This window comes from Candidatus Paceibacterota bacterium (assembly GCA_035583355.1).
GTDB lineage: Bacteria > Patescibacteriota > Minisyncoccia > Phycocordibacterales > UBA6899 > JAJZQJ01.
This window is the reverse complement of sequence record DATEZQ010000004.1, coordinates 1-56747: the sequence shown is the minus strand read 5'-3', so window position 1 is coordinate 56747 and position 56747 is coordinate 1. Positions and strand designations below refer to the sequence as shown.

Annotated in this window: 61 protein-coding genes (1 of these 61 running past the window's edge); 42 read left to right on the top strand and 19 right to left on the bottom strand. The window is 46.9% G+C overall.

Annotated features, from left to right (window positions below):
• Together VJ579_02990 and VJ579_02985 are read right to left on the bottom strand one after the other, a co-directional pair.
• Positions 1-1806 carry the 5' portion of a transporter substrate-binding domain-containing protein gene (locus tag VJ579_02990; protein ID HXK38008.1) on the bottom strand. It extends 1188 nt beyond the left edge of the window, so 1806 of the gene's 2994 nt are visible here — the first part of the coding sequence; it begins with the start codon at positions 1804-1806; its stop codon lies beyond the left edge, outside the window.
• Positions 1807-1917: 111 nt separating this feature from the next.
• On the bottom strand, positions 1918-2235 hold the full coding sequence (locus tag VJ579_02985; protein ID HXK38007.1) for a hypothetical protein: 318 nt from the start codon (positions 2233-2235) through the stop codon (positions 1918-1920).
• Between the two features lie 86 nt (positions 2236-2321).
• On the opposite strand from VJ579_02985, the gene VJ579_02980 reads away from it, so the two are divergent.
• Positions 2322-3170 (top strand): Gmad2 immunoglobulin-like domain-containing protein, encoded by an 849-nt coding sequence (locus tag VJ579_02980; protein ID HXK38006.1) that lies wholly within the window; start codon positions 2322-2324, stop codon positions 3168-3170.
• 19 nt (positions 3171-3189) lie between these two features.
• Here the strand turns inward: VJ579_02980 and VJ579_02975 are convergent, their stop codons facing one another.
• Entirely contained in the window at positions 3190-3351 is a 162-nt protein-coding gene (locus VJ579_02975; protein HXK38005.1) for a hypothetical protein, read from the bottom strand.
• 268 nt (positions 3352-3619) lie between these two features.
• On the opposite strand from VJ579_02975, the gene VJ579_02970 reads away from it, so the two are divergent.
• The 7 genes from VJ579_02970 (at position 3620) to VJ579_02940 (ending at position 10487) form a co-directional block, all read left to right on the top strand.
• Positions 3620-5332, top strand: a complete 1713-nt coding sequence (locus VJ579_02970) for an ATP-binding protein (GenBank protein ID HXK38004.1) — start codon at positions 3620-3622, stop codon at positions 5330-5332.
• Between the two features lie 107 nt (positions 5333-5439).
• Positions 5440-5853, top strand: coding sequence for a MarR family winged helix-turn-helix transcriptional regulator (locus VJ579_02965; GenBank protein ID HXK38003.1), 414 nt, complete (start codon positions 5440-5442; stop codon positions 5851-5853).
• Between the two features lie 4 nt (positions 5854-5857).
• Positions 5858-6937 carry a biotin/lipoyl-binding protein gene (locus VJ579_02960; GenBank protein ID HXK38002.1) on the top strand — a complete coding sequence of 360 codons (1080 nt, stop codon included), beginning with the start codon at positions 5858-5860 and terminating at the stop codon, positions 6935-6937.
• Between the two features lie 8 nt (positions 6938-6945).
• Positions 6946-7599: an efflux RND transporter periplasmic adaptor subunit gene (locus VJ579_02955; protein ID HXK38001.1), complete on the top strand. Its 654-nt coding sequence runs from the start codon at positions 6946-6948 to the stop codon at positions 7597-7599.
• A 36-nt stretch (positions 7600-7635) separates the two neighbouring features.
• Entirely contained in the window at positions 7636-9087 is a 1452-nt protein-coding gene (locus tag VJ579_02950; protein HXK38000.1) for a DHA2 family efflux MFS transporter permease subunit, read from the top strand.
• A gap of 79 nt (positions 9088-9166) precedes the next feature.
• Positions 9167-9943: a 4,5-DOPA dioxygenase extradiol gene (gene ygiD / locus VJ579_02945; GenBank protein ID HXK37999.1), complete on the top strand. Its 777-nt coding sequence runs from the start codon at positions 9167-9169 to the stop codon at positions 9941-9943.
• 10 nt (positions 9944-9953) lie between these two features.
• Positions 9954-10487: an NUDIX domain-containing protein gene (locus VJ579_02940; protein ID HXK37998.1), complete on the top strand. Its 534-nt coding sequence runs from the start codon at positions 9954-9956 to the stop codon at positions 10485-10487.
• A 20-nt stretch (positions 10488-10507) separates the two neighbouring features.
• Here VJ579_02940 and VJ579_02935 read toward each other — a convergent pair whose 3' ends face one another.
• The 4 genes from VJ579_02935 to VJ579_02920 form a co-directional block, all read right to left on the bottom strand.
• Positions 10508-10900 carry a diacylglycerol kinase family protein gene (locus VJ579_02935; protein HXK37997.1) on the bottom strand — a complete coding sequence of 131 codons (393 nt, stop codon included), beginning with the start codon at positions 10898-10900 and terminating at the stop codon, positions 10508-10510.
• Positions 10901-10936: 36 nt separating this feature from the next.
• Positions 10937-12616: an ATP-binding protein gene (locus VJ579_02930; GenBank protein ID HXK37996.1), complete on the bottom strand. Its 1680-nt coding sequence runs from the start codon at positions 12614-12616 to the stop codon at positions 10937-10939.
• A gap of 58 nt (positions 12617-12674) precedes the next feature.
• Positions 12675-13199: a type II secretion system protein gene (locus VJ579_02925; GenBank protein ID HXK37995.1), complete on the bottom strand. Its 525-nt coding sequence runs from the start codon at positions 13197-13199 to the stop codon at positions 12675-12677.
• Between the two features lie 85 nt (positions 13200-13284).
• A complete protein-coding gene (locus tag VJ579_02920; GenBank protein HXK37994.1) occupies positions 13285-14253 on the bottom strand; it encodes a histidine phosphatase family protein in 969 nt (322 codons plus the stop codon).
• Between the two features lie 24 nt (positions 14254-14277).
• Between VJ579_02920 and VJ579_02915 the strand changes: the two genes are divergently transcribed.
• Positions 14278-14604: a hypothetical protein gene (locus VJ579_02915; GenBank protein ID HXK37993.1), complete on the top strand. Its 327-nt coding sequence runs from the start codon at positions 14278-14280 to the stop codon at positions 14602-14604.
• A 747-nt stretch (positions 14605-15351) separates the two neighbouring features.
• Positions 15352-15711, top strand: a complete 360-nt coding sequence (locus tag VJ579_02910) for a hypothetical protein (GenBank protein HXK37992.1) — start codon at positions 15352-15354, stop codon at positions 15709-15711.
• 145 nt (positions 15712-15856) lie between these two features.
• On the opposite strand, the gene VJ579_02905 is transcribed toward VJ579_02910, so the two are convergent.
• Entirely contained in the window at positions 15857-16411 is a 555-nt protein-coding gene (locus VJ579_02905; GenBank protein ID HXK37991.1) for a hypothetical protein, read from the bottom strand.
• Between the two features lie 89 nt (positions 16412-16500).
• Here VJ579_02905 and VJ579_02900 point away from each other — a divergent pair, with 89 nt between their 5' ends.
• Complete coding sequence (locus VJ579_02900; protein HXK37990.1) at positions 16501-17226, top strand: DUF4386 domain-containing protein; 726 nt, start codon at positions 16501-16503, stop codon at positions 17224-17226.
• Positions 17227-17285: 59 nt separating this feature from the next.
• Here the strand turns inward: VJ579_02900 and VJ579_02895 are convergent, their stop codons facing one another.
• Positions 17286-17537: a YdeI/OmpD-associated family protein gene (locus VJ579_02895; GenBank protein HXK37989.1), complete on the bottom strand. Its 252-nt coding sequence runs from the start codon at positions 17535-17537 to the stop codon at positions 17286-17288.
• Between the two features lie 78 nt (positions 17538-17615).
• Between VJ579_02895 and VJ579_02890 the strand changes: the two genes are divergently transcribed.
• Positions 17616-18038 carry a bacteriohemerythrin gene (locus VJ579_02890; protein HXK37988.1) on the top strand — a complete coding sequence of 141 codons (423 nt, stop codon included), beginning with the start codon at positions 17616-17618 and terminating at the stop codon, positions 18036-18038.
• A 32-nt stretch (positions 18039-18070) separates the two neighbouring features.
• Here VJ579_02890 and VJ579_02885 read toward each other — a convergent pair whose 3' ends face one another.
• Complete coding sequence (locus VJ579_02885; GenBank protein HXK37987.1) at positions 18071-18571, bottom strand: type II secretion system protein; 501 nt, start codon at positions 18569-18571, stop codon at positions 18071-18073.
• A gap of 184 nt (positions 18572-18755) precedes the next feature.
• Between VJ579_02885 and pnuC the strand changes: the two genes are divergently transcribed.
• The 4 genes from pnuC to VJ579_02865 all read left to right on the top strand — a co-directional run bounded on the left by pnuC (position 18756) and on the right by VJ579_02865 (position 21879).
• Positions 18756-19406 carry a nicotinamide riboside transporter PnuC gene (gene pnuC / locus VJ579_02880; GenBank protein HXK37986.1) on the top strand — a complete coding sequence of 217 codons (651 nt, stop codon included), beginning with the start codon at positions 18756-18758 and terminating at the stop codon, positions 19404-19406.
• A gap of 1 nt (position 19407) precedes the next feature.
• Positions 19408-20382 (top strand): AAA family ATPase, encoded by a 975-nt coding sequence (locus VJ579_02875; protein HXK37985.1) that lies wholly within the window; start codon positions 19408-19410, stop codon positions 20380-20382.
• A 246-nt stretch (positions 20383-20628) separates the two neighbouring features.
• Entirely contained in the window at positions 20629-21018 is a 390-nt protein-coding gene (locus VJ579_02870) for a VOC family protein (GenBank protein HXK37984.1), read from the top strand.
• Positions 21019-21102: 84 nt separating this feature from the next.
• A complete protein-coding gene (locus VJ579_02865; protein ID HXK37983.1) occupies positions 21103-21879 on the top strand; it encodes a hypothetical protein in 777 nt (258 codons plus the stop codon).
• Positions 21880-21914: 35 nt separating this feature from the next.
• Here VJ579_02865 and VJ579_02860 read toward each other — a convergent pair whose 3' ends face one another.
• The gene (locus VJ579_02860) at positions 21915-22313 is read right to left on the bottom strand and encodes a cupredoxin family copper-binding protein (protein HXK37982.1); all 399 of its coding nucleotides are present in this window, start codon (positions 22311-22313) and stop codon (positions 21915-21917) included.
• 8 nt (positions 22314-22321) lie between these two features.
• The gene (locus VJ579_02855) at positions 22322-22735 is read right to left on the bottom strand and encodes a hypothetical protein (protein HXK37981.1); all 414 of its coding nucleotides are present in this window, start codon (positions 22733-22735) and stop codon (positions 22322-22324) included.
• A gap of 86 nt (positions 22736-22821) precedes the next feature.
• Between VJ579_02855 and VJ579_02850 the strand changes: the two genes are divergently transcribed.
• Both VJ579_02850 and VJ579_02845 read left to right on the top strand, forming a co-directional pair.
• Positions 22822-23154, top strand: coding sequence for a hypothetical protein (locus tag VJ579_02850; GenBank protein HXK37980.1), 333 nt, complete (start codon positions 22822-22824; stop codon positions 23152-23154).
• 46 nt (positions 23155-23200) lie between these two features.
• The gene (locus VJ579_02845; GenBank protein ID HXK37979.1) at positions 23201-23578 is read left to right on the top strand and encodes a DoxX family protein; all 378 of its coding nucleotides are present in this window, start codon (positions 23201-23203) and stop codon (positions 23576-23578) included.
• A 64-nt stretch (positions 23579-23642) separates the two neighbouring features.
• On the opposite strand, the gene VJ579_02840 is transcribed toward VJ579_02845, so the two are convergent.
• Positions 23643-23993, bottom strand: a complete 351-nt coding sequence (locus VJ579_02840; protein ID HXK37978.1) for a hypothetical protein — start codon at positions 23991-23993, stop codon at positions 23643-23645.
• An 88-nt stretch (positions 23994-24081) separates the two neighbouring features.
• Between VJ579_02840 and VJ579_02835 the strand changes: the two genes are divergently transcribed.
• Complete coding sequence (locus tag VJ579_02835; GenBank protein ID HXK37977.1) at positions 24082-24849, top strand: undecaprenyl-diphosphate phosphatase; 768 nt, start codon at positions 24082-24084, stop codon at positions 24847-24849.
• 73 nt (positions 24850-24922) lie between these two features.
• Here the strand turns inward: VJ579_02835 and VJ579_02830 are convergent, their stop codons facing one another.
• Positions 24923-26071, bottom strand: coding sequence for a type III PLP-dependent enzyme (locus tag VJ579_02830; GenBank protein ID HXK37976.1), 1149 nt, complete (start codon positions 26069-26071; stop codon positions 24923-24925).
• Between the two features lie 189 nt (positions 26072-26260).
• Here VJ579_02830 and msrA point away from each other — a divergent pair, with 189 nt between their 5' ends.
• The 15 genes from msrA to VJ579_02755 all read left to right on the top strand — a co-directional run bounded on the left by msrA (position 26261) and on the right by VJ579_02755 (position 42082).
• Entirely contained in the window at positions 26261-26746 is a 486-nt protein-coding gene (gene msrA / locus VJ579_02825; GenBank protein ID HXK37975.1) for a peptide-methionine (S)-S-oxide reductase MsrA, read from the top strand.
• 2 nt (positions 26747-26748) lie between these two features.
• Positions 26749-27162 carry a methionine-R-sulfoxide reductase gene (locus VJ579_02820; protein HXK37974.1) on the top strand — a complete coding sequence of 138 codons (414 nt, stop codon included), beginning with the start codon at positions 26749-26751 and terminating at the stop codon, positions 27160-27162.
• A 4-nt stretch (positions 27163-27166) separates the two neighbouring features.
• A complete protein-coding gene (gene mscL / locus VJ579_02815) occupies positions 27167-27565 on the top strand; it encodes a large conductance mechanosensitive channel protein MscL (GenBank protein ID HXK37973.1) in 399 nt (132 codons plus the stop codon).
• A 444-nt stretch (positions 27566-28009) separates the two neighbouring features.
• The gene (locus VJ579_02810; GenBank protein ID HXK37972.1) at positions 28010-28639 is read left to right on the top strand and encodes a DUF5667 domain-containing protein; all 630 of its coding nucleotides are present in this window, start codon (positions 28010-28012) and stop codon (positions 28637-28639) included.
• Between the two features lie 20 nt (positions 28640-28659).
• The gene (locus tag VJ579_02805) at positions 28660-29229 is read left to right on the top strand and encodes an FMN-binding protein (protein ID HXK37971.1); all 570 of its coding nucleotides are present in this window, start codon (positions 28660-28662) and stop codon (positions 29227-29229) included.
• Between the two features lie 3 nt (positions 29230-29232).
• The gene (locus tag VJ579_02800; GenBank protein HXK37970.1) at positions 29233-29976 is read left to right on the top strand and encodes an FAD:protein FMN transferase; all 744 of its coding nucleotides are present in this window, start codon (positions 29233-29235) and stop codon (positions 29974-29976) included.
• Between the two features lie 11 nt (positions 29977-29987).
• Positions 29988-31508, top strand: a complete 1521-nt coding sequence (locus VJ579_02795; GenBank protein ID HXK37969.1) for an oxidoreductase — start codon at positions 29988-29990, stop codon at positions 31506-31508.
• A 48-nt stretch (positions 31509-31556) separates the two neighbouring features.
• Positions 31557-31895: a hypothetical protein gene (locus VJ579_02790; GenBank protein HXK37968.1), complete on the top strand. Its 339-nt coding sequence runs from the start codon at positions 31557-31559 to the stop codon at positions 31893-31895.
• Positions 31896-31973: 78 nt separating this feature from the next.
• On the top strand, positions 31974-33710 hold the full coding sequence (locus VJ579_02785) for a hypothetical protein (GenBank protein HXK37967.1): 1737 nt from the start codon (positions 31974-31976) through the stop codon (positions 33708-33710).
• A gap of 9 nt (positions 33711-33719) precedes the next feature.
• The gene (locus VJ579_02780) at positions 33720-37556 is read left to right on the top strand and encodes a hypothetical protein (GenBank protein ID HXK37966.1); all 3837 of its coding nucleotides are present in this window, start codon (positions 33720-33722) and stop codon (positions 37554-37556) included.
• A 109-nt stretch (positions 37557-37665) separates the two neighbouring features.
• Complete coding sequence (locus VJ579_02775; GenBank protein HXK37965.1) at positions 37666-38775, top strand: hypothetical protein; 1110 nt, start codon at positions 37666-37668, stop codon at positions 38773-38775.
• Between the two features lie 35 nt (positions 38776-38810).
• The gene (locus VJ579_02770; protein ID HXK37964.1) at positions 38811-39761 is read left to right on the top strand and encodes a hypothetical protein; all 951 of its coding nucleotides are present in this window, start codon (positions 38811-38813) and stop codon (positions 39759-39761) included.
• 24 nt (positions 39762-39785) lie between these two features.
• Positions 39786-40817, top strand: coding sequence for a dockerin type I repeat-containing protein (locus tag VJ579_02765; GenBank protein HXK37963.1), 1032 nt, complete (start codon positions 39786-39788; stop codon positions 40815-40817).
• Between the two features lie 16 nt (positions 40818-40833).
• The gene (locus tag VJ579_02760) at positions 40834-41739 is read left to right on the top strand and encodes a cohesin domain-containing protein (protein HXK37962.1); all 906 of its coding nucleotides are present in this window, start codon (positions 40834-40836) and stop codon (positions 41737-41739) included.
• 43 nt (positions 41740-41782) lie between these two features.
• Positions 41783-42082: a MazG nucleotide pyrophosphohydrolase domain-containing protein gene (locus VJ579_02755; protein ID HXK37961.1), complete on the top strand. Its 300-nt coding sequence runs from the start codon at positions 41783-41785 to the stop codon at positions 42080-42082.
• Positions 42083-42101: 19 nt separating this feature from the next.
• Here VJ579_02755 and VJ579_02750 read toward each other — a convergent pair whose 3' ends face one another.
• Positions 42102-42980 (bottom strand): hypothetical protein, encoded by an 879-nt coding sequence (locus VJ579_02750; protein ID HXK37960.1) that lies wholly within the window; start codon positions 42978-42980, stop codon positions 42102-42104.
• 121 nt (positions 42981-43101) lie between these two features.
• Between VJ579_02750 and VJ579_02745 the strand changes: the two genes are divergently transcribed.
• The 6 genes from VJ579_02745 to mgtA all read left to right on the top strand — a co-directional run bounded on the left by VJ579_02745 (position 43102) and on the right by mgtA (position 49343).
• Positions 43102-43407: a hypothetical protein gene (locus VJ579_02745; protein ID HXK37959.1), complete on the top strand. Its 306-nt coding sequence runs from the start codon at positions 43102-43104 to the stop codon at positions 43405-43407.
• A gap of 64 nt (positions 43408-43471) precedes the next feature.
• Positions 43472-44005, top strand: a complete 534-nt coding sequence (locus VJ579_02740; protein HXK37958.1) for an inosine/xanthosine triphosphatase — start codon at positions 43472-43474, stop codon at positions 44003-44005.
• A gap of 70 nt (positions 44006-44075) precedes the next feature.
• Entirely contained in the window at positions 44076-44471 is a 396-nt protein-coding gene (locus VJ579_02735) for a cupin domain-containing protein (GenBank protein ID HXK37957.1), read from the top strand.
• Positions 44472-44509: 38 nt separating this feature from the next.
• Entirely contained in the window at positions 44510-45034 is a 525-nt protein-coding gene (locus VJ579_02730) for a hypothetical protein (GenBank protein ID HXK37956.1), read from the top strand.
• A 103-nt stretch (positions 45035-45137) separates the two neighbouring features.
• A complete protein-coding gene (locus VJ579_02725; protein HXK37955.1) occupies positions 45138-46592 on the top strand; it encodes an ABC-F family ATP-binding cassette domain-containing protein in 1455 nt (484 codons plus the stop codon).
• Positions 46593-46700: 108 nt separating this feature from the next.
• Positions 46701-49343 carry a magnesium-translocating P-type ATPase gene (mgtA, locus tag VJ579_02720; protein HXK37954.1) on the top strand — a complete coding sequence of 881 codons (2643 nt, stop codon included), beginning with the start codon at positions 46701-46703 and terminating at the stop codon, positions 49341-49343.
• A gap of 18 nt (positions 49344-49361) precedes the next feature.
• Here mgtA and VJ579_02715 read toward each other — a convergent pair whose 3' ends face one another.
• Positions 49362-51467 carry an ATP-binding protein gene (locus VJ579_02715; GenBank protein ID HXK37953.1) on the bottom strand — a complete coding sequence of 702 codons (2106 nt, stop codon included), beginning with the start codon at positions 51465-51467 and terminating at the stop codon, positions 49362-49364.
• Between the two features lie 127 nt (positions 51468-51594).
• A complete protein-coding gene (locus tag VJ579_02710; protein HXK37952.1) occupies positions 51595-52245 on the bottom strand; it encodes a thermostable hemolysin in 651 nt (216 codons plus the stop codon).
• A 281-nt stretch (positions 52246-52526) separates the two neighbouring features.
• Between VJ579_02710 and VJ579_02705 the strand changes: the two genes are divergently transcribed.
• On the top strand, positions 52527-53246 hold the full coding sequence (locus tag VJ579_02705) for a DNA alkylation repair protein (protein ID HXK37951.1): 720 nt from the start codon (positions 52527-52529) through the stop codon (positions 53244-53246).
• Between the two features lie 12 nt (positions 53247-53258).
• Here VJ579_02705 and VJ579_02700 read toward each other — a convergent pair whose 3' ends face one another.
• Positions 53259-55358: a hypothetical protein gene (locus tag VJ579_02700; protein HXK37950.1), complete on the bottom strand. Its 2100-nt coding sequence runs from the start codon at positions 55356-55358 to the stop codon at positions 53259-53261.
• Between the two features lie 96 nt (positions 55359-55454).
• The gene (locus VJ579_02695; protein HXK37949.1) at positions 55455-56117 is read right to left on the bottom strand and encodes a histidine phosphatase family protein; all 663 of its coding nucleotides are present in this window, start codon (positions 56115-56117) and stop codon (positions 55455-55457) included.
• Between the two features lie 325 nt (positions 56118-56442).
• Between VJ579_02695 and VJ579_02690 the strand changes: the two genes are divergently transcribed.
• Positions 56443-56568, top strand: a complete 126-nt coding sequence (locus VJ579_02690) for a hypothetical protein (GenBank protein ID HXK37948.1) — start codon at positions 56443-56445, stop codon at positions 56566-56568.
• Positions 56569-56747: the final 179 nt, after the last annotated feature.

The window sequence follows — 56747 nt, the reverse complement described above, 5'->3', positions numbered from 1 at the left end:
TTGATTTGTTGCGCTTAGAATAGAGAGTGCACGGTTTGTGCGTTTTAGTTCCTGTTCCTCATGAATTCGATCACTAATATCATGTGCAGTTGAGAGGATACACGCTTGCCCAAGAAGATCAAACATTCGTGCAGAATCAATGACGGTAATTATTTTCCCGTCTTTCCTTTTAAGCTTGGTCTCAAAGTCAATTACTGAATTATTTTGCTGTAGGAGCGATATGAATTTTGCTCGATCAGCTGTATCTGCCCAGATAGCAAGCTCCGCCGTCGTTTTACCTACAGACTCTGCGCGCTCATATCCGAGCATACGTGTATACCCTTCATTAATTTCTAGGATTTTGCCATCCGCAGCTCGAGTTATTGCCATTAGGTCTGGTGAAGCGTTGAATGCAGCGGAGAACTTTTCCTCAGACTCGATCCGTTTTTTCTCTATTAGTTTTTGTTCTGTAACATCAATACCAAAGGAAATGGTGCCCACAACACTATTGCCGTCGAGAAGGTCAGAATTACGCCACTCAATAATCCTCTCTTCTCCTGATTTAGTGAGAATTGGGTTTTGAAATTCACCTAGAATGGATTTTCCTTGCTTCTGGAAATCCTCAAATATCTTCCATGCCTCTGGGTATAGATTACGAGGAACGACCAACCTGAACCAGTTTTGCCCGATTACCTCTTCTTTTTTGTATCCTGTGATATTTTCTGCAGCTTCATTAAAGACATTTATTTTCCCCTCCCGGTCGAGGCATATAATCATTGCATTTGCTGCACTTACAAGTTTTTCCGAGTATTTCTTTGCTTTAAGCTCGGCAGTCTCTGCAATCTTTCTTTTCTTCAATTCTCGCATCAGGAGTAGAGACCATACTGCTGTGGCGATAAGGGAAATTAAAAGAATGATAATGAGGAGTGTGTGAATATAGTCAGTGATTTTTTCCTGCGTAATGAATATAACCTCTTTGGGTTTCCATCTATCGAGTATTGCCTGATATGTTCCGTCTGTCTTGATTGTACGTAAAGCCGTATTGATTTCGCTGAGCAGGGCGACATTTCCTTTCTTTACAGCAAGAGCAGAGTATGATGATGCAATAGGCATGCCTACTACTTTCACTCCACGAATATTATTTGCGGCGAGTATGTACGCCCCAACGCGATAATCGACAATAACCGCATCGATTGTATCAGCATTGAGTAGTGCAAAAGCCTGAGTGAAATTCGGCACGACTATTGATTCAATCTCATTATCATTCGCAAGAACTTGCGCGGGAAGCCCGCCTGCTTCGACCCCCACGCGCTTTCCTTTTAGGCTCACGAGGTCTGAAATGTCTCCGCGGATGTCCCTTACGAAGATGGAAAAGTGAGATTCGAGCAAGGGGTCTGAGAAATCATAGATCTTTAGTCGCTCAGGGTTTTGATTGATTTGAATTAGCGCGTCAGCTTCACCTGCTGCAACCAGCTGTTGTGCATTAGTCCAATCCATTGCGGTGATTACAATTGGTTTGGACATATGTTTAGACATTTCGTTCACGATGTCAGCGGCAAGTCCTGCCGCTGTATCCCCTTGAAGAAATAGCACCGGAGCAATGTTCTTGTTTCCGAGAAAATGAAATTCAGAACGAAGTATTCCAGGCGAAGCACTACTTGATTGTACTGAAGTTGCAAATGACGTAGTGCTCGTTGAGCTTTCTGCACATAGTGGGTATAACGAAAGAATGTTGCAGAGAATGACAACAAGAAAGATCGCTATTGCGGTGCCCTGGAAACAGATAGACCTAACTGTTCGGGCATTTTTGTTTACGGTAGTAGACATATATAGTGTCTACAGTATACCAATGAATAGTATCAAAGGAAATAGAATGCGGGCAATATGTCTATCGATAAACGCATGAGATTAGAGATTGTTTTTCATGGCTATTTTGGGTCACTCATTGGTACGAACGATACACTCAATATTTTTTTGTTTACTCCAAGTAACAATAAGTGCTGCTACCGATATGCGGTCGGGTGCACTTACATAGAGTTCTTGTTTTGTGGGTGGCTGTTGTATGGTTAGGCGGAGATTGAATTGATCGTGATTGATGATGATCTTTTCTGTCTTGCATCCTGAGCGTGCGGTAATAACTCCGAGCATGACTTTTGTTACGACACCACTTGCATCAAGCATGAGTGCAAGTTCGGAAGCGAGTGCAATCGCTGTCGTATGTGAGCGGGCAATGCGTTTACCAGTCGTGTTTCCCATAGTGATTGTAGGGTACTTGAGATGGAGTAGTCAGTCAATGGTTTGTAGAGAGGGAAAGTCTATCTTCTTAGTGTTATAATTCATATATGAATTCATCACGCATTACTGCAATCGTTACATTTATTATTCTTATCGTGCTCGTCGTTTGGTTGGCACTTTATATTATGGCAGACAAGAAAACGGTTAGAGTAGCGCAGCCTGTCCCCGAGGAAGTCACTCCTGTTGAAAGTGAGCCTGAGGCACCAGTGCCTGTGGTGACCACTCCAAAGCCAGTTCTGCCTACGTCAGGAATAGTCACTGTTCATATCGGCGAAATGGCTACCCTTGGAAATGTTTCGATCACTCCGAGCGAGGTTGTCGAAGATAGTCGCTGCCCACTAGGGGTTATGTGTATTCAGGCTGGCCGCGTGCGCATCGATGCGGCAGTCCACGTGGGAAGTGAGCGAACTAAGCAAACGTTCCTCGTAGGTGAGCCATTCATATTTCTCGGAAAGATGATCACCCTGACCTCTGTTGGTCCGGTGCGCAAGAAAGAAGGTTCGCTCTCGCTGAAGGATTATACTCTCACGTTCAAGATAGAGGATGTACTGGTGGATTATGTGAATGCAACCGCTGATATGGTACGTGTAAGCTCTCCGCCACTTGGCGCTGTCGTGGGGAAGCAGTTCGATGTGCGAGGGGAGGCGCGTGGCATGTGGTTCTTTGAGGCCTCATTTCCAGTTGCTGTACTTGATGTGAATGGAAAGATAATTGCACAATCAATTGCGAAAGCGCAAGGTGATTGGATGACGACGGACTTCGTTCCGTTTGTGGCATCAGTTACTGTTCCAGGGAACTATATTGGTACTGCGACAGTCGTGCTCAAAAAAGATAATCCCTCAGGTATGAACGACAAGGATGCATCAATGTCATTTCCAATCAATATCGAATATTAAAAAACGGCAGTGCCGTTTTTTAATGTTTTGCTTTTGTTCCGCACCATGGGCAATACCAGGCACGTGGGGCTTGCGGTGCATCTCCGATAGACCACCACTTGTTACATGCCCCACATGAAAAATGATGAAGTTTCTCGATTGAGCGTACATGTTTTGTGGACTGAGCCTTCTTTTCTTTCATAAGATGAGTATAGCATTCCAGGGCGAGCAGGTGTTGCATTTGGTTTTTTTGACAAGTATGACTATCTATTCTGTAATTTGACAGATAATATATATACTGTAGAAACAATACAGAGTTCCGTATTACGGCGTACTAACAGTTGTTCCGCCTATTCATCCTACAATAGCGCTTTGCGCATATGCGAGCACTGCTCGAGAAAGTGTGGTGTTGTATGCCTAGGAAGTTGAATTTTGTCCGTCTTTCCAGTAGTCGAAATACTCCGTATATCGTGCTGGCAAGCATGTTGTTTGCGCTTGTAGTCATGACTGTATTCGAATGGATGCAGCATACGATTCGCCCCGGAATTACCATCATTGAATCACGGCTCTATACGATTTTGTTTGTCGTGGCGATTGTTGGTTTGGTCGCGTATTACATCAAACAGCGCGAAAATAGTTTTATTGCAGAGCGCAATAGAGCGCAGCGCGTACTGCGGGAGAATGAGGTGCGCTTTCATAAGCTCATTTCGCATATTCCTGGTGTGGTATTTCAATTCAGGCGCAGACCTGATGGGACCTATTCAGTCCCATTTACCACAGAAGGAATCTATGAGATTTTTGGATGCCGCCCCGAACAGGTGTTCGAATGCTATGACCCTATCGGGAATGTGGTTCTTCCCGAGGACTACCAAAGCCTCATTGAGTCATTTGAACTCTCTGCTGCGAACCTTAGTTTGCGGCAGAAGGAATTTCGTATTAAGCTCCCCGGTCAGCCGATTAAATGGCTTCTCAGTCATTCAACTCCAGAATTGGAGGAGGATGGTGGAATCCTTTGGCACGGACATGTTGCTGATATCACGAAGTATCGCATGGCGGGTGAGGAGCGCTCAAAGTTGCAAAAGCTTGAATCGCTTGGAATTCTTGCTGGTGGTATTGCGCATGATTTCAACAACATCTTGACCGCAATCATGGCGCAAGCCTCAATGGCAAGCATGACTTCTCGGGACGACCAACAGCGAGGGTCGCTTGATGCAATTGTGAAAGCGACTGAGCGCGCGACAGGTTTGACGCAGCAGCTACTCGCGTTTGCACGTGGAGGTATTCCTTGCACAAAGACAACATCGGTTGCACAGGTGATTCGCGAATCGGCCGAGTTTATTATCGGCAAAGGATCGAAATCTGTCTGTGAGCTCGAGCTTTCGGATGATCTTTGGCTTGCTGATATCGATGCGTCGCAGATTGGTCAAGTAATCCAAAATCTAGTCCTGAATGCGAACCAGGCTATGCCTGATGGTGGAAAGATACGCATCCTGGCGAAGAATGCTGTTGACCCGGAAGCGGTTCAAGTTCGAGGTGACTATATTCATATCTCGGTCATCGACAAAGGAATTGGGATTCCTGATAAGTACATCGAGAGGATTTTCGAGCCGTACTTCACTACAAAAGGTGAAAGAGCAGGTTCTGGCTTAGGTCTCTCTGTGGTGTATCGCATCATTGAAAAACACCATGGAAAAATCATCGTGAACTCAAAGGAGGGGAAGGGGACAACGTTCTGTATTTATTTGCCTGCCCTTGGTCCTGATGCCCAGCCTGTCCCTGAACGAGTAGAAAAGTCTATTGTGTCGCGTCCATGCAAGATCCTTGCGATGGATGATGATCGGGCAATGCAGGAGGTGCTTACCGAGGCGCTCGCAATGTTGGGGCACAAGGTCACCGTTGCAAGTCATGGGGTTGAGGCGATTGAGATCTATCAGTCCACCGCATTCAGTGGTGAACCCTTCGATCTCGTTATTCTCGATCTGACGATTCCTGGAGGTATGGGGGGAGAGGAGACGCTCAAGCGTTTGCTCGAGATTAATCCCGAGCTTATTGCAATCATTTCCAGTGGGTACTCTGATCGCATCCCTACAGGTTTCAAGGCGTCACTGCCAAAACCCTATACCATAAAAAGCCTTTCAAGGGTAATTGGTGAGGCGATGGCGAGCGCATCAGAGAAGAATTGAATATTACCGGGCCTGCGTCATGCAGGCCCGTTTTTGTGTATAAGCATCGTTGACACGCAAAGTATTCAATGTTAAGTTTGTCTAATAGTTAGTTAAACTAATAATTCATGATAACGGAAAAAGATCTCGAAAACACCATCCTCGGCTTTCACCGTAAGCTCATCAGTGAGCTTCATAAGGAAGCAGAGCGACTGCACTTCACGCCATCGCAACTCCAAGTGCTTCAATTCGTTTCGGAAAATGAAAACCCCACGATGAAGGATATTGCCGCTGCGCTCAATATCACACCACCGTCAGTGACGAGTATTGTGGAACCGCTTTGCGACAATGGATTCTTAAAGAGGGAAGTCGATGAGAACGATCGCCGCATCGTGCGTGTTGTTGTTGCCCCAAAGACGTTCAAGGCATTCTCCTCGCTAAAAGACGCGAAACTGGTCATTTTGAAAAACTTGTTCTCGAAGTTGAATAACGAAGACAAGGAATCGCTGAGCAAAATACTAAATAAGATCATCAATGAATAATTCTATGAAACAAAAGTTAATACGTGTACTCAATAAGCCTACTCGTGTCATTACAGTGACTGCACTTTTGGCAGGACTTGCTGGGGTATATATCTATAAGAATGTTGGCATTGCACCAGTGGTGAATATGGAGTTGGGTGATACGAAAACAGCCTCTATTTTTGGTGGCTATCGCGATGGCGATGAGGTGAATCTTGCATTTCCGAAGGGTGGACGCGTAAATGCAGTAAGCGTCAAGGTGGGCGATATCGTCAAGAAGGGAGATGTACTCGCAAGCCTCGATGCGATTGATGCGCAAGGAATGGTGAATCAGGCGCGTGGTGCGCTTGCTGTTGCGCAAGCGAATTATGAGAAGATTCTGAATGGTGCCACAGGGCCAGATATCGATGTCCTCAAGGCTGCCGTCGTGCGCGCAGAAAACAATTATGACAAAACCAGGGAGACACAGGAGGTCATTGTGAAGAATGCATACTTCAATTTGCTCAATTCGACCGTCCAGGCATTCCCTGCAAATGATACGAGTGACTACCTCGCGCCGGTCATCAGTGGTACCTACAATCTTGGAAAGGAGGGTACAATCAACCTCAAGTTCTTCCATAGTACTGGTGGTATCTCGTTTTATGCTACAGGCATGGCGACGGGAACGGGTCAGATTAATATGATTAATGAGCAGCCGATTGCAGATTCAGGCCTATATATTAAATTCACTGGTGATAAGACGATTCAGTACGAAAACTGGACAATCACGCTCCCAAATAAGAAGGCTCCGAACTATCTTGCGAATTACAATGCATATCAGTCTGCGCTTCGCGTGAAGGAACAGATGGTCGCTGATGCGAGTGCTGCGCTCGATCAGGCCAAGAGTATTCTCGCCGCAAAGCAAGCTGCTGCACGACCTGAAGATGTTTCCATCGCAAAGGCTGGAGTAGAAGCAGCAAGCGGTGCACTCCGAGTGGCCGAAGGCGCATACAATAACAACTTCATTTTTGCTCCAGAGGATGGTGTAGTAACCGTACTCAATATCAAGGCAGGCGAGATTGCGGTTATGAATCAACGTATTATCAGTATGGTCGTAAAGAAATAACCAATATTATGGAAACAAAGAAAGTAGAGGAGTTGTTGCTCAAGGAAAGCATCGTTAAGCAACCATGGATGAAAAGTATTATTGGTATCGTGATCATTCTCGTTTTACTCGCAGGATTCACCTATTGGCGCATGGAGTGGAAGAAGATCTCCATCGAGAATTCTTCAATTGAGGCACCAATCATTAATCTTTCACCGACTGCGCCGGGTGTGCTCGCGGAAATTTACGTCAATGCAGGTGATACCGTAACCGAGAACACTGCGGTCGCAAAGGTGGGCAATGAGCTTATCTTCACAAAAGTTGCTGGGCTCATCGTTTCAGTGAATCACCAGGAGGGGCAGTACTTCAATCCTGGAGCACCGATTGTGTCGATGATTAATACAAAAGAGGAGAAGGTATTAGGAAAGATCGATGAAGATAAAGGTCTTGTTGATCTCAAGATTGGGCAACCCGCAACATTCACGGTTGATGCATTCGGCAGCAAGCGCTTTGAAGGTTACGTGTCGTACATCAGTCCGATGTCGAATCAGAGTGGTGTGATGTTCAACATCTCAGACAAGCGTGAAGTGAAGCAATTTGATATCAAGGTGAGTTTTGATGGAACGAGGTACCCAATGCTCAAACAGGGTATGTCCGCGAAAATCACGGTATTTGCGAACTAGTCTATGAGCGAAAAGTCTCAAGAAAAATTAAAGTGGATGGTCCTTTTGACGGTCATTGTTGGTACATTCTTGGGAAGGCTTGATCAGACTATCGTCAATCTCGCATTGCCGAAGATGATCGATACATTCGGTATTACGGTGACCTCAGCGGGCTGGATTTCTACAGCATATATTCTCGCGAATGCGATTTTCGTCCCTATTTGGGGAAAGCTCGGAGATACCATCGGAAGAAAGAAAGTCTATTTGATTGGATTCTCGATTTTCATTCTGGGGTCCGTACTCGCGGGCTTCGCGTGGAATCTTTCATCGATGATCGTATTTCGCGTCATTCAGGCGATCGCGGGATCGGCGGACTATCCAACCGCAATGGCAATCATTGCAGTTACCTTCAAAGAAGGTAAGGACCGTGCGAAGGCGCTCGGTATTTGGTCGGGTTCTTTTGCCGCCGCCGCCGTGTTTGGCCCACTCCTTGGTGGTCCACTCATCGATATCTTTGGATGGAGGTCAGTGTTCCTTATCAATCTTCCAATCGGAATTCTTGGAATCTATATGGCCATGCGTTATATCCATGAGTCTCGTTCAGATGTGAAGACGAAGTCATTCGATTGGTGGGGTGCGATTTCGCTCGGTGTGTCCCTGTCGGCGCTTGTGCTCGTCCTAGAGAAGGGACTTAGCTGGGGGTGGTTGTCGGCCTATAGCCTGCTCTCTTACGCAGTGACTGCAATCTTCTTAGTTCTCTTCGTCTATATTGAGCGCAATCATGAAGAGCCTATTGTCGACCTGAAATTCTTCAAGATTCCCGCATTCGTCAATGTGCTCATGAATAACTTCATTGTATTCATGGGTATGATGGGGAGTATGTTCTTGCTCCCCGTCTTCGCACAAACCTTTCTTGGATACACTGCGACAGAGACGGGATTCCTCTTTATGCCGATGGTGGTTGCAATGATGTCCGCATCGGTCATCGGAGGGAATCTCACAGGAAAGATTTCTTCGCGTATGGTCATCTTTTGGAGCACATTGATTGCGGCAATTGGAACATTTCTCTTTGTTGGTATTGATGCGAAGTCTACTGCACTCGACCTTATCTTTCCACTGATGGTGATGGCATTTGGTCTAGGCCTTGGAATGGCACAACGTACGAATATTATCGCGTCGCTCGTTGATCCACATGAAATAGGAATCGCATCTTCACTCCTCGCACTCGTACGAAACATTGCAGGAGCCTTTGGTATTGCAATCTTTGCAACATATCTCACAAAGTCGATTGAGCGCAATGTGCTTACAATCAATCATTGGAGTACGTTGCACACTACTGATCCAACTACGATTGCAACATACATTAAACTCATCATACTGAAAGCGCAGATTAATGCGTATAAGGATGTATATGTACTTGCTGCCGTAGTGATATTGGTCGGAGCGCTCACTGCGCTTACGCTCAAGATAAAGAATGAAAATACTACTGCGGTGGTGCACGTGGAGTAGTAAATACTCAAAAATATGACCAGTAATGGTCATATTTTTTGTTATTATGACCGCACCTATTTAGGTGTATCATTAACCTATGCTCCCGATACTCTTTGTCGGACACGGTAGTCCAATGAATGCAATCGAAGACAATCGCTTCGTGGCTACTTTTCGCGACCTTACAAAAACATTTCGGAAACCAAAGGCGATTCTTTGTATTTCTGCGCATTGGTACACTGAAGGCACATGGGTTACTGCGATGGAACATCCTCGCACGATTCATGATTTTGGTGGGTTCCCAAAGGAGTTGTATGCAATCAATTATCCTGCACCAGGAAATAGGGCGCTTGCAGAGCATGTACGCGCTTTGCTTGCGCCGCATGCGGTGGGGTTTGATTTGGAGTGGGGTCTCGATCATGGTACATGGACCGTACTGAAGCATATGTACCCGAATGCTGATGTGCCTGTGGTACAGCTCAGTATCGATTACAACAAGCCGGGCGTCTATCATTTTGAGCTTGGGAAAAAATTACGCAAATTACGTGATGAAGAAGTGCTCGTGATGGGAAGTGGAAATCTTGTGCATAATTTAGGTCTTATTGATTTTCAGAATTATGAAAAAGAGGATTATGGTTTTGACTGGGCAAAAGAAGCTCGCGAAACATTAAATAATCTCCTTCTGAGTGGAGGTATAGAGTCACTTGTGCAATTTGAGAAATTAAGTGATGCAGTGCAGCTCGCTATTCCAACCCCGGAACACTATTTGCCGCTACTCTATGTGCTTGGCATGAAGGATGCAAAGGAGCGTATCGAATTATTCAACGATGTACTCGTCGCAGGATCACTGTCGATGACTGGACTTAAGATTGGTTAAATGAACCCATATGGAATATCTTGATGTATTAAATAGGGCGGGTGATCGTCTTGGCATACAGAAGTCCAAGGTGGATGTGCACCGTGACGGTGACTGGCATAAGACCGTGCACATTTGGTGTATCAATGAGCGCGGTGAAGTGCTTATGCAGCGTCGCGCCGAGGACAAGTTGAATTTTCCTAACTATTGGGATGTCTCGGTTACGGGGCATATTTCGACAGGAGAGAGTCCACTCATGGGGGCACTGCGGGAGATCGAGGAGGAGATAGGCATAGAGGCTCATGAGGATGATTTGGATTATATTACCACTGTGCCCCAGGAATTCATCTTGCACAACGGGGGGTATATCGATAGGGAATTGTGTGCTGTATATATCATGTCACTCGACAAGAAAATTGAGGAGCTGAGCATGCAAACGGAAGAGCTTGCAGAGCTGAAGTGGATATCATTACTTGAACTCAGGAAGTGGGTGTCTGAGAAGCGCGATGACTTAGTCCCTCATGGGGATGAATATGACATCGTGTTCAAGCAATTGGGAGTATAAAACCGACGCAAGCGTCGGTTTTATATGTATTGCATATAAGGGATGAAAATAATACCACCAACGATTACTGCAGCTACTGCAGAAATGAGCACTGCTCCTGCTGCGACATCCTTCGTGTCACGTGCATAAGGGTGTTCCTCGGGAGAAGTGAGATCAATATCGATCTCTATTGCAGTATTGAATGCTTCAGCAGTAAATACTATCCCAGAAGTTAAGATGAGGAGTATCCACTCAGTTTGTGTGATATGGAAATAGACACCAAGCGCAACTGCACAAAGAAAGAGGAAGATGTGTACCCATGCATTGTGCGTGCTTTTCACAAAAACGTAAATTCCTCTGCCTGCATGAGTAAAACTTTCTGCGCGTTTTACAATCGAGAAGCGTCGACGCTCTGATATTTTGCTTTCTTGCATAGCTATAGTATAGCAAATCCTTCTGCTGCATACTTGCTACTCGAGCAGAGTAACTTCACCTTCGCGTGCATTCATGCCCGAGACGGGGATGGAGACGGAAAAGGTTGTACCTTTGTCCTCCTCGCTCTCGAACCATACATTCCCGCCCCAGTCAGAAACGAGCATGCGTACAAGGGAGAGTCCAAGCCCCGAGCCATCAGGGGAGGCGACAATAGCCTTGTTTGAGCGAAAGAATTTATCGAAGACACGCTTGCGTTCATCCTGGGCAATACCCATTCCGTGATCGGTAATATGTACCTCTACGAAATTTCCACTTCGCTCTAATTGTACATATATTGTGTCTCCGGGGATGCCATAAAGCTGCGCGTTCATAAGAATCGTTAGAAACACCTCATGGACATAGTCAGGATCGAGAGGAATTTCGGGGAGGTCGTCGCCGGCGATTGATACTGTCTGCTTCTTGTTTTTTAGGCGTGGCATAAGCTCAGACACACAGGCTTCGATTGCCTTACGGAGTGAGAGTGGCTTTGGAGTGATGATCACTCTGTTTGTTTCAACTCTTGCCGTACGCAATAGGAAACCAACTAGGTTGATCATGCGTGCGATGCCCTCATCGATTTGATGGAGGTATTGTTTCTGGCCTTCAGTGAGCGCGCCAGCATCACCACTTTGAAGCATTTCAATGAACCAGCGAATCGTGGTCAGTGGTGTACGCAACTGATGTGATGCAGTGGAGATGAAATTTGTTCGCGCCTCGTCGAGCGCAAAATCTTCACTGATATTACGAAAGGTAATGATGATTCCTTTGTGCTCTTTTGTTGTTTCGTTTACGATGGGAGCGGCAATGCTTGAAGCATAAATAACTGTGCCATCGTTACGAACGCTTGTGAGAATGGGGAGCGTGATCGTCTTTTCAGTTTTGAGAATCGCATCCCAGTATTCTTGAGGAAGTTCATTGCGCTCTCTATCGCGCAAATGTAGTGCAGCAACGGGATCTTTGTTGATGAGTGATTCTCTTGGCTCGCCAATCATAGAGACCGTCACATCATTCACGATTTTTATGAGTCCATCCGCACCAAGTACAATGACGCCTTCTCCAATAGAAGAAACGAGCTGGTGGTAGGTCGCGCGTTCTTCCTCTGCAGATCGTGCAAATGCTCGCGAATCTTCAAGCGCCTTTGCTAAGTCAGCGGCTTGTGCGGTGATTTTCTCTTCAGATTCTCGAGTATCCTCGAGAAGATTGAGTACCGCGCGTTTCGTTTCCTCCAGTTCCGCAACCGCACCTTCTTTTGTCATTAGACGTACACTCGCTTCGTCGGGGCGTGCGAGATAGAGGAGAATATCGAGCGGCGGGGGAGGGATGCGTTCTTGTCCAGTAAAGTCTGAAAACGTTTCGAGTAATACTTCTTGAGGAGGAAACTTCATTCGATCGGTTGAGAAAAGTTTACTAAGCTCTTCTCTTTGTGGGGTGTTGTATGGGTAAATAATTACCGGAGTATTTTTTGATTGCAGTGTGAGGGTGATGTAGAGTTCGACGAGTTTTGTGTATGAGGTGAGTGTGTCGTCAAAATTGATATGGACAAAAGGTGTTCCGTTTGTAGGTGTGTTTCCGAGGGACACTGAGAGTACGCCGACGATGCGCGAAAACACAGGCGCGGCATGTGACGCGTAGGCCCCGCCAAAGACAGCATGCTGTATGATTGTCTTTTTTGCCATTACTATAATAGTATAGCATTAGCATGTTCAAAAAACGAATGCGAGGATTGCGCATTCGTTAGCAGTGGTCTCCTGTGATGACGTAATTGAGGAAATACTCGTAGTGGGGAAGCGGGGTTGCATTGTATTTGAATAGTCCAGTACCGAGGTTTCCGTCGTCATAGAGCCGATCAAAAATGAGTGCAATGTCTGAGGGCATGATGATGCCGATGTAGTAATTATTACTTGCGGAGGGGTTGCCAGGCGTTCCTGTATATCCGAGGTAGTAGTCATTATTGAAAGGAGTCTTTGGCCAAGTGTAGTAACCGACAAGTGCGCCTTTCTCGTAGGTGTCGGTCATATCATTGCTCGTCATGTCTGCATCAATACATGGGGAGTTGGAGTTTTGTGTACGATATGCTTCGACCGCACGATTAATTTGTGCGAAGTCGGAGCCCATGCGCGCAACAAAAGCACGCTCGCGCGCACGCATGAGTGCGGCGATGACAATAGAAGAGAGGAGTGCGATCGCCGAGACGACGATGAGGAGCTCAGGGATTGTGAAGCCATTGCTGCTTTTATGTGATGACTTGAATTCGTCCATACTATAAAATATTATAGCATGGAACGAGTAAGTAAATAAAGTAGAAACATTTTTATAAAAAGAGGCCCGAAGGCCTCTTTGGTAACTAGAGAATGCGCGGATGCTGATTGATGAACGCCCACATTTCCTCAGGAGTGCGACAGCTGTGGCGAATTTCTCGCACAGGTCCGAACTCGGTCGGATGATCTCTGCTCGTCTCGCGAACCCATTCGAAGTAGAAGGGATTGTGCGCCTTCGGATTATCTTCGTCGAGTTCGCCCACATGGTAGTGGATGATCGATCCATTGTCGGGAATACGATCACGCCAGAGGTACTTGCCGTTGGTGTCGAGGCTCGTCTTGTTCTCGAGAACGGACATGGCTGCGAGAATCCAGTCACCATGTGTATAGAAGCACGGGTTCTTGAATTTTCGAGCATGTGCATCCCGAAGCACATCGCACGCGCGGCCCTGGGTCACCACGAAGGGTTCGCCATTGGGGGGCACCCAGGTGAAGATGTCTTCGATCCTACGTACTGCAAGTTTTTCGCCGTTAGGCAGTTTGAGTTCGAAGGTATCTACACCCTCGCGGATTTTGCGGTGCTCTTCGACGAGCTCTGCATGTTTCCAGCCGGGCTGTTCGAGGTCACCCCAGAAACGTTCACGCAAGCGTCCTGTGATCTGGAATCCTAGATATCGATCTTCAGGTTCGTAGTATGCGCCGCGAGGGGTGAAAATGAGTGCGGTTTCGATGGCGCGATCCATGTCGGAGCTGTAGCACCAGTCGATTTTGGGAAATTCGCTACGGAGGAATTCTCCGATTTCAACACCCTTGTCCGCACCCTCTTGGGTCAGACGGTATTGCGGATGGGGGACGCGCCTGAGTAGCTCACTCATGTGGAACGCGTGCTCTTGGATGATCTCATGGATCGCCTTGTTGGCGACCGAAGGCAGGTGGCGGACGAGAATGAGGTCACGAGCGGGAACTTTACCCATGTGGGCTTTCTCCTTGTAGAGTAATACAGTATCTACTTTGAAACTACAATAGATTTGGGAAAAAGCAATGCCTCGTTTCACGGATAATGGTATACTTAGTATAGTATGCCAGTCACTAAAAAAGAGAAGCGTACGTATGCGGACAGGCGTGAGTATCTAAAGCGCGCCGTGTCAGAGAGACGAAGAAAACTGAAGCTCATGCTTATCCAGTATAAGGGAGGGAAGTGTTCGCGCTGTGGGTATTCGTCATGTCCCGCAGTCTTTGATCTGCACCACCTCGATGAGTCAAAGAAAGACTTCGGTTTCGGAGTAGGTGGTATTACGCGATCATGGGATAAATTAAGGGCTGAGGCTGATAAATGTATCCTACTTTGCGCGAATTGCCATAGGGAATTACATGCCGAAAATGCTCAGTTTGGGACCGGAGAATAGGACTTGCAAATATGAGCATTTTTTGGTATTCTCTGAACACATTCCTCTTTTGGAATGAGTGTTTTATGTGTATTCCGGTGTAGCTCAGCGGTAGAGCAGTACGCTGTGGCGTTAAACGCAGCCCATCTCAGTAATGAAATGGTGAATAACGAGGTGAATTGCTGGAAACCCTAACGAGAAAGACGAGGGCGATCAGCAGCCAAGCTTTGTGAGTAATCACATCGAAGGTTCAGAGACTATCCGCAAGGAGTACTATCTTAGATTTATCTAGGACGGGAAGCGCCTCGCACCCCACTCGAAAGAAGGGTGATGATATAGTCCTCCCACTACGAAAGCAGTGAACATGAGTAACGTATTGGTCGCAGGTTCGAATCCTGCCGCCGGAGCAGAAAACATTAATCCATGAAGCGAAGCTTCATGGATTTTTGTTTTCCTCCGGCGCAGGATTCGAAGGGCGGAGGCCGCGAAGCCGGCCGCTGAGGTTCCGACCGAAGCGGTCGACGCCGATCCCTAGCCCTACTCGCACACAGTATGTTGTGAGCCTGCGAAACAACATACTGATGTGACGAAGGGGCGATTCCTGCTGCCATCTTTACTTTTCCTTCCTATTCCTCTAGTCTTTATGCAGAGAAAAGAGAGGAGGTTGCGATGAGCCCGATTATACTTCCCAGTATTCAAATTTATAATTCTCCGCTTGTTGTAGTAAGCTCTAGTTTCAATAGATTTTTGAAAGAAACCGCTTTGGCAATGGAAGAGTTGCAAAATTTCGGCGCGCGCGTCTTGTCGCCGAAGAAGCCGAACCCACACAGTATGCTGAGCAAGAATTTTCTTCTTCTTGAGGGAGACATGCTCTTTCCTCACTCTTCTATCAAGAGTGTGCAAGATAGGCATAATCGTTGTATTCGCGCATCGAATTTCCTGTGGCTCGTATGCCCAGACGGATACATAGGAAGCTCTGTCGCAATGGAAATTGGAGTTGCGGTAGCTTCTGATGTGCCTATTTACTCCTTGCACGCACCGAGTGATCCTCAGATATCAAAATATATTACGGTTGTAACGAGTATAAGAGGTGCAGTAGAAATGCATCGCTTTGATAAATTGAAATAGCTTCTTCGGGCGGCCGAAGAAGTTTTTTATTTTGCCCAGTGCATATATGGAACTATTTCTTCAAAATAGTGAATCTTTGCCGAATCCTTCCATTGAAGTAAAACAAAAAAGACCTCGCAAGAGGTCTTTTGCATTCCACATTCTCCTATCTCTCCTCCGAAACGAACTGAATATTTGCATAGCTCTCAGCGATCTTCTCCCTGAGCGCAATATCGAGCTTGAGCTCATTCATGCGTGAGGTGTAACGATTGATTCCTTCCCAGAGGAGGAACCATGATGCGGGTTCGATGAGAGCCCTGATAATGGTGTAGGGGAAGTGGGATGCAGATTCAAGCGATATGATATATGTCGTGAGCGACATGAGTACTGCTCCCGAAAGGAGCATTGCTGCACTATGCCTCATTGCGGCACGTTTCGCAGTGCGCACTTGGCTGATGTGTTTGCGCAAATAGGCAGTGAGTCGCTCTTTGATGATCACTTCTGATTCCGCATCGCGCTTCTCGGGAGGGAGGACGAAAGTGAATCCTGAGATAGGATTTTCGTGTGCATGAATTTGCCTATGTAACTCTTCGAGGAAGTCACTCGAGAGACTACGCCTCGAAAACGGCCGAGCGTCGAATTCTGAAAAGATATTGGGGTAGCGATGGATATGAAAGAGAATCGTATCGTCATTACCCCTTTGGGACTGTGTTTGCTCCATGCCCTCAGGATAGCATATAGAACTATGCGGTAAAGGAGCCTCAGGAGGGATTCGTAGAGCGCATCATTGGGATATGTTACTATACAGTAATGGTAGAAATAACAAACATTGAGCCGGTAGGGGGTGTTCCAGAGGCCTCCTTGTGGACATCAAGGAAAATCTCTTTGTCCGCAGGCGTATTGTATTTACTTACATTTGTTTCAATACCGACGCTTGCTTTGTATGGTCCAGTCAAAAGTGCTGAATATATGCTTGGGGCAAGTCAGAGTATTGGTGGAACGATTGGCGGACTACTTGAGATTATCGTTGCGCTCACCTGTATCGGTACTGCAGTGGTGCTGTATCCACTCCTCAAGAAACAGAATCAAGTATATGCACTCGGGCTTGTTGCTTCACGCATTCTCGAGGCGGGCACGATATTTCTTGGCGTCGCATTCATCCTTGCGATCATCTCTTTGCGTGAGTCAGGTGCGGGCGCAGAGTCACTCTCGATAAGCCATATGCTTGCGGTGCTCTATGATCGAATTTTTCTCCTCGGGCAAAGCTTTTTACCTGCAGTGAATGATCTTCTGCTTGGAGTTTTGCTCTATCAGTCACGACTTGTACCGCGTTTACTCTCCTCGATTGGAATCATCGGTGCCCCGATACTTGTTGTGGGTTATCTAGCGACCCTCTTTGGCGTCGTAGATCAGCACGCTGCCTCTACGGGATTGTTTGCTGTACCGGTCGCACTGTTCGAGTTATTGCTCGGCATATGGCTTATCATAAAGGGATTCAACCCCTCAGCATTTGCATCACTCGATGCGAGGAAATAAGCGGACACCTGATGCGGTCTTCGCTAGCGTAAAAGCACCCCGAGGGTGCTTTGTATATGCTATCGATGTCCACATCCTGCCCAGCAACACGGTCGTCTTTTCCCTGCAAGCAAATTTTCACTCATGATACGCATTCTGCGTTCGCGAGTTTCTTGTTGCTTTGCGGAGGTAATCCAGCAGATCCACTCATTGCGTGCAAGTGGTGTAATATCTTCCCACATGCCATGGACCTTCGGCAAGGAAGTGATGAGTTCCTGCATGTCTTTTGGTACGTTGTGTACTGTGCCGGCAGATACTTTATGTTGAGTCATGGTTATATGGTAACAAAAAATATTCACTATTGATCCTCGTCATTCACATCTTGATTACAAGGAGTATAATAACTATATATGAACGCTACAAAAAATGCCATACTCATCTGGGACGACAAATATAGCATTACCGAGGAGATCGATGAGCAGCACAAGCATCTCTTTGGTATTATCAATGAATTGATTGGGGTAATTGATTCTCTTGATACAAAGGAGGAGGACATCATTCGCATCACGGAAGATTTGCTTGCTTTTAAAACATTACACTTCGCCACTGAGGAAAAGTATTTTCATTTATTCAATTACGAGGGTACTGCTGCACACGAGGCAGCACATGAAGTCTTCAATCAGAAAGCGAGAGAGTTCCAGGAGGGGGATAGGGGTAATCCGCGCGTTTTCGCATATGATCTTGTGGATTTTCTTGAGAACTGGCTCATAGGGCATGTGATGGGTATGGATCAGCAATATAAGCAGTGTTTCTTGGCACACGGTTTAAAATAAAAAACTTCAAGCACCACTTGAAGTTTTTTTATTTATGGAACAATAAGGCAATATGCGGTCACTGTTGCTGTGCCTGTATTGAAGGAGAAGTTGTTGAGTGAAGGGTACTCGTTGGACTCAGTAATGAAGACGACGACAGGGAGCTTGTCCGCATTGCATGAATTGTATCCTAATGGCCTATAGTAGTACACGTAAGGGTAGCTGTTTGCGGAGTCTTTCGGCATTCTTGGGAAGTAGGGTGATAGCTGTGCGTAGAGGTCCGTCCAGCACGCTGTGTTATTGCTTCCGCAGTAAGGAGAAGAAGATGATGCATTGGAATAATTCGCTGTAGCTTGGGGAGGAAGACCACTCCCAGCCTCAGATGCAAAAAGCGACATCGCATGCACAATCTGGCGGGCTTCTTCGACACGTTTGGAGTCGCGCGCTTTTACTCGTACAGAGGTAAGGGTGGCAAGGGCGACGCTCGAAAGTAGCGCGATGATTGCGATGACCACAAGTAGTTCGATGAGTGTAAAACCCTTAGTACGTTGCATTTATCGATTATAGCATGGTATGGGTAACCTTTTTTGCTGACCCCTAAGAAAGCATGAAAAACATAGGCTTGCATAATTATATATAGTGTGATATATACACTATATATGACGCGAAGCAGGCAATGGGGTGGGGTCTGCTCGAAGTCATATGCACGCTTTATTGGCACTACATAATTACACATATATGTATTCATTCCTCGATATCAATCACATCTTTTTCACTGTGCTGGGTTACCCGATGAGCTACGTAGAGTTTTTCGGTACACTCTTTAATATCTGGTGCGTGTGGCTTGTTGCAAAGAATAAAATTCTTAATTGGCCAATCGGTATTATTGGAGTAGTGCTCTTTGCTGCGCTCTACTGGCAAATCCGCTTGTACTCGGACTTACTTGAACAGTTCTACTATTTCGTTACCGGATTCTGGGGATGGTACGTTTGGACGAAAGGGAGGAGGGATGGAGTGGAACTTCCGGTCAACACACTCAAGAGAAGTGCATATCTCATGTGGGGCGCGATTATTACCGGAGGCACCGTTGTTCTTACCTACCTCACAACGCATCTCCATCTTTGGTATCCTGCATATTTCCCTGAAGCTGCGTCGTATGCGATGCTCGATGCATTCACAACAGTGCTCAGTCTTGTCGCAACGATCTTCATGGTGCGCAAGCAAATCGAGAATTGGTATCTTTGGATCTTCGTGGACATCATCGGTATTTGGCTCTACTGGGTAAAGGGCGTACATCTTGTAGCACTGCTCTATGTACTCTTCCTTGCAATCGCGACCCATGGCCTCTTTACATGGCTAAAAATAAAGCGCGCTGCGCAAAAGGAATAATATGATTACTGGATTTGTCATTGGAAAATTCTACCCATTTCATTTGGGGCATATGTATCTTCTCGATGTGGCACGCGCACGTTGTGACAAATTGATTGTGTGGGTGTGTGAGAAGGCTGACCAGGAAGTGCTCGGCAACGTGCGCGCCGATTGGATCAAGGAGCTCTATCCTGATGTTGAGGTACGCCTCGTGCCGGACACACTCAGCGATGATGATACCGCAGGCTGGGCGAAGTACACTTTGCGTGTCTTGGGGAAGGCTCCAGATATCGTTTTTACCTCAGAGGACTACGGTGAGCCCTATGCACGCGCGATGGGTTCGCAGCATTTCCTGGTCAATAAACAGCGTGACCATGTGCCTATCTCTGGGACGCGTGTGCGTGCAGATGTCTTTGCGAGCTGGGATCTCTTGGCACCGCCAGTGCGTGCATATTTCGCAAAGCGCGTCGTGGTACTCGGTGCGGAGTCGACAGGGACGACCACCCTCGCCGAGGCACTCGCAGGGCACTATCAGACTGCATGGGTGCCCGAGTACGGACGTAGCTATTGTGATAAGAAGCCAGACCTCGCAACGCATCAGTGGAGTACGAATGAATTCATTCATATCGCTTCTGAGCAAGAGCGCCGTGAAGTGGAACAGGCACGTCATGCGCGCGAGGTGCTCATCTGTGATACCGATGCCTTCGCGACAAGTATTTGGCATAAGCGCTATATGGGGGAGCTCTCTCCTGAAGTTGTTCGAGTGGCAGATAAGCGCGTCGCTGACCTCTATATACTTACGGGAGATGAGATTCCTTTTGTGCAGGATGGTACCCGTGATGGAGAGCATATTCGTCACGAGATGCATCAGTGGTTCGAAGAGGCACTCAAGGAATCGAATCGCAAGTATATCGTCGTGTGCGGCACGCATGATGAACGTATGCGACAGGCGACGGAGGCTATTGATGCATTGCTCGCAAATTCAGTGTTCGGGTAAGTGGTATAATTTGTGTATGCTCAAAACATGTATCGAATGTATGGAAGACAATGCGAGTCCTGTAATAAAGCGCCTCCGAATTATCCTCCTTATACTTATCGTCATAGGTATTGCGTTGCTCCTCACTCAGAAATTCTGGGTGCCCAAATTGGTTGATTATTTGTTGACCTTTTAGTATCAAAAATGAGTAGCTTAAGTTACTCTTTTTTGATGCTATAATTTCATATATCACTAATCATCACTTATATGAATCCAGTCGTGCATTTTGAAATGCCCTATGAAGATCAGGGGCGCATGGTTGAGTTTTATTCGAAGACCTTCGGATGGAAGCCAAACATTTTGGGTCCAGAGATGGGGAATTATGTCGTCGTCGAAACGGGTGAACGGGATGAGGTGACGAAGATGCCAAAGAAGCCCGGCATGATCAATGGTGGGCTGTATCAGAAGACCGGCGACAATCCATTCCCTTCGGTGGTCATTGCGGTTGATGATATTGCTGAAGCGATGAAGAACATCGAGATGGCGGGAGGGAAGATCATCGGTCATCCCGTTGACATTCCTGGTACAGGCACCTACGTTTCTTTCACTGATACTGAAGGCAATCGTGCAAGTATCATCAAGCCACTCCCGATGTAATGAAAAGCCCATGTGGGCTTTTTCTTGCATGCCTGATATTTTCGGGTAGTATGCGATAAGATGTAGACACGAAAGGAGTGTCCCATGAGTGCACTGCGTCCCTATATTGGTATTACCGATTTCATGAACTTCGCACAAGTCGAGGCCATGGAAGCGGTCTTCGCAGGAAGCAAGCAGGAAGGCTCAGGGCGCCAACTCCATGTTGGCGTGATGATGAGCTACAAGACGCTGAACGACATCGAGACCAAGTGGAGCAAGGCCTTTCCGCACAGGGAGCAGGTCGTGGAGATCTTCCGGTCGCTCGATTCGTACAATTGTCTGCACTACGCGGACTACGACCACAGCGATGACTTCTATCAGCATCTCGCCCTCGCAATGTGCTTCGGCGGTAATCGCCTGAGTGCGGTTCAGCTCGACATGATCTGGCCGACCCCGCGCCAGATCTTCCGCGCGGCGCAAGTCGCCGCCATGCAACCGGAGATCATTCTCCAGGTCGGGAAGAATGCCATTGAGGTGTGTGACAACGATCCACGCAAAGTCGTGGAACGTCTCGGGTGCTACGAAGGCATCATCCATCGCGTCCTCTTGGATAAGAGCATGGGGAAGGGTCTCGGTATGGATGCCAAAGGACTCCTTCCGTATGCACGTGCGATCCGCGATGCATTCCCTGAGCTCGGTATCGGTGCTGCGGGCGGGCTTGGTCCCGACACAATGGACCTCGTTCAGCCACTCATCGAAGAATTCCCTGATCTTTCCATCGACGCGCAAGGAAGGCTCCGCCCGAGCGGGAATGCGCTCGACCCTATCGACTGGGGGATGGCGAGCACCTATCTTATGAATGCGCTCAAGATGCTCAAATAATAAAACCCCGCTTCGCGTTGCGAAGCGGGGGATTTTTATTGCACAACAACTCCTCCTTTCATCATCGGATGGACGGTGCAGTGGTAGTCATAGCTACCAGCTGCAGAAAAGGTATAGCTAAACTTTTCTCCTGGCGCAAGGCGGGGGGAGTTGAGTACAGTTCCTGCGTCCGAAGTTACTGTATGAGGTACGGTATCATTGTTTGTCCAAGTAACTTTTGTTCCTGCCTTAATGGTGAGTGGGCTTGGCTCGAACTTGTAATCGACGATGCTGACCTCAGTGCTGTTGATGGTGGCTGGTTCGTTGTCAGTTGGAGTATTGTTCTCTGCTGGCGCCCCGCTTTGGTAGGTGCTTGATGAAGGCATATACCAATAGAGTCCAAGCACGACAACGATGAGTATGACGACAATCCAGGTGATATTTTTTGTATTCATGGAAAATGTTATGTTAGGGGTAATAAAGATATTATACTACGATTTGTATAGTATCCGAGAGTGAAAGCGAGAGTGTGCACAATACCAAAGGCGACGCCAGTACCAAAGATTCCCATCCCAAGGAAAGAAAGGCCATTCAGTGCGATGCCATAAGGATAATATTCAAAGAGTAGAGGGAAGACGTTGTAATACATGCCCCAGAGGGAGGCAATCACTATGCCACCAATCATCACCTTGTGTAGCTCATGCGTGGAGAGATTTATGTATTTGAGGAATGCGAGCGAGAACAAGAAGAATGCTCCAGCTTTCACCCAGAAGTACCCGAGGGTCTCCATGGGGTCAGAGAATATGAGGTGGGAAAAGTAATCGATCACAAAGACCCCGACAAGGGAGATGATGAGGGAAGAAAGGAGAAGGCGCATGGTTTAAGTATACTATAAAAAATATAGTACTTGCTTGCTTGCTCATTTCCTGTAGTATCACCCCAGATCATTCATGAGGAGCACCCATGCGGGCACGGAAAACAATTCCTCTCAGTAAGATCCCAGACACCATCAGGGCACTGCTCGACTCGGAATTCGGCATGCTCGAACTCAGCGGTGAGCGCACTGTGCATCGCCTGCATGATGAACACGGTGGCACAGGGCAGGGGGAACTCCATGTGCACTTTCTTCCGAATGCAGATATGGTCATCTCCATCACGGGTGATGAAGAAGAGGTCTCACCCTCGCTCCGCTTCCGCAGCTATGAAGGTGGTGGGCACTCACTGCGTACACGTAACGCATTGTTCATCCTCCTCGAAGCAATCCGCCTCGACAATCTCGACCGTCCTGATCGATAGAAAAAGCCCCCACTCGGGGGCTTTTTATCTGCTATAATTTGATAGTATGAAAAAATTCAAAATTATATTCTGGACCACTACAAGTATTATCTTCCTCTTCGAGGGGGTGATGACCGCACTCACTTCGCAAACGCAGATGGCGATTGATGGCGTAACACATCTTGGCTATCCGGTTTACTTCGTGACGCTTATCGGCGTCTTTAAGGTGCTGGGCACGCTCGCACTCATCATTCCGCAGGTTCCGGGGAGGGTGAAGGAATGGGCATATGCGGGATTCGGTATCGACTTCATCTCCGCATCGGTCAGTATTGCAGTGGTCGATGGTCTCGGCTTCGGTGCATTCTTCCCACTTATTTTCCTCGGACTCCTCGTCGCATCGTATGTGAGCTATCACAAGCTCCATGATGCGCCAGTTGGTATGTAGTGCAATGTGAGATGGAGATTGTTGTGGTATAGCTATAAATAAAAACGGGGTTCAGTCCCGTTTTTTATTGAAAGAATCCAAATCGATTAATAAAATAGATGTAAATACCTGCGAGAACAAAGAATAACAACATTCCCACTACGGTTGCTTTTAGTGCTCCTAGTTTTGGCGCAAGATATATAACTGCGATCATATAGGGCACCCACGCTGCAAAAGTGCCAAAGAGCACAAATTTTGCATGTTGACTGACTGCAAAACCACCCTGTGATGGTCCTATAAAGATGTATGAGACAAGGGTGAATACAGGAATTAAAGCCATGAAGCCAGAGAGTGTGCGCGAGCCACTTTCCTCAAGAGCAATAATGAGTGTCGTAAAAAGACCTCCTGTAATGAAATATATAAGCAGATTATTCATATTGCACAATTATATCAGAAGTTCATGTTTTTGAGGGCCGATGCTCTGGAATTTTTATTCTTTTTGGGTGCATGCTACAATGCAGAATATGGTTACATTGCATGCACTCATACTTGGAATCGTCGAGGGTATCACTGAATTCTTACCAATCTCTTCTACAGGGCATCTGCTCCTCGCGGGGGAGCTGCTTAAGATTCCTGCGACCGAATTCCAAAAGAGTTTCGATATCATCATTCAGCTCGGAGCAATCTTGTCCGTCGTCGCAATCTACTGGCATAAGCTCTGGAATATTGCTGTCATTAAGAAGCTTGTCGTGGCCTTCATTCCGACAGGTATCATTGGCCTGACACTCTACAAGGTCATCAAAGGATATTTGCTTGGCAATCATTATGTTGTACTCGCTGCCCTCCTTATTGGCGGTATCGCACTCATCGCTTTTGAACTTTGGCATAAAGAGCCGGAAGGTGCGACTGTGGATATCGAATCGATTTCGTATAAGCAAGCATTTTCTATAGGACTCTTCCAGACGCTCGCGATTGTACCAGGAGTATCTCGTTCGGCTGCCACTGTTGTGGGTGGACTCCTACTCGGGCTCAAGCGCACAACGATAGTCGAATTTTCATTCCTCCTCGCAGTGCCGACGATGCTTGCCGCAACAGGGCTCGATCTCCTTAAAAATGCATCAGCCTTCTCGTCGAATCAATTCGGTACACTCGCCATCGGCTTCGTTACCTCATTTGTTGTCGCATATTTCAGCATTAAGTTCTTGCTCAGTTATATACAGAAGCATACGTTTATTTCATTCGGCGTGTATCGCATCGTCGCTGCCATACTCTTCTGGTTCATCATATTATAAAATGGGGTCTGACCCCATTTTACTTTGCACAAAAAAGAAAACCCGCAGCCGAAGCTGCGGGGATTTTATTCTATTAGTCCGCGAGGACCTTAGTGGTAAGTGGCGGAAAGCCGTTAAAGCACACCGCACTGTAGCTTGAGGTGTACGCGCCGGTTGAGAGCAGGTAGACGAAGTCTCCTTGCTTGAGGCCGGCAGGCGCTGCGTAGAGCTCCTTCTGGTACATGATGTCCGCGGAATCGCAGGTCGGGCCTGCGATAATCACATCATCCCAGTCTTCACCACTTTCGTGTGCGTAGTCGGGATAGTGAATCGGGTAGCGAATAGCTTCGCCCTCCGTCTCTGCGAGTCCACCGAAGCGGCCGATGTCGAGGAAGAGCCAGCGGACGTCGTCGTTGACGGACTTCTTGCTGACGCGTTTGACTTTGGTGCAGATGACACCCGCATCGCCTGCGAGCGAGCGGCCAGGCTCGACGATGATGTCGAGGTCTTCGATGTTGAAGTCATCGCGCAGGTAGTCCATGACGGACGAGCCATACTTCTCTTGCGAGTGCGTGGGCTTCAGGTACTGGGCAGGGAATCCGCCACCGATGTTGATGCACTTGAGGTGGATGTCCTGCTCCTTCGCGAGCGCGTCAAACAGGCTTTTCACTTGAGTGAGCGCCGTATCCCACTGGCCGATATCGCGTTGCTGTGAGCCGACATGGAATGCAATGCCGTACGGCACGAGGCCGAGCTCCCTCGCTTTGATCGCGAGGCGGAAGGCCATGCCGGGGTGGCAACCGAACTTACGTGAGAGGGGCCAGTCGGCACCTTCGCCATCGAGGAGGATCCGGAAGTTGATGAGCGCGCCAGGAGCACACTCGGCCATATCCATGAGGTCCTCGTAGGAGTCGCAGGTGTAAAGCTTGACGCCGCTCTCGAAGGCAAACGTGATTTCCTCACGCGTCTTGATCGGATTGCCGTAGCTGATTCGGCTGCCGGGGATGCCGAGACGGAGCAGTTGCTCGATCTCGGGCCGAGAGGCGACATCGAAGTTCGAGCCGCGCCCGTAAATCGTGGTGATCACTTCGTCCATCGGGCACGCCTTGATGGCGTAGAAGATCCGAGTGCCGGGCATGGAGCTCACGAGCCGGTCGTAGGCTTCATTGATGCGCTTGAGATCGATGATGAGGCATGGGGTCTGCTGGTTTTCTGCGAATTTTTGAATACGCTGGAAATCCATCTTTTTTGCGAGTTCGAGGGCGCGAACTTTGTTTTCCACTAGGGACTCCTTATTGGGGAAAGAGCAAACAAGGTTATCTTGTTGTTCGGGGGATACTATAACACGCAATATTGAAATACGCAATAGGAAAGGTGTTGTTATTCCTCATCTTTTTTGTTATTAGACCATTTCCAATGCTATACTTTATATATGATAAAGCAAGCTGTATTTTCGGGAGGATGCTTTTGGGGCATGGAAGAACTTATTCGCAAGCGTGAGGGTGTTGTGGGTACTGAGGTTGGTTATACTGGTGGCTCCGAGATCGATCCGACCTATGAGAAGCATACAGGCCATGCTGAGGCGGTGCGTATTTCCTATGATGATACAAAGACCTCGTATAAACAGCTACTCGATTTCTTCTTTCAGATTCACGACCCAACAACACTGAATCGGCAGGGAGGTGATGTGGGGACATCATATCGCTCGGCTATATTCTATGCGGATGATGCAGAGAAGAAGGAAGCAGAAGATTTCATTATGCTTGTAAATAAGTCAGGTCGATGGAAGGATCCCGTCGTGACGACTCTTGAACCATTCACGAAGTTCTACGTCGCTGAAGACTACCACCAGGATTATTTGCAGAAGAATCCTGATGGTTACACTTGTCATTTTATTCGCTTTGAAAGTTATCTCTAAATATGGAAATGAAACTCAATCCGCTCACACCAGAAGAGCGTCATGTGATCATCGAGAAGGGGACGGAGTCTCCGTTTACAGGAAAATATGACAAATTCTTTGAAGGTGGCACATATGTTTGTCGTCAGTGCGAGACACCACTTTATCGTTCCGAAGATAAATTCGAAGCGGGATGTGGTTGGCCTGCATTCGATGCGGAAATACCAGGTGCAGTGATTCATAATCCTGACCCTGATGGCGAGCGCACGGAAATCGTTTGTGCAAAATGTGGAGCACATCTCGGACATGTATTTATCAATGAGCAGATGACTCCGAAGAATGTGCGTCACTGTGTGAACTCGGTATCGTTGAAGTTCATTCCGTGGGACGAGCATGCTGCACACTTGCAAAAGGATATAAGGGGGAATACTCTATAACCATATGCTTAAAGAATTCAAACAGTTTCTCCTTCGCGGGAACGTTGTCGATCTTGCAGTTGGTGTCGTAGTTGGTGCTGCATTTGGTACGATAGTGACTGCACTGGTCGCTGATATTCTGACGCCGCTCATTGCGGCCATCGCAAAGGTGCCTGACTTTTCTGGGCTCGCGTTCACGATCAATGGAAGCAAATTTGCAGTTGGGCACTTTCTGAATGCGCTCGTTTCATTCCTCTTGGTCGCTTCTGCGGTATTTTTCTTCGTGGTAAGGCCGATGAATCATCTCATCATGCGTACGCGTAAAGATGCACCTGCAGACCCGACGACAAAGAAGTGTACTGAGTGTCTGAGTGAGATTCCTCTCGGAGCGAAGCGCTGTAGTCATTGTGCGCAGCCGCAATAGTAACTTTAGAAAAACGACCCCATGAGGGGTCGTTTTGTTCGTGCCGCCTTCCGCTTGAAGGTGCTGAGGAAAATACCGAAAGCGAAACCATCTTGAACTTCGAGCACGCCGAAAAACAGGAGATGATGACGGAAGCGACACGGATACTATTTCTACGAGTGGTTGCACTGGCCGATGGAGTAGCTCAGGGCAGCGAAGATAACAACGATGACAAGAGTGATGACGCCCGCATAGACGCTACTTTTTGAGAGTTGTTGGAGTAAGGGGAGGTAGGGAGCTGAAAAACTGTAACACGATTGCAATGAATGTCAATTTCTTAGAGAGCAGTATATATAGGGAGAAAATTAAAAATTTGCAATCTATCCATTTAGTAATGTCACAAATTCTTCATCTATTTGTCATAGTATAATAAGGTAGACCTATTTTGGGTCATCTTTCTATAATATGCCAATCATTGTACTTATCATTCTCGCGCTTACTGGTGGTGTCGGATATGCATCGAAAAGCGCGCTTCCAGGAGACGCTCTTTATAGTGTGAAAACTTCCGTAACTGAACCCGTCGAGGAAGCACTTGCATTCGGTCCAAAAGCAGAAAGTGCCGTATACGTTAGCCATGCACTTGAGCGCCTGCGCGAAATTGAACAACTGAAAAGTCTGGGAAAGCTCGATGGTAAGACGCAAGAGTTTACGAAGTCTGCTTTTGAAAGTGAGATTAGTAAGGTAAATGCTGCAATTCTTGCGCTGAATAACACAAGTGATTTTAAGGATGCTCGATCTGTCGCAAAGACATTGAGTGATAATCTTAAGCAAAACTCATCCCTTTCCATTCTCTACGGAGCATTACCTTTATCGGGAAGCGCTCAGGGTGAGCATGCTGATATACTTCCTGCGGAGAAAGGCCAAAAAGGCACAATATTAAATGTGCAAAGTCCAACTGGTATTTCTCAAACGCCCGAAACTCCTGCACCGACAACCATTCAGTCAACGACGACGAAATATGTGCCGAAGCTATTACCGCAGCGAGCAAATATTTCACGTGATGATGACGATGATGAGTGGGAGGATGATGATTAAATTAATACCCTTTTGTTTTCATGAAAAAATACCTACTTTCAATATTCACGATTCTTTCTTTCGCAGGGTTTGCATTATACGAAAGGCAATCAAATTCTGTATTACCACCTATTGATACGGTGCTCGTTCCGAATGCGGATGATATGGAGCCCGGGAAGCCCGTAAGCGTAGGAGATTTTGTGCAGCCAACCCCCGTTGCGCAGGTACCGGTAACCGCACCGAAATCCACGGTCGCTCCCGAAGGGAAGACACCAAAACCCGCTCCGGTTCCCGCAACTCCGACCCCCACACCTGCGATTGCTGGGAAGTTTAGAGATGGGTCTTATGATGGAGACATTGCTGACGTCTATTATGGACTTGTACAAGTGCGCGCAGTCGTGAAGAATGGGAAACTTGTCGATGTCGTATGGCTCAGTTATCCAAATGATAATCCGACATCAGCAGGCAAGAGCGCACGCGCCCGACCTATCCTTACGCAAGAAGCGATTGTTGCGCAAGATGCACAAGTCGACCGAGTTTCTGGTGCGTCAGCGACGAGTGGGGGCTTCGTGGATTCTCTTGCATCAGCACTCGCTCAGGCAAAAGCCTAACATATGAAATTCGAACGTACCTACATGACGATGCCTTGCATTGTTGAAATAGTTGATGCAAACGCAGATGTTAAAGACATTGAAGCGGTCTTTGATTATTTCAAACATATTGATGATACGTTCAGTTATTTCAAACCAACAAGTCAACTCTCAGCGATTAATAGGGGGGAGCTGAAATTGAAAGATGCGACAAGTGAGATGATCGAGGTCTTTGCGCTTTGCGCGAAGACCAAAGAAGAGACTGATGGATTTTTCGATATCAAGCAGCCCGATGGAACTTATAATCCATCGGGTCTTGTGAAGGGTCTCGCGGTGCACCGTGGCGCCCAGATACTCAAGAAGCGGGGATATAAGAATTACTGCGTTGAGATTGCGGGAGACATGGAAGTATCGGGTCATAATGGGGACGGTACTGATTGGGTGATTGGAATACAGAACCCATTCAATCTTGCCGAGATTATTAAACGAGTTGCAATCACCGATAAGGGTATCGCAACATCGGGAATCTATCAGCGAGGTAATCATATCTATAATCCAAAGAACTGGACGGACAAGATAGAAAAAATCGTCGGCCTTACGGTCATTGGTCCGAATGTTTATGAGGCTGATCGTCTTGCGACCGCATGCTATGCCATGGGTGAGGAGGGGATATATTTTCTCGAATATATCGATGGTGTCGAAGGATATCTCGTCGGTAGTAATGGAATGGCGATGATGACTACTGGATTTGCTAAATACATAATCTAATGAATTTTTTAATGAAATATATCGATACTGTGCTCAACCGATTCACGATGTATCGGGTTGTGCTCTATTATCTTCTCGGGCTTTTCGCTGTCGCGTTGCTCCTTAGTATATTCAAGGTAATCGATTATAACCCCATCTATCTACTAGCGGAGGCTGCATTCATCACTGCGGTGTCATGGCTCACGAATGCAATCTTTTCAAGAGTATTCAGTGCACCGACGAATGTCGAGTCCGTCTATATCACTGCGTTGATTTTGACATTACTTATTACTCCAGGGTCACCAGGAGTGATGTTCGGGATGTATTTTTGGTCTGCAGTGATTGCGATGGCCTCAAAGTATATTTTCGCTTATCGAAAGCAGCATGTGTTCAATCCCGTGGCGATTGCTGCAGTCATCATGTCGTTTGCGGCAGGTCATATTACTGATTGGTGGGTCGCTGGAACACCCATGCTTTTTCCGTTTGTATTTTTTGGAGGTCTCTTGATCGTTCGTAAATTGCGTAGAGCGGATATGCTCTATGCCTTTTTCGGTGCATTTACATTTTTCTCTATTCTTCACATTGTCATCAGTGGGGGGAATATCCTTACGACATTTGTGAATGTTATATTGCGCTCACCCATTTTCTTTCTTGGTTTTGTTATGCTCACTGAGCCGCTTACTGCGCCGACGAGGAAGATACCGCGCGTGTTCTATGGTGCCCTTGTTGGAAGTCTCGCAGTTCCCGCAGCGCACCTCTTCGGTATCTATGGAACACCAGAACTCGCGCTCGTGCTGGGAAATATCTTCGCATTCAGTATTACTGCGCGTGATCGTGTGATGCTTTCACTCAAGGCGACGAAGGAACTCGCGCAGCATACATTTGAACTTATATTCAGTCCTGATGTGACTCCGAAGTTTGTGCCAGGCCAGTATATGGAGTGGACGCTCCCACATGAGGGGAGTGATACGCGTGGGAGTCGTCGCTATTTCACAATCGCATCTTCGCCGACAGAAAAAGATTTCCTCTTGGGTATCAAGAGTTTCGAGTCGGGAAGTACATACAAGAAAGCATTACTGCTTATGAAAGAAGGAGACATGATGACTGCATCTCAGGTGGCTGGAGACTTCGTGCTCCCTAAAGACAAGAGTGAGAAACTCGTCTTCATCGCGGGGGGTATCGGCATCACACCGTTCCGCAGCATGCTCAAGTATCTCGTTGATATGAATGAACAGCGCGATATCGTTGTCTTCTACCTGAACAAGGTTGCAGATGAAGTCGCATATAAAGATGTTCTTGAGGAGGCGAAGTATAAACTTGGCATCCGTGTGGTCATCGTACTCACCGATCCAGGTGCAGCTGAGGGTAATGCATGGGCCGAGTGTGGACCTTGTGATGCCGCAATGATCACGAAGTATGTTCCCGACTATAAAGATCGAACGTATTATATTTCAGGTCCACACGGAATGGTGAATGTATTTGAACAGACACTCAAGCAGATGGGTGTCATCGCAAAGCGCATCATTGTTGATTTCTTTCCAGGATTTGCATAAAGAAATGAGGCATCGCCTCATTTTTTATTGGGTGTATACTATTTATATATGAACCTGAAGGAGTATTTCAAAGCACATTCAGATTATCTCCATGATAATCCAAATAATTATTGGTTTAAGGCAAAACTCTATGGCTGGGGTTGGACTCCAGTCCGCTGGCAGGGGTGGAGCGTTATTGCTCTTTATCTTGTGCTCGTACTAGGAATAGTATCGCTTAGTGAAAAAGATATCCCAGGGAATCCCGATTCTGGCACAAATGTCCTAACATTTGCATTACCGATTTTGGTACTGACCGTTCTTCTGCTTGTTATTGCATACAAGAAAGGAGAAAGGCCGCGTTGGCAGTGGGGGCCACCAAAGAAAAATGATTCGAGCGTGGAAAAGTAGCCAAACTGGGCTACTTTTTTGATAGATTTTGATAGTGTAGTTCTGTCACATTTGCAACAAACTTGCTATAATCGAAATATGCAACGGGTTTCCTTGAGAACCTTTCTTTCGGTAATATTAATCCTCTCTATTATTGGCGTGTCTGTTTTTCGGCACCCTAATTCTGCGCATGCTGATACATATAACCTATATGCCTCTCATTGTGAAGGTGGCTGGGAGCATGCTGAGTATGCAACAGGTTCTCCTGACGTACTTGGGCCTCAGGTTGCACAATTTAACGAACAAAATTCTGCGATTCTTCGCAATGGGCAGCAGTCACAGATCAGTTGTGGGGATTTTCATGGCGAGGTGAGTGTGAATACTGCGCCAAAGCGTGTGTTTGCCAAGTTCTCTTGGGCGGCAACATATCCATCCGAGGCTCGAGCGATAGAGGAAGCACGAATTGAAGAAGCAGCGAGTGGTATTCCGGACACTACAAGCATAACTCCTCCTGAATCTACTGTATCTGCGCCACGCAGTGACGGGGTGAGTGCAAGTGAGTTGATTGAACAAGGCTCGACGTCTACAGTTGCTTCGAGTACCGCTATCACTTCAACGAGTACTCAGGATGTTTCCTCTTCAACGACTCCAGTAAGTACACAAGAGATTGCAGCTTCGACGACAGTGAGTGAGGTAGTAGACGCTTCAGCGCCTCCAGAGAGTGACTCTACTGCTTCAAGTACTCCTCCTACTACAGTTGAAGCTTCAGCTGTGCCTATTACCCCAAGTGAACCTGAATCGTCGTCATCTCCGACAGATGCGCCTCCTCCTGTTTCTCCACCTGCTCCTGCTACTTCGGAGCCGTTATCTCTTATTAATTATTTCATACATTCTGCATTTGCAGAGGAAGTATTTAGTGCAAGTAATACAGTTGCCGTTGTGGAGCCTGCTGTTACACAGACAGAAGCAACGGGAACACTTGCGACTTCATCTTTAGAAATTCCACCTCCTGCAACGACTACTGTAGACGCATCTTGGTTCGCAACAAGTTCTGGTGCAAGTACTAGTACCAGTATCGCATCGACTACACCATACGGTCTTGTTGAGGCCATCTATTCTTTTGATGACATGAATTGGAAGAGCCTTGGTTATGTTGCGGATGATGAATTTGATACCAAGGAATTTGAGATTCCTGTTGATGAAATCGTTGGCTGGGAAGATGTGTCAAACCTCAAAATCGGTGTGCGGAGTGTACCAACGCTTGATGCGGTGATGCCAATTATCTACCTCGATGCAGTCTGGCTCGCTGTAGAGTACGAAAGGGTTGGGGATGATCCTCATCCCGCACCTAGTCTCTTACGAGGGGATACCTATCTTCGTGAGGTAGCATACAGTGATGGAGTCGCAGTTCTTGTGAGTAGGCCGATTTTGAATGATCTTCCAATCTATAATTTTGCGACTACCTCTGCATCAAGTTCAGATGTTGTGGTGCTCGCCGAGGCAACTACGACCACTGCAGCGTTCGATGAAAGTCGTATTGTAGAGCTATGGCTACATAGTAATACTGAGAAGCGTTGGTCATTTATTGCGGATCGCAAGCAGGTGAGTGCTGATTCGAAGATATTCTTCGATTTTGGGAACATATTTTGGCTTGGGAAGGATGGTGCATTATGGAAATATAATATTTCGAGCAACTCATTTGAGTCATCGTCTCCGAATGAGGATGGATCGGTCGCAGTGGAATTTCGTGATGAATCGAGCGGCTTGAAAAAATTTATCTTAGAGAATGGAGCGACTACTCCGATCTTTGAAGATATGGAAGGTATGCTTCCATAGAAGTAGATCATGGGAAGACTTTATGAACATATAATCATATCGGGCAAGAAAAGTCTCGCAGTCATACTCATCGTGGCGAGCGTCCTTTTTGCTACAGGTTATATCCCGCTCTTTTCTAGAGCTGGCGTATTCCCAAAGACCACGAAAATCGCTCGTGCATCATATCAGTTTGATCCCTCGGGTGGTGGGCTAGTGACGGGTACTGCAGCACCTATTCTCGGTCTTACCGCCCCTACTGCTGAGGGTGTAAATATGGGTGATTGGAAGGGTACTGTTGCGGATGATAACTTGCATTGGGGTTTTTCTTCTACCGCAAGTGGTTATAATGCATATCTTGATCTGGGTAATGTTGTGCTCAATGGTGCGAATAAATTGATCTTCGAGACTGAGTTAGATCTCGATGCTACTGCTCCTGCAACGCTTGTCCAGGTTTGTGACTGGGTTTCTTCAGTTGGCGTCAATGGTGCGGCGGACGCGCAGTGTACTGGGGGAGGGTGGAGAAATTTAAATTTAAATGACGCGACAATAGCACCGACCACGGGAACTGCATATGATTGGCAGGTCTATAATGGATACTGGGGTGCAAGCGCAACGAGTTCAATTAATACGCCCCTCACTAATTTTGTGAACGGTTCAAATACGATCCGTGTGCGTTATTACTCGACAACAAACACAACTTCACTTGTGAATATTGATTATCTCCGCGTATTTGCGGTGGTGAATCCTGTTTACTCTGCTTCCGGTGCGACGCAGCTCTCAGGCGGTACGATCGTTGGAGATTATGCAATGGCGAATATCGGAGGTGCGGGGCAGTTGGGATCGGATAATGCATACTTTCAAGTTCCAGGAACAGCAGGAAGCGTTTCGGATTTCTATCTATCGTACAAGAATGTAAAGACGTATACCGGAGCAAATACGATTCTCGTGCGTGCGGAGTATTCCTGTTCAGCGACGGGTCCAACACGACGTCCAAAGATTTATAACTTTGCAACTGAGCTTTGGGAGGATCTCACGACCGCCTCTATTGCATGTGCAACAGCAGATGCGACAAATGCATGGGCGAAAAGTAATATAAATATTAATGATTATATTTCTGGTGGTGAAATTCGCGTAGGCTGGTATGGGCTCTCTAATAGTACTGTGTCTTTGCGTCTTGATATGCAATACATCATGATCGGTACCGTCAACACTGGAGAAGGTGCAGCAGTCACCTTCGGTTCGAGTGCAGCAGGCTCTGTATCAGATACTGCTTCGCTCGACATGACCGGTACCGCAAGTACATGGAGTATTCTTGGTGCTGCAAAATCGAATACTCAGGCGTTTGCATCGTACGCGTATGATGGAAACAATAATACTACCGCAGGCTATGCTGCGGCTGCAAATGTGAATTTCAATACGACGATACCAGAGGGTGGTGCAATCACTGGTGTATTTTTCGCATCTCGGCATATGTCTGGCACTGCAGGGACGGTGCAGGTGGGAGTTATGGATTACGGAGCAGGTACAAGTGTAACCGGAGGTTGGTCTGCAGTTGGTGCAGTGGGAACTACCGCACTTGTGTACACGGATAATATCAGCGTCGCAACGGTTGCCTCTGGCGGTGCGACAGGATGGTCGACGAGCCCAAAAGATTTCACGGACTCGGTAACAAATATGATGAATATGCGTTTACGTACCTCGGTGTCCGCGGCGAGTGTGAATACAGCACAGTGGGATTTTGCTATGATGTCGATTCAGTGGATAGAGCAACCGATACACCCATCGGAATCGTATCGCTATGGTGTTTCTGGCGGTGGTATCGTGACGGGTACTGCTCCTGCAATTCTTGGCCTCACGGCTCCTGCGACAGAAGGAGTGAATATGGGAGATTGGCGCGGGGCCATTGCTGATGATAATTTACATTTCGGAGTTACATCATCTGCGTCAGGATACAACGCGTATCTCGATATAGGAGATGTGCGTCTCAATGGTGCAAATAAGATTATTCTCCAAACAGAGTTTGATCTTGATGCGACGGCGCCTTCGACGCTCGTGCAGGTATGCGACTGGGTGTCTTCGGTCGGAGTGAATAGTGCCGCAGATGCGCAATGCACAGGAGGAGGGTGGAGAAATTTGAATCTGAATGACGCAGCAATCACTACAGTGACCGCAACCGCATACGACTGGGAGATATATGATGGGTATTGGAGCTCGAGTGCAACAACGTCAATCGCAACTCCACTTGCAAACTTCATCAACGGATCAAATACAATCCGCGTGCGCTACTACTCAACAACAAATACCACATCATTAGTGAATATTGATTATCTTCGTGCGTTTGTCGTGGTCAATCCAGTGTATTCTGGTTCGAGTGCAACTCAGATTTCTGGAGGAACAATCACGGGGGACTACTCGATGGCGAATATGGGTGGAGCCGGACAAACTGGCGCAGATACTGCATACTTCCAAGTACCTGGTACCGCAAGTACGGTTTCAGACTTTTATGTTTCATACAAAAATGTAAAAACCTATCCAGGAGCAAATACAATCCTTTATCGCGCGAATTACTCTTGCTCAGCAACTGGCCCGACGATTAGGCCGAAGATCTATAATTACAACACCACATTGTGGGAGGATCTCACTACTACTTCTATTGCGTGCTCCACTACTGCTGCTACTAACGCATGGTCAAAGTCGAATATCACCATGAGCAACTATATTTCAAATGGTGAGATTCGTGTTGGATGGCACGGTCTCTCGAACAGTACTGTAGCAATTCGACTAAATATGGCGTATGTCATGATAGGAACGACAAATACCGATGGTGTTGGAAACATCACTTTCGGTTCAAATGCTGCAGGTACGGTTGCTAATACGAGTGACCTGGACATGACGGGTACGAGCAATACATGGAATTTACTTGGAGCAGCGAAGTCGAATACTCAAGCGTTTGCAACATACGGATACGATAGCAATAATAATACGACTGCAGGATATGCAGTAGCAGCGAATGTAGATTTCGGTGCGTCGCTCCCCAATAATACGGCAGCAGCCGGCATCTTCTTCGCAAGCCGACATATGTCGGGTACGGTTGGTACGGTCATTGCAGGGATAAGGGATTTCGGTGGGTCAACGAATGTTACTGGAGGGTGGTCTCCGGTTGGCGCCGGTGCGACGACCGCACTAATATATACAGACAATATTTCCATGGCTACCGTTGCTTCGGGTGGAGCTGCGGGTTGGTCGACGAGTGTCGGCGATCACCTTGACACAGTCGGAGCGATATTGAATATGCGTTTGCGCACCTCTGCGTCAGGAGCGAGTGCGATGACGGCGCAGTGGGATTTTGCGATGATGTCATTCCAGTGGATTGAAGTACCGCCCGTATCGCAGTCGCTTACGTTCAGTATTTCGAATAATACCGCTGGGTTTGGGTCACTTAATGCCAGTGGCGAGCGCTTTGCAACCGCAGATGGCCTCGGCTCCACAACTGAGGCTGTGGCGCATACGATCACAGCAGCGACCAACTCCTCCAATGGCTATGTGCTCTCTATAAACGGAAATACGCTTTCTGCGGGCAGCTCGACCATTGCCGCTATTGGTGCTGTGAATACTGCATCAATTCCAGGGACAGAGCAGTTTGGTATGCGCATGACCGCGACGGGCGGAATGGGTGTCGTTTCTGCTCCATATGATGGGGCAGGGTATGCGTTCAATACGACCGCCTTTCCTGATGCCGTTGCAATGGTAAGCAGTGGTTCTACGCCAACAACATATGCAGTGCGCTATCTCGGGAATATCTCTACCCAGTCGCAGGCTGGTGCGTATGCTGCGAATGTAACCTATACGATCACTGCGTCTTTCTAGAAACACCCCGGTGGGTGTTTTTGGTTGTATAAGGATAGGTGTAACATTTACGAAATATCCATATTTCTGGGGATAGCTTTGTAATTTGTGATGGGTTACGTGTTACAATATGCCTATAGATACAAATGCTTTGCATTTGCATATCAATTATATTTGCACAACAAAGATGAAAATAAATAAATTCAATAAAGCCCTCGTAAGCCCAATTGTCCTTGTGGCTGTGTTGCTCTCTTTTGCAGGGGCACCATATATTGCGTCGGCGGCACAACTTTTGTCGACGTCGGTTGCTCTTTCTTCAGCAAAGATAAGCACGACCGCAACAAGTACAATTAAGTTCACTACACCTTCTGGTGAGGCCGTGGCAGGACAGACGATTGTGATTACATACCAGAATCCAGGCTTTAACTTTACCGGCAAAGCAATCACTGGTATCACCTTTACTCATGGTGCATCGACAGGACTCGAGGCTTCAGAGCCTTTGCTTGCAGCTCCAAGTGCTACCGCATGGGGAGCAGTATTCTCGGGTGCTCAGAATAACGTACTGACGCTCACTACTCCAACCGATGGTGTTGGTACTGCAGCACTTGCACCAAATGATAAGGTGATCATCACTCTTCCGAACACTAATGCGATCAATCCAGGCACCGCAGCATCGTATACTGTTGCAGTCGGTGGCACATTCGGTGACGTGGGTACTACAACCGTGAACATTTTGAATGATGATACTGTTCAGGTTTCTGCAATTGTTCCACAGTCTTTGACATTCAGCTTAAGTCAGAATGCTGTTGGTTTCGGAACACTCACGACTGCTAACGCTCGCTTTGCGAATACATCAGGCGGAGTTGCTGCAGACGCTGAGGCACATACGGTCTCAGTGGGGACCAATGCTGCCAATGGCTACACACTTACGGTCAATGGTTCAACGTTGACCTACGGTGCAAATACCATCACAGGTATCGGTGCTGCTGCTGTCGCATCTGCTCCAAACACCAAGCAGTTCGGTCTCCGTGCAACACTCAACAGTGGTACGGGTACCGTTGCCGCTCCTTACGCAGGTGGTGCAACATGGGCATTCAACTCAGGTGACACTATCGCATCAACTGCAGGATCGGTTGCTGCAGCAACATACGGTATCCACTACATCGCAAATATCGATGCAACGACACCAGCGGGAACATATACATCTACCATCAACTACGCAGCAACGGCGAACTTCTAGTTCACTACGCTTAACACGCACACCAGCATAAATTTATGAGAACAACAGTTATTACAACCATAGCGCTGATTGCAGCATTTAGTTTTGCTGCATCTGCCTCCGCACTGACCGTCTCGCCGACGCGCATTGAAATTCGTGGTAATCCTGGACAGACTCTCAAGGGGGAGATGGAAATCTATAATGAGCAGCAGGAAGGAAAGACATTCTATACGTCGTTCGAAAACTTTGAATCACGAGGAGATACCGGGGCTCCATATTTCATTGGAAATAAGGATGGTCTTGCGACCTGGATGACTTCAGATGCAAAAATCGAAATTGCCACTGGTGAGCGCGTGAAGGTTCCATTCACAATCACTATTCCACAGTCTGCTAAGCCAGGAGGGTATTTCGCTGCAGAATTCTTCGGAACCGAGCAACCAAAATCAGGTAACCCTGGAGATGTTTCTATCGGAGGAAAAGTTGGAGTACTCGTGCTTCTCTCAGTCAACGGTGATGTCGAGCAAGCAGCAGGACTCTCTGGCTTCAGTGGTAAGGGGGCGCAACGCTTCTTTACAATGCTTCCTGTGACACTTGAATATGTTTTCAATAATAAGGGTGGGGATCGTGTGGTGCCGAAGGGAGATATTGTTATTAAAAATTCCTTCCGCAGTATTACTGCAAAGTTGCTTGCTAATGAGCGAGAGGGTAGCGTGCTCCCAGGAAGTCCTCGTCGTTTCTCGGTAGCCTGGGGCAATGAAGTCTCAAATGAGGAGAGAGGATTCTTCAGTCTTGCTTTATTACAGCTTTCTGATTTTCATTTTGGATGGTACACCGCCGATTTGAGCCTCGCGTGGGGAGACGTGCCGCAAACAGCCGTAGCTACATATCATTTCTTTGTATTTCCTTGGCAGCTCATGGTTTGTGTATTTCTGGTGATTGTTGTGCTCAGGTTTATTCTTCTGCAGTATAAGAAAAACATCATTGCTGCAGCGACAAATCAAAAATAGTACTGTTTTGTTTTTGCAAATATAATGGATAACCGATCAAGAACATTCTTGTTTCTTGCTCTTCTCGTTACGCTCATCACTCCTCGTATTGGTCAGGCGATAGCAGTACAGATCACCGCAACCGTACCTGGCTGCGGTGATAGTGTTATTGGGCCAGGAGAACAGTGCGATGGAGCAAACCTCGGAGGCGCTACATGCGCCTCTTTGGGATATGCGTCGGGTATCCTCACGTGTACGAGTGTGTGTACTCAGAATACTTTGAACTGCTCAACACATGCTCCATCGGGAGGTGGTGGTGGAGGAGGCGGTGGCGCTCCCGTGGTTACCACCGCAACAGTAGCATTTATGGGGAGGTCATATCCTGGTAGTTCAGTGACCCTGCTTAAGGATGGTCAATCGATTGCAACAACAATAACGAACGCCGAGGGTGTTTTTCAGACGACTATTTCAGGGCTTTCCAGCGGAAACTATATCTTCGCAGCATATGCTCTTGATGAAAAAGGTGTTCAATCTCCACTTATGGGATTTCCAGTGAATGTAGGTAGTGGAGCAGTACTTAAGGTGAGTGGCATTGCTATCGCACCGTCACTGTATCCTGCGTCAGAGCATGTGAAAAAGAAAGAGCCATTGATACTCTCGGGCAATGCCATACCTGGCGCGTTGCTTTATGCTTTGATTGATAGCAACACCGCCGTAGATTTGAAGACACGCGTTGATAAGCAGGGAAAATATGCAGTAAAAATTGATACATCCCTACTTTTTCCGGGTGCACATGTGCTACGACTCTACACAATAGAGGGGCAAGATCTTAGCGGCCTTTCTCGTAGTGTCGATTTCTCAATTTTTTCGTCGGCTATAAGTGCGCAAGTACTCGAAGATACGAAAGGGTGTAAAGTTTCTGACGTGAACTGTGATGGCAGAGTGAATCTAGTCGACCTATCCATTTTGCTCTATTGGTATAAAAATCCTATTCCACCCGCAAGTGTTGATCTCAATAAAGATGGAGTGGTGAATATTGTGGATTTCAGTATTCTTGTGTATCGCTGGACTGCATAATCAAATCCATCAATATATGAAAACCAAAAAATACATATATGTGCTCCTTGCGCTAATCATAGCCTTCGCTCCTCGATATGTTTTTGCTTATGCATTACATTTAAGGCAAGAAAGCCCCGTAGTGCGTCACCGTGACGAGTTCATCCTTACTGTGTTGCTTGATGCGGGCGAGGATTCAAACGCAGTAGATGGTCAGATCATTTATGATGCTACAGTTTTTGAGAGCATGGATATTTATGAGGGTAATTCAGGAATTAACTTCTGGATTGAGTCTCCCCATGAGGTGTCACCTGGGGTCATTACATTTGCAGGAATGACTCCGGGGGGATTCCAGGGAAACAATGAGAAACTCTTCGCCTTGCGTATGAAGGCAAAGAAAGTCGGTACACATACGATTTCTATTCGTGGGGCACGCCTCTATAAAAATGATGGCAGTGGTAGTCCAAGTGCGCTCGATATGCAGGCGCTCTCGCTTGTTGTTGAAGGAGAGAGCCTTGCTCCGGCAAAGATGACTCAACTAGATGTAGAGCCGCCAGAGGACTTTACTCCGATCATTGCAAACGATCATAATATCTATGATGGTAAGCACTTCATCGTATTCAAGACGCAGGATAAAGGATTGGGTGTGGACCATTATGAGATTCGCGAAGGGTTGTTTGGTTTGTATGTTCGGGCAGAGAGCCCATATCTTCTAAAGCGGCAAAAAGTTGATAGACCTATATATATTCGAGCGATTGATAAAGAGGGCAATGTCAGAGAGGTGGTTGTCGCGCCTAGGATAAATGTTCCCATTTGGCGACAGGGGGAGTGGATAAGTTTATTCGTGATTTTTGCATTTATTTTTCACCTTTTGCGTGCAGGTGTTGCTCATGGAGCGGTGGTGCAATTTAAGAAGGTGATGAGACAGATAATGCGTCGTTAATACAACAAAAGCCCCTATGGGGCTTTTGTTGTATACTAATGATATGCAAATACTTGAATTACAACAGTGGGTGCGGACGGACTGGGAGCAGCACTCAAATACAAGGCCAGATCCACACTTGCAATTACTTTATCTTTTTGAGGAGCTCGGCGAAATGGCGGAGGCTATTCGCAAAAGTTCCGGGTATAAAGATCGGAAGGATGAGGTCATGGATCTTGAGGGGGAAATGGGGGATGTGCTTATTGCTCTTGCTACAGTGGCTAATAATTATAATATCGACCTTGATGCAGCGGTGCAGAAGTCAAAGATTAAAATCGAAGAGAGACATAGGGGAGGATTTTAAAAACCAGCGGCGCTGGTTTTTAATTTGGGAACTCCTTTCTTAGTTCTGCAGAGCTAAAGAATAAACTTCCGAGCTCCCCGTACGTATAGGTCTTTCCGCCAGTGATAATCTCAGCGCCTCCGAGCTGGGGGTTCGCGTTCGGGCGGGATTTTTTGAAACCAATATTGAAGAGAGTGACAATGGCTCCTGGGTTGTTACTGATATCAAATCCTGCATTCTTCCATTGTGTCGCAATCTCCTTCACAAAAAGTGCCGTATAGAGGTAAGAATATTCGTGATTTTTTGCGTCTGTGAGTCGATCATAAAGTACCTTGTCGTGGTCGACGCCAGTTTCATATGCAATGAGTGGGGCGTACGCGTCTCCAGGGTAGAAAGGGGAGGTGGGGTCATTCGCATATTGCTCGATCAAAAGCGCCGTGTCTTGTTTTATACCGGAGACTCCAAGAGAGAATTTCGACAGTGAGCCAAGGATTTTGAGTGGCTCGAAGTAGCGTTTGAAGACTTCGCGTTCTGCAGTAAAGAAGCGGGTCTGCTCTGGGACAACGATAGTGGCGATGAGGCGCGGTGAGACGCCGGTGGCTTTCGCTACCTTGTTGATAATCGCTTGATCTTTTGCAAGACCTCCGGACACCGCAGTCCATTCGCGAGTTTCGTTCCAGGCACAAACAGTGTCACCGTTTACGCATGAAGGCTCGACCGCTTGAGTGCTTGTGCTGTTACTTGTCAGAGCTTCCTTCTTTGTGGTACCTGTTTGAAAGAAATCATTGCGCTCCTTGATAGAGCCGCGTACGTTGAATGCTCCAAACTGCATCCCGACGAAGACGACCGTAAAAACAAAGCCGATGAGGGCAAAGAGGAGCACTACCGTTATTCCAGCAAATCGAAGATATTTCTGCATCGATGAGATTATGCTTTATTTAGACGTTTTCGGCAAGGTGTAAGGGTTATTGGAGAGCTAAACGCAGCTTGCACCCATCGTGCTATAATAGAAGCATATAAGTATAATAATAGAGCATGATATGAGAGAAGAGCTACACAAGGAAGGGGGGAGTGCATTTTCGGGGCGGTCTGGGGTATTTCTTCTTTTTGGTTCATTACTCGTGCTCTCATCGCTTCTTACAATCATTACGGGGCTCTATGTAGGACTCAGCTACTGGCTCATCGCTCCTGTATCACTCTGGTGTATCTTCATGTTTTTCCTTGCCCGTTTCAATCAGGAGCGATTGGGATTCTGGGGGCTGGTCTTCACATTCCTTTTGTATGTTCTCGCGCTCGGCGTGCTCATTTTTGTTGTCTTGCCAAGTCAATCCGTTTCAGGCACCTGATTCTTTGATATTGATTATTGGGTAAAATCGAGTATAGTTCAGCTAGAAACACATTGGAGAATCTATGCGTTTTGCCATCGGCTCTACGAATCCAACGAAAACCAACGCCTTGATTGCGGTATTGTCTGAATACGAAGAGTATCGCGACTGTGCAGTACATTCGTTCGCAGTGCAATCGGGTGTTTCCGAGCAACCGAAATCTCTCGAGGAGATTATTGTTGGTGCGCGGAATCGCGCGCGTGAAGCCTATACCGCAAATGGAATTGCGGTTGGGCTTGAGAGCGGACTCTTTCCTGTCCCGCTTGCGAAGTCAGGAATGATGGTCACGACAGCGTGTGTGCTCTATGACGGACATGCGTTCCATCTTGGACTGTCATCTGCATTCGAGTGTCCCTCGAAGGTTGTGGATATGGTGCACGAAGATGGAGTGGATCTCAATAAAGCATTTCACGAGTGTGGGCTTACTGATGATCCGAAGCTCGGGCATCGCGGAGGAGCAATCGGTGTACTCACCAAGGGGCACGTTACACGCTCGGAATACATGATGCAGGCGATTCGCCTGGCGCTTATTCATCTTCAAAATCCCGAATTGTATTAGTTTCTAGAGGCGGCTAGGAGATTTCTCTGGTCGCTTTTTTATACACCTCGCGCTGTGTTACAATATCTCTATGAAAGGCTATATAACAAATATCGAGGAGCTTACTCGAGAGAACGAAGATTTTCGTCGAGTACTTTATACAAGTCATAATGGTCAGCTTGTCTTGATGGCACTCCCTCGTGGTGTTGAGATTGGAGAGGAGATTCATGAAGAGAATGACCAATTCTTCCGCATTGAAGAGGGAGAAGGTAAGGTGATTATCAATGATGAACCCCATGCGATCAGTGATGGGAGTGTGGTGATTGTCCCAAAGGGTGCAAAGCATAATGTAATCAATACAGGAGCAGGGCCACTAAAGCTCTACTCATTGTATATGCCCCCACATCATCGCGATGGAACAGTACATCATACGAAAGCTGCAGCGGAGGATGATGACGAGCATTTTGATGGAGTGATTTCTGAGTAAATGAACTGCGGCCCTTGGCCGCTTTTCTGTATATACCTATGAAAAAAAATAATGAAGTGATCGTGCGAGACCTCATGCAGAATGGTTATCGTTATGTACGTACTGCGCCCGTAGGCAAACAGTTCGATAAAGAATTCAAGCCGGATCTCTCTCCGCGTGAAATGCTCGCACTTGGGATTTTTGGTGGTCGTTATATGCGCGATTGTGTGAACGAATTTCCAAAAAGTTGGTTTATGAGAGCGCGCCTCCATCCCATAGGAGTTCCTGGCAATAGTCCGTCACTGAATTATTTTGGGGTACGTGCAAGTCAGGAGCTTGTTGAGTGGCGAAAGAAAGGTTGGATAAATGAGCAGCATGATCCACGTGGTTGGTTTCAATGGTATTGCCGTTATTATATGGGGCGAAGAATTCCTGACGAGGATGCACTCCAGATCAAGCGCTGGAAAGCGATGCGTCGCCATCTCGCGCAGATTGCGCAGAATTGCAGAGTAGGCGACCTTGGTTGTCGCAAGCGTCAGCGCCAGGCGCTCTTACATTGGGCATATGATAGTAGGAAGATATAGTCGCACGCATGCCACTTTCGGTATGCGTGTTACTTTACTTTATGCCCCTTTCGTGCTACAATGCGCATACGAATAACCCCGCAAGGGATTTTCTTTTTCTACTATGGCATCCAATGAAGTCGTCCTTCGCTTTGATGAAGTGACATTTGAATACGCACACAATAAACCGATCTTGAGTGAGGTTTCTTTTTCCGTACGTCGAGGTTCGAAGATCACTTTGATGGGACAGAACGGTGGGGGGAAGAGTACGCTCTTTGGCCTCATCACAGGACGACTCAAGCCTGAGGAGGGTGATGTGCATATCGGTCGTGGTATGTCGGTTGCGATTGCACGTCAAGTGATTCCTCGCGAAGAGCTAGACCTTACGGTGCGAGAGTTTTTTGAAAAGTGCTTCGCGCATAAAGTGTATGATATTGATCCAAAGATCGAGGCAGTGCTCGAGGTAGTGAATCTCCATGCGCCACTCGACCGTATCATTAATGATTTTTCTGGTGGGCAGCAGGCGAGACTTTTGCTTGCTTCTGCGCTCATTCAGGATCCAGATATCCTGCTTCTTGATGAGCCGACAAATAACCTTGATCATGCAGGCATCGAACATCTTACTGAATTCCTCAGGAACTTCGAAAAGACGGTGCTTGTCATTTCCCATGATGCGGATTTCTTGAATGCATTTTCAGATGGTGTGCTCTATCTCGACATCTATACGAGAAAGATCGAGCAGTACGTGGGAAACTACCACAATGTAGTTCGTGATATCGCGGCTCGAGTGGAGAAGGAGAATATGGCAAATGCACGCCTCGCAAAGAAAATCTCTGAGAATAAAGAGAAAGTGAACTTCTTCGCTCAGAAGGGGGGAAATATGCGTAAACTCGCGGCACGCATGCGTGATGAGATCGAGGAGATGGAGGAGAATAAAGTCGATGTCCGTAAAGAGGATCGTACTATTCGAAAATTTGTCATTCCAGCGCAGGAGGATCTCTCTGGTCCGTTGCTAACGATTACTGCGTTTTCAATGATGAAGCATCACAAGGTAGTGCAGCGTACTGCGAATATTATACTCAAGAAGGATCAGCACTTGCAGCTTGTCGGTCCAAACGGTATCGGAAAAACGACACTTTTGGAGACACTTGCGAGCGGAAAGTCTGAAGGTGCGAAATTTGCTCCAGGAGTTCGGGTGGGCTATTACCGTCAAGACTTCTCGACCCTCGACCCCGATGAAACCGTCTACAAGGCCCTAGAGCGTGCGTTTGTGGGTAGGCCAGTAGACGTGGAGCTTCGCCAGGTTGCGGGCGGGCTATTGCTCTCAGGTGCGGTCCTAGAGACGAAGATTCGATCACTCTCAGAAGGTCAGAAGGCTCTTGTTTGCTTCGCGCAGCTTATCCTACAGAAACCGGGAGTCCTTATCGTCGACGAGCCGACGAACCACGTTAATTTCCGCCATATTCCGGTCATCGCAAAAGCACTCCATGACTATAAGGGTGCCTTGGTGCTCGTATCGCACGTGAAGTCATTTGTTGATCAGGTACGCATCGATGAAGTGTTTGATCTTGATAAATAGCAAAAACCGACGCCTCTGCGCCGGTTTTTGTTTTTGGGTGTGCTTGGAGGTGAATACTGGCATGGTATTATTAGAGGGATTCGGCGAAGGCTGAGCGCATGCACTACCATGAAAGTCCACTATTTTGATGAAATCCGTTCAATGATTTTCCGCACTCATGTTGCTGGAGAAAAACCAAAACCACAAATCCTCGATTCATTGACCGTCGCTGCGGAGCGCCCCATCGAAACGCTGCTTGCGGAGCATGAAGTGAGTGAAAATGGACTCAGTAATAAACAGGTCAAATCGCTACTGCAAAAATTCGGCACTAATGTCATTGTGCGCGAAAAGCGCAGGGTTTGGCCCATTCGTTTGCTTAAGATTATATTGAATCCACTGGTGCTGCTTCTGTTGGTGCTCGGTGGTGTTTCGGTATTCACCTCCGACATCGCGACTGCAGTCATCATCTACAGCATGGTGCTCATCAGTGTTTCCATACGCTTTGTGCAGGAAAATCAGGCATACAGTTCTGCGCAGGCATTGCGTAAAATGGTGCATACCACCTGTGCGGTTATTCGTGGTGGAATTGAGCAAGAGATAAATATTGATCATGTGGTGCCTGGAGATATTCTTCAACTCAATGCGGGAGATATCGTGCCCGCAGATGCTCGTATCATCACTAGCAAGGATTTGTTCGTCAATCAGTCCCTCCTTACTGGAGAAGCCCTGCCTGTCGAAAAGCATGCAACGTTTGCCTCAGGTACTACGATCGACAGTCCGCTTGAGTACCAAAACATCTGTCTCATGGGTTCAAATGTCGAGAGCGGGTCGGCTCGTGCAATCGTGGTTGCCACGGGAGGGCTCACATTTTTCGGTAGTCTCGCGAAAGATATCGTTGGAGAGCGTGAGGTGACGAGTTTCGATAAGGGAATAAGTAAGTTTACCTGGCTCATGATGGGCTTCATGGGCATCATGGTGCCACTAGTATTCATCATTAATGGCTTTAGTAAGCACGATTGGGGCGAAGCATTTCTATTCGCGGTATCTGTTGCTGTTGGACTTACACCGGAAATGCTGCCCGCGCTTGTGACGGTGAACCTGAGCAAGGGTGCTATCGCAATGGCAAAGAAAAAAGTCATCGTGAAGCATCTGAGCTCAATACAGAACTTTGGCGCAATGAACGTCCTTTGCTCGGACAAGACCGGGACATTGACTCGTAATGAAGTCGTACTCATCAAGAATATCGATATTAATGGGGAGACGAACGATGCAGTGTTGCGATCCGCCTTTCTTAATAGCTTCTATCAGACAGGGTTTAAGAATCTCCTTGATGGGGCGGTGTTGAAACATGGAAAAGATAAGAATATTGAACACCTTAAGGAAGAGTTCAAGAAAGTCGATGAATTGCCTTTTGACTTTGAGCGTAGACGCGTTTCGCTCATCGTAGAAAATTCCGCGCATCAGCAGTATATGTTCTGTAAGGGCGCATCAGAGGAAGTCGTCGCACTTTGTACGAAGTATATGCTTGATGGAGTCGAGCATGATTTCGAAAAGGTGAGCACCGATAAGATCTGGGCGCTTGAACGTGAGTTAAGTAGCGAAGGATACCAAGTGCTTGCCGTCGCCGAGCGCAAGATTACTGATCCAAAGAAGGTCTACGCGAAAGATGATGAGCATGATTTTGTACTTCTTGGATTCATGGCATTTCTTGATCCAGCGAAAGAGTCGGCAACCGAAGCTATCAAGCAGCTCACAAAGTACGGTGTCGCGGTGAAGATCCTTACAGGGGACAATGAACTCGTGACAAAGAAGATCTGTCATGATGTGGGCCTTGACGGAGACGTGCAAATTCTACTCGGAGGCCAGATCGAAAAAATGACCGATGAAGAGCTTGATAAGGTCGTGGTGCAAACGACGATCTTCGCAAAGTTATTGCCTGACCACAAGCGACGTGTTGTGAAGTCTCTGCAAAGAAATGATTGCGTCGTGGGCTTCATGGGTGATGGCATCAATGATGCACCTGCATTACGCACTGCCGATGTCGGAATTTCAGTAGATACCGCAGTCGACATTTCAAAGGAGTCCGCTGATATCATTCTCCTTGAGATGAGTTTGTCTGTCTTGGGTGAAGGGGTAGTTGAGGGGAGAAAGGTGTTTGGCAATATCATGAAGTACATTAAGATGGGTGCGAGTTCGAATTTTGGAAATATGTTCAGTGTACTTGGAGCGAGCGTGCTTATTCCATTCTTGCCGATGACACCAGTACAGATCCTCGCGAATAATCTTCTGTATGATTTTTCTCAGACGACGATCCCAACGGACAATGTCGATGATGAATATGTGGAGCAACCACGTAAATGGCACATCAGTGATGTGGGGCGATATATGCTCTTTATCGGGCCAATCAGCTCACTATTCGATTATATGACGTTTGCGGTGATGTGGTTCGTATTCCATGCATATCAAGCGCCTGCGCTTTTGCAGACTGGTTGGTTCATAGAATCTTTGCTTACACAAACACTCATTGTGCATGTGATTCGAAGTCGAAAGATTCCATTCTTGCAGACTTGGGCAAGTAAACCACTCGTCATCTCAACGATATTGGTTATTATTTCGGGTATTGCGCTGACGTTTTCTCCTATTGCAAAACATCTTGGTTTAGTGCGCCTACCCGCACTCTATTGGCCGATTCTTGTAGGTATGATGATTATGTATATGTTGCTCACGCAACTTATTAAGACGTGGTACATACGCAAGTTTGGTTATAATTAAAAACCGCAAAGGCGGTTTTTAATTTTCTTCTTTTGAGAGTGGGAGTGCGATGCGCACTGTCGTTCCTTTTTCGTGCAGGCTGGTTACGACTATCGTGCCACCATGCTGCAAGATGATTCCTCTTGCAATTGAAAGGTTTAAGCCGAGACCCTGCTCAACCTCTCTGCGTGGATGTGCATTGAAAAATGGAGTACCAATACGGTCGATCACATCACCTGGGAATCCGATCCCTGTATCGCTCACTGAGATGATCGCTTGACTTGCGTTTGCTGAGAGAGATATATGCACTGCTCGGTTTGTGGCCCCGAGATAATTGAAGGCATTACCAATAATCGCAGCGAGTGTGTTTTGTATACTCGTCGCATTGCCGCGGATGAGTATGTTATCAGTAAGTTCATAGCGGAGTTCGACATCAGCATCGCTTGCAATCGCTTGCGAGCTCGTGACAAGCTCACGAATCATCGTGCTCAGGTTGAATGTTCTGCTGGGGGTGAATGGGGCACTTTTCGCTCGTGTAAATGCGAGCAATGCTTGTGCGGCTTGAGAGACAACATCAAGTGTCTTTCCGATTTTCACCATGTCTGTTTCGAAGTTTTCCTTGGTGAGAATGGTGGATTCTCGTAGCTCGTCGATTGGCTGAGTGATCATTAGTGCAAGGCGATACGCAACATCACGTTCGTCTTCTTGTGTACGTTTGATTGCGTGAGTACGCAGGGCGACGTTCTCTTCGAGCGTCCTTGCCGTCTCATCAGCTTGCTCAATTATTGAGGCGCGAATGAGAAGTGGAGAAAGCATGCGAGCGGTCGACGCAAGTGTAATCGCATCGTGCTTTGTGTATCCGCTTCCGTTTTTCTTGCGACCAAGCGCAAGGATACCAATAATCTGTTGATGGTGCGTGATTGGCACAATCACACGAGCAGCCAATGCTGTTGCGAGTGCAGAGACAGCTATGCGATGAGGATCTGCTTCGTGGGGCATCGTAACAGACAATGCGTCGATGAGATATGTTGTCGGGGGATTGAGTGTGCAGGTGCGAATTTCGGCAAGTGCCGCAACATGTGTAGCAATCTCAGGTGATGCTCTGCTTGCGAGAAGGATTTCAACTGTTGCTATTTCATCAAATTTCTTTCCAAGTATACTGATGATCTCACCGACAGTTGTTGTTGGAGCAAGTGCATCAAAGAGTCCACGTGTATTGCCATGCACTGCGAGTTGTCGGCGTTCTTTTTGCTGAAGGAGTGATTCTCCAGCATTGCGTATCCATGGACCAAGAACAAAAATAATGAGTGCTGTTGCAGACGCTGCAACGATGTTAATGATGACTGATTCAGTGCTGCCGAGCGCAAGGAGCATTGAAATACTTGAAAATACGATGATCGTCGCAGCGGCAAGTGCAAGTCGTCCAGTGATGATACCAAATACGTTTTTTGAATCAACATAATGTTCAGTCGACGTCATCCATACGATGATCATTGCGAGCATCATTGAGAATGCAGGACCAATACTGTTGAGATAGGGGAAGTCAAAGAAATTTGGGAGAAGTACATTGGTGACGAAGCTCCCCGTGAAAGTAATGAGTGACGCAGTTGCAATCCAGTGTAAGCGTTGGCGCATCTGAACGTTCTGTTCAGTGAATTTTTTGCGAAAGAGTAGGTATGTTGGCAGCGTTCCTGCAATAATCACATAGATCGAAAACCATGTAAGTGTTTGGTTGCGGATGAGTGAAAGATAACCATGAGCGTCGATGCTCAATCCGTTTATGAAAAAATTCGGGATAAGTGCAAGTATCCCGACGATGGTGCCAGGGACGAGTGCAAGCAGGTGGTATTTTTTGTATGTTTCACTGGGGTACACGAGCGCAAACCAAGCAAAGCCCGTGAGTGCCATTGTTGTCGAGAAGAATGCAATATGTGCAGCAGGTAGTGTCGCAAACAAGAGTAGCGCAAGAATACTGCCGGTCCATCCCAGCAGACCAAGCAACATGAATGCGAGACCGAAATCAGAAGGCCGATTTCTTGCATTGCGATAAAGAGCAACAAGGCCCCATATGTTTACAATCAAGGTGAGGAGGAGAACTGCCTTTTGCCCAGCAAGAAAGGTGGAAATTGTTTCGGAGGTAAGCATAAGTGTTCCTTATATACTATGATGTCATATTAACGGTAACGGTCAATACCGATACTCACCGTTTTATAACTATAGAATAAGTTCCCGGGGTGAAGCAATAGAAACCCCCGCCGAAGCGGGGGGTGGGTTATGAGACAAGCGTGGCAACACGGGGAAGCATTGATTCATGCTCTATTACACCGAGAGTAGCCATAAGTCCATCCATAATTTCATTCTTGATCCGTTTAACGGGTGTGGTGGGTACTGTATAGGCATTTCTTCCAACCCTGAAATAACGTTCGAGTTTTGCTCTAAACTCTGGCTCAATGTTGTGTGGTTCAACCCGTCCAAAATTGTGAAACGGGACACCAAATAGCTTCGAAAAACGAGGAAGCAGTCTGTCTCCGATAAATACAAGATGCGTAATCTGCTCCTCATATGCGATTAGTGAAGCTGCGATTAGGATAAGTGCTGCAATCTGCTGCACATGCTTCGACAATGCTTCTGGTGCTTCAATAGCTAGTGCGCCAAGCTCCGCGAAAGTGGCGCGTGGCCCCGTGGGGTCAATCTCCTCAAGAATCGGATAATCGAAGAACCTCTCGAAGAATAGAGGTTTATGTGTCGCTGCGCTAAATATTCCCGCACACGCTATCGGAGTGCCATGGAAAAATAGTGCCGCAAATGCGTCGGGGTTTGCGGGGTTGATAACCTCCAATCTGGTTGAGTACACGCGGCTTACAAAGCTCCGCACAAGGGGGAAGAGGGGGTCGCCGGGGAATATTGCACGAAGAGTGAGCATGATTGCCTCCTATAGTTGTTTTTGAAGAGCTCCTATACAGATTGTAACCTATATGTAACATGTATGTATGTGGGGAATATGTTAGTAATGTGGATAACTTTCATATATCTAAAATAATTCATATAAATAAAGGGTTATTGGAGATACCCGTCAAGGTATTTTTGAGTTTACTTGTGGATTACTCTAACTCTTCTCGTGGAAAACCAGTTTCTGGTTCACTGTGAAGCGAAAATCACATCAGCAAGTTGGCGTATCTTTGTAACTTTGGGTATGATTGTTACATGACAACTGCAGTGCAAGCAAAAAGAATACTTCGTCAGTATAGAAGCGTAGAGCGAGCGATTGGTGCCGCACGATTTTTTAAAACAGAGAAAGGGGAATACGGTTATGGAGATGTGTTTATTGGGGTGACTGTTCCTGATACTAGGAAAGTGGCAAAGCAATTTTCAAATCTTCCTCTTAATGAGATTGGGAAGCTCTTGATGAGTAAAATTCATGAAGATCGATTGCTCGCGCTTATTATTTTGGTCATACAATTCGAGCATGGTGATGAACGGACAAGGAGAGACATATATCGATTTTATATAGCAAAGCGCAGTGCTGTCGACAATTGGGATCTCGTAGATACTTCGGCATCTCGTATTGTAGGGTCGTTTCTTCTTAATCACCACCGCGAAAGATCAATACTTACTAAGCTCGCACTTTCTGATCGACTTTGGGACCGCCGTATTGCAGTTATTGCAACACTCGCATTCATAGAGAAGAAAAGTAGCGCGGAGATATTTATGCTTGCACGCATGCTTATCGATGACCCTCATGATCTTATGCACAAGGCAATAGGGTGGATGCTTAGGGAGGTGGGGAAACGCATTGGTCGTGATGAGGAGTGTAAGTTTCTCGACGTATATGCTTCTAAATTACCTCGAACTGCCTTACGCTATGCACTCGAACATTTTGAACCCCCATTGCGCGATCATTATATGAAAAAACGCATACCGTAAATGTATGCGTTTTTATTCGGTCATGCCACCGCGATCTTCGCCGATATCACGGATGAGCGTTATGTGTGTTTCAGCTGTGGTATTTCCGGTCATTTCTCCACGGAGCACGCCATTATTACGCTTAATCAGTGATTCTGCAAGAGGATTATCATAAGCCATGAGGCATTTTTGTCGGTTGGTCCACTCGGTTTCTGTAACGATTTCTTTGTCGCTACTGTACTTTTGCATCAGGGTAATCTCAATCGTATTCGGCATGAGCGAAACCTTGAACGAAATATATTCTTCTTTGCAACAGTCTTTGGTAAAGACCGCCTGGAACAGTAGTGCAATCGCTTCATATATCTGTTGTGGGTCTCCAATGACCGGTATTGACTCGGGAAGTTCATACGAGAGATGGCTTTGCTCAATCAGTGATCGTGCTCCATAGACTTCTATGAGCTTGTGAAGTAGTGGCGCAAGGTCTGCTTGCTCGGTGATTGGTTTGAGTACCTCTGTATGGAGTCGTGCAACACTACGCTCAATTTCAAGGGTGGATTTCTCTACTGTTTCGAGTGCGGCATGTACTGCACTTGGACCAAATTGGTTGATTGCATCAACCTTGCTTCTGATTTGTCTGAGGGCTTCACGGCTGCTATTTTCCAGTGCCTCGATCAGCATTATATTTTTTGTGTTCTTCTGGAAGACTTTCTCTCTTAGCTTGCCCGTTTCATTGTCACTCGATCGGGTGAGGAGTGTGATGCGCGTACGAAACGAAGCTTCAGCAAGTGCAGATGAAAGTGGGAGTAATATACTTTGCACTAAAGCAACGTCTTGTTTTGAATAGCCCCTACCGTCTTTTCGTTCACCGAGAATAAGGAGCCCATAAAGTGTGCCTTGTGACGAAAGGGTCGCGACGAGTGCCGCACCATAGATATTACGTAGTTCTTCGCCGAATTTTTCCTGAGGGGAAGGAACTCCTATTTCCGACGTGCTTGTTGTCTCGAGTAGCAAAATCGTTGATTCCTCGAGGAACGATGCGCCGCTCATTCTTATACTCGTAAGAAGCAAAAGTTCGCGCTCATTCCCATTGGCCTCAGTGATAAGTTGACTGTTGCTTGCACTAAGAATTTCTCCGCAGAGCTGTGTGGTGGCATTGGAGATTTCAATCGGCGTGTGTTGTTGCTCATAGAGATCGAGTATAAAACGATCCACTGCATCTTTATATGCACGCTCGCGAGGTCCTGCCGCAAGAAGGACTGCTTCCTTTTTGAGTATGGGTGCGAGTTTTAATGAGGCAAGAAGCGTAATAAGGAAGGCGATGTGGTAGGTAAGGATATTGTGTCCGCGAGCAAGTGCGCCAATGGAGAGGAGTGCAAGGAGGTACGTGAGTCCCGAGAAGAGGAAAAGCGCAATTTTACCTATGAAGCTATAAAGAATGTACTTGAGATCGATGAAGTAGTATTGCGTCACTACTCCGTAGGCGATAAATAGTGGTATAAGCGCCGCGCTTGGCATGAGAGGATTTAGGGTGATGATACCGTAGAAACCACCAAGGATGATGTTGGCGATGAACTTTATGAGTGCAAAAACAAGCGTGCCAAACAAAAGGAACTCAAATTGCTGTCGCAGTGTTGCATTGCGTGTTATTGCTCTACGCGAGATGAGTTTAATTGAAGCGAGGATAAGATATGCGTAAAAGAGTATGTGGAATATGAAATATCCCATCGCCCCGCTTGTTTCAATGGAACCATTTAGGCTCGATGAATATCCGTTGAACATGAAACCCGGCACAAAAGCAAATGCCAAGAAGAGAAATATGGGTATTGCCAACAACACTACATTGCGTGTGTTGAGGGATGACTGATAAGCATATGCCAGCCAAGCGAAGCAGAAGGAGGTGGAGAGCGCAAAGACATAAATTGATACATCAATTGTTTGGCCCGAAAACCATAGACTTGCAAATAGTGTGCTAGACCATAGTAGTGTGCCAAGGCTTGCAATGATCAATGCAAGGGAGCCGCGCACGTGTCTTGCTTTCATGGTGGTAAGCACGAGCACGACAATTCCCGCTAGGGCAGTAAGCGCAAGCAGTATTTTGGTGAGCACGAAAGATATTTCGGATAAGTCAGTCATATAATTGTATGATTATATTTACTCTACTTTAGTATAGCATAGAACAGAAAAGTGGTATTAAATGGAACAAAAAACGCACCGAAGTGCGTTGTGTTTTTATTCAAGGTGGCTTGCATCGCCGGGGTGAATCCTCCATCCTGTGCGCTTGCCACTAAAGGTGTGGTACTCGCCAAATGTAAGTTTGAGAATACCGGTATTAGGGAACATCATTGGTGCACGTTCGAGCATGTAAGAGGTGAGTTGCTCTCCGTGGAGGATGCAATTGATGATATGGGTTGCAAACACGCCGTGAGTGACGAGTGCAATGCAGTCACCGTAATGGTCCTCAAGTTGTGAGAGCGCGATGAGCGCACGTGCTTTGCGCTGTGAGAATGTTTCACCATCCTCATAGCTATACTCAGGATTGTGAAAGTTTTTTGTGAACTCGCCAAGTGTGCGCACAACCTCGGGATCATTGATGGGTAGACCGCGAATACGCGAGGGGTGTAAGCATTCATGGTAGACCATGGATGGAACTACTGCTACGCCGGGAAACCTGTCTCCAATGATTAGCGCGGTCTCTTTTGCACGAGCGAAACTGCTCGTTAGGATTGCTTTGAGTGGATACAGTCTTGGGGAGCGTGCAAGCCTGTTTGCGAGTTTCTCAGCCTGGTCTCGGCCGAGGTCCGTAAGTGGCTCATCAGGGCCCTGAATTGACCCTGTCAGGTTTGAGGGTGTCTGTCCGTGTCGGATAAGGATGACCGTTTTCGCGTAGGGCATGACGTGCTCCGTGAGTGAAAGTACTATGCTCATTTCAAGCTACCGTAAGAATATAAAAAAGTAAATGAATAAAATTTCCGCAAAAAATATTTTTTCATCGAAAACAAAATAATTATTTTTAAAAAAATATATTCACGTACATGAAAATTCAATTCTATATTTCCAAAAGTTATCCACACGAAAATTGTTTTCATCATTGTTGTATTGCACAATGTGCGGGATAATAAAGTAAAGAGTGTCAGCGTGCTATGCATGATGAAACTCTACTCGCTTACTCGTGGTCAGCGTAAGCTCATTATCATCGTACACACTTCTCAAAAATATTATGGCAGTAGCAAAGAAGGCAGCAAAGAAGATTGTCAAGAAGGCAGTCAAGAAGGTTGCAAAGAAGGCAGTCAAGAAGGTTGCTAAGAAGGCAGTCAAGAAGGTTGCTAAGAAGGGCAAGAAGTAATTCTTTCTCTCACATATTAAAAGTCGCTTGCTTTGCAAGCGACTTTTAATATGTGAGAGATCGCTTTGCGCATCGCTGCTCCGCAGCAATGAGCGGTGCTGCGCACCCGCTAGCGCAAAGCTGGCCGCCACAGCTTAGGTACGGCCCCGGTCTTTTTGCCGGGATCGCCGGCTTTTCGC

Excerpts from the sequence above, each read along its gene's own strand:
- VJ579_02980 (HXK38006.1), top strand. The coding sequence starts at position 2,322 with ATGAATTCATCACGCATTACTGCAATCGTTACATTTATTATTCTTATC.
- VJ579_02950 (HXK38000.1), top strand. The coding sequence starts at position 7,636 with ATGGTCCTTTTGACGGTCATTGTTGGTACATTCTTGGGAAGGCTTGAT.
- VJ579_02860 (HXK37982.1), bottom strand. The coding sequence starts at position 22,313 with ATGAATACAAAAAATATCACCTGGATTGTCGTCATACTCATCGTTGTC.
- VJ579_02915 (HXK37993.1), top strand. The coding sequence starts at position 14,278 with ATGCCAGTCACTAAAAAAGAGAAGCGTACGTATGCGGACAGGCGTGAG.
- VJ579_02790 (HXK37968.1), top strand. The coding sequence starts at position 31,557 with ATGAACCTGAAGGAGTATTTCAAAGCACATTCAGATTATCTCCATGAT.
- VJ579_02885 (HXK37987.1), bottom strand. The coding sequence starts at position 18,571 with ATGCAACGTACTAAGGGTTTTACACTCATCGAACTACTTGTGGTCATC.
- VJ579_02935 (HXK37997.1), bottom strand. The coding sequence starts at position 10,900 with ATGCAAGAAAGCAAAATATCAGAGCGTCGACGCTTCTCGATTGTAAAA.
- VJ579_02805 (HXK37971.1), top strand. The coding sequence starts at position 28,660 with ATGAAAAAATACCTACTTTCAATATTCACGATTCTTTCTTTCGCAGGG.
- VJ579_02955 (HXK38001.1), top strand. The coding sequence starts at position 6,946 with ATGGAAACAAAGAAAGTAGAGGAGTTGTTGCTCAAGGAAAGCATCGTT.
- VJ579_02730 (HXK37956.1), top strand. The coding sequence starts at position 44,510 with ATGAAAAAAAATAATGAAGTGATCGTGCGAGACCTCATGCAGAATGGT.
- VJ579_02765 (HXK37963.1), top strand. The coding sequence starts at position 39,786 with ATGGATAACCGATCAAGAACATTCTTGTTTCTTGCTCTTCTCGTTACG.
- VJ579_02985 (HXK38007.1), bottom strand. The coding sequence starts at position 2,235 with ATGGGAAACACGACTGGTAAACGCATTGCCCGCTCACATACGACAGCG.
- VJ579_02700 (HXK37950.1), bottom strand. The coding sequence starts at position 55,358 with ATGACTGACTTATCCGAAATATCTTTCGTGCTCACCAAAATACTGCTT.
- VJ579_02960 (HXK38002.1), top strand. The coding sequence starts at position 5,858 with ATGAAACAAAAGTTAATACGTGTACTCAATAAGCCTACTCGTGTCATT.
- VJ579_02890 (HXK37988.1), top strand. The coding sequence starts at position 17,616 with ATGAACGCTACAAAAAATGCCATACTCATCTGGGACGACAAATATAGC.
- VJ579_02850 (HXK37980.1), top strand. The coding sequence starts at position 22,822 with ATGCGGGCACGGAAAACAATTCCTCTCAGTAAGATCCCAGACACCATC.
- ygiD (HXK37999.1), top strand. The coding sequence starts at position 9,167 with ATGCTCCCGATACTCTTTGTCGGACACGGTAGTCCAATGAATGCAATC.
- VJ579_02800 (HXK37970.1), top strand. The coding sequence starts at position 29,233 with ATGAAATTCGAACGTACCTACATGACGATGCCTTGCATTGTTGAAATA.
- VJ579_02755 (HXK37961.1), top strand. The coding sequence starts at position 41,783 with ATGCAAATACTTGAATTACAACAGTGGGTGCGGACGGACTGGGAGCAG.
- VJ579_02785 (HXK37967.1), top strand. The coding sequence starts at position 31,974 with ATGCAACGGGTTTCCTTGAGAACCTTTCTTTCGGTAATATTAATCCTC.
- VJ579_02795 (HXK37969.1), top strand. The coding sequence starts at position 29,988 with ATGAAATATATCGATACTGTGCTCAACCGATTCACGATGTATCGGGTT.
- VJ579_02725 (HXK37955.1), top strand. The coding sequence starts at position 45,138 with ATGGCATCCAATGAAGTCGTCCTTCGCTTTGATGAAGTGACATTTGAA.
- pnuC (HXK37986.1), top strand. The coding sequence starts at position 18,756 with ATGTATTCATTCCTCGATATCAATCACATCTTTTTCACTGTGCTGGGT.
- VJ579_02705 (HXK37951.1), top strand. The coding sequence starts at position 52,527 with ATGACAACTGCAGTGCAAGCAAAAAGAATACTTCGTCAGTATAGAAGC.
- msrA (HXK37975.1), top strand. The coding sequence starts at position 26,261 with ATGATAAAGCAAGCTGTATTTTCGGGAGGATGCTTTTGGGGCATGGAA.
- VJ579_02775 (HXK37965.1), top strand. The coding sequence starts at position 37,666 with ATGCCTATAGATACAAATGCTTTGCATTTGCATATCAATTATATTTGC.
- VJ579_02870 (HXK37984.1), top strand. The coding sequence starts at position 20,629 with ATGAATCCAGTCGTGCATTTTGAAATGCCCTATGAAGATCAGGGGCGC.
- VJ579_02855 (HXK37981.1), bottom strand. The coding sequence starts at position 22,735 with ATGCGCCTTCTCCTTTCTTCCCTCATCATCTCCCTTGTCGGGGTCTTT.
- VJ579_02745 (HXK37959.1), top strand. The coding sequence starts at position 43,102 with ATGAGAGAAGAGCTACACAAGGAAGGGGGGAGTGCATTTTCGGGGCGG.
- VJ579_02735 (HXK37957.1), top strand. The coding sequence starts at position 44,076 with ATGAAAGGCTATATAACAAATATCGAGGAGCTTACTCGAGAGAACGAA.
- VJ579_02965 (HXK38003.1), top strand. The coding sequence starts at position 5,440 with ATGATAACGGAAAAAGATCTCGAAAACACCATCCTCGGCTTTCACCGT.
- VJ579_02940 (HXK37998.1), top strand. The coding sequence starts at position 9,954 with ATGGAATATCTTGATGTATTAAATAGGGCGGGTGATCGTCTTGGCATA.
- VJ579_02875 (HXK37985.1), top strand. The coding sequence starts at position 19,408 with ATGATTACTGGATTTGTCATTGGAAAATTCTACCCATTTCATTTGGGG.
- VJ579_02830 (HXK37976.1), bottom strand. The coding sequence starts at position 26,071 with ATGGATTTCCAGCGTATTCAAAAATTCGCAGAAAACCAGCAGACCCCA.
- VJ579_02820 (HXK37974.1), top strand. The coding sequence starts at position 26,749 with ATGGAAATGAAACTCAATCCGCTCACACCAGAAGAGCGTCATGTGATC.
- VJ579_02905 (HXK37991.1), bottom strand. The coding sequence starts at position 16,411 with ATGGAGCAAACACAGTCCCAAAGGGGTAATGACGATACGATTCTCTTT.
- VJ579_02925 (HXK37995.1), bottom strand. The coding sequence starts at position 13,199 with ATGGACGAATTCAAGTCATCACATAAAAGCAGCAATGGCTTCACAATC.
- VJ579_02710 (HXK37952.1), bottom strand. The coding sequence starts at position 52,245 with ATGCTCACTCTTCGTGCAATATTCCCCGGCGACCCCCTCTTCCCCCTT.
- VJ579_02975 (HXK38005.1), bottom strand. The coding sequence starts at position 3,351 with ATGAAAGAAAAGAAGGCTCAGTCCACAAAACATGTACGCTCAATCGAG.
- VJ579_02695 (HXK37949.1), bottom strand. The coding sequence starts at position 56,117 with ATGCCCTACGCGAAAACGGTCATCCTTATCCGACACGGACAGACACCC.
- VJ579_02930 (HXK37996.1), bottom strand. The coding sequence starts at position 12,616 with ATGGCAAAAAAGACAATCATACAGCATGCTGTCTTTGGCGGGGCCTAC.
- VJ579_02895 (HXK37989.1), bottom strand. The coding sequence starts at position 17,537 with ATGACTCAACATAAAGTATCTGCCGGCACAGTACACAACGTACCAAAA.
- VJ579_02780 (HXK37966.1), top strand. The coding sequence starts at position 33,720 with ATGGGAAGACTTTATGAACATATAATCATATCGGGCAAGAAAAGTCTC.
- VJ579_02715 (HXK37953.1), bottom strand. The coding sequence starts at position 51,467 with ATGCTTACCTCCGAAACAATTTCCACCTTTCTTGCTGGGCAAAAGGCA.
- VJ579_02740 (HXK37958.1), top strand. The coding sequence starts at position 43,472 with ATGCGTTTTGCCATCGGCTCTACGAATCCAACGAAAACCAACGCCTTG.
- VJ579_02810 (HXK37972.1), top strand. The coding sequence starts at position 28,010 with ATGCCAATCATTGTACTTATCATTCTCGCGCTTACTGGTGGTGTCGGA.
- VJ579_02865 (HXK37983.1), top strand. The coding sequence starts at position 21,103 with ATGAGTGCACTGCGTCCCTATATTGGTATTACCGATTTCATGAACTTC.
- VJ579_02835 (HXK37977.1), top strand. The coding sequence starts at position 24,082 with ATGGTTACATTGCATGCACTCATACTTGGAATCGTCGAGGGTATCACT.
- VJ579_02910 (HXK37992.1), top strand. The coding sequence starts at position 15,352 with ATGGAAGAGTTGCAAAATTTCGGCGCGCGCGTCTTGTCGCCGAAGAAG.
- VJ579_02760 (HXK37962.1), top strand. The coding sequence starts at position 40,834 with ATGAAAACCAAAAAATACATATATGTGCTCCTTGCGCTAATCATAGCC.
- VJ579_02690 (HXK37948.1), top strand. The coding sequence starts at position 56,443 with ATGGCAGTAGCAAAGAAGGCAGCAAAGAAGATTGTCAAGAAGGCAGTC.
- VJ579_02900 (HXK37990.1), top strand. The coding sequence starts at position 16,501 with ATGGTAGAAATAACAAACATTGAGCCGGTAGGGGGTGTTCCAGAGGCC.
- VJ579_02750 (HXK37960.1), bottom strand. The coding sequence starts at position 42,980 with ATGCAGAAATATCTTCGATTTGCTGGAATAACGGTAGTGCTCCTCTTT.
- mgtA (HXK37954.1), top strand. The coding sequence starts at position 46,701 with ATGAAAGTCCACTATTTTGATGAAATCCGTTCAATGATTTTCCGCACT.
- VJ579_02845 (HXK37979.1), top strand. The coding sequence starts at position 23,201 with ATGAAAAAATTCAAAATTATATTCTGGACCACTACAAGTATTATCTTC.
- VJ579_02840 (HXK37978.1), bottom strand. The coding sequence starts at position 23,993 with ATGAATAATCTGCTTATATATTTCATTACAGGAGGTCTTTTTACGACA.
- VJ579_02770 (HXK37964.1), top strand. The coding sequence starts at position 38,811 with ATGAGAACAACAGTTATTACAACCATAGCGCTGATTGCAGCATTTAGT.
- mscL (HXK37973.1), top strand. The coding sequence starts at position 27,167 with ATGCTTAAAGAATTCAAACAGTTTCTCCTTCGCGGGAACGTTGTCGAT.